Below are 57,671 nucleotides of genomic sequence, written 5' to 3'. Positions count from 1 at the left end.
GTAGAGGCCCAGCATCTCCCGCTCCTGGGCGAGCAGATAGGTCTTGTCCCACTCGATGTCGGAGAACTCGATGTCGAGACCGAAGCCCGGCGCGTCCCCGCCGCCGCTCTCGCCGCCCATACCGCCGAAGAGGTCGAACTGCCCCTCGGCCTCCTTGCGCTTCACCGCCACCACGTTGTCGATCATCGTTTCGTAGTGCGCGGTGAGGCCCTTGCGGGTGTGGCCCATCTCGTCGAAGGCGCCCGCCTTGATGAGCGATTCGGTGGTGCGCTTGTTGCAGACGACCGCCTCGACCTTGTCGAGGTAGTCGGGGAACGAGGTGTACTTCCCCTTGGACTTGCGGCCGCGGATGATCGCGTCCACCACGTTCTGCCCGACGTTGCGGACCGCCGTGAGGCCGAAGAGGATCACATCGTCACCCTGGGCGGTGAAGTTGGCCTCCGACTCGTTGACGTTCGGCGTGAGCACCTTGATGCCCATGCGGCGGCACTCGTTGAGGTAGATCGCCGACTTGTCCTTGTCGTCACGGACCGAGGTGAGCAGCGCCGCCATGTACTCGGCGGGGTAGTTGGCCTTGAGGTACGCGGTCCAGTAGGTGACCAGGCCGTACGCGGAGGAGTGCGCCTTGTTGAACGCGTATCCGGCGAACGGGACCAGCACGTCCCACACCGCCTGGATGGCCTCGTCGGAGTAGCCGCGCTCGCGGCAGCCCTTCTGGAAGGGCACGAACTCCTTGTCCAGGACCTCCTGCTTCTTCTTGCCCATCGCCCGGCGCAGCAGGTCGGCCTGTCCGAGCGAGTACCCCGCGAGCACCTGGGCGGCCTTCTGCACCTGCTCCTGGTACACGATGAGGCCGTAGGTGATGCCCAGGACCTCCTTGAGCGGCTCCTCCAGCTCGGGGTGGATCGGGGTGATCTCCTGCTGGCCGTTCTTCCGCAGGGCGTAGTTGATGTGCGAGTTCATGCCCATCGGGCCCGGCCGGTAGAGGGCCGAGACGGCGGAAATGTCCTCGAAGTGGTCGGGCTTCATCATGCGCAGCAGGGAGCGCATGGGGCCGCCGTCGAACTGGAAGACGCCGAGGGTGTCGCCGCGGCAGAGCAGTTCGAAGGTCTTGGGGTCGTCCAGCGACAGGTCGAGCAGCTTGAGGTCGATGCCCTTGTTGGCGCGGACCATCTTGACCGCGTCGTCCATGATGGTGAGGTTGCGCAGGCCGAGGAAGTCCATCTTCAGCAGGCCCAGCGACTCACACGTCGGGTAGTCCCACTGGGTCACGACCTGGCCGTCGTTCTTCGGCGAGAACACCGGGACATGGTCGGTCACCGTCTCGCTGGACATGATCACGCCCGCGGCGTGCACGCCCATCTGCCGCACCAGGCCCTCGATACCGCGCGCGGTGTCGATGACCTTCTTCACGTCCGGCTCGTTCTCGTACATCCCGCGCACCTCGCCCGCCTCGCTGTAGCGGGGGTGCTTCTCGTCGGTGATGCCGGACAGCGGGATGCCCTTGCCGAGGACGTCGGCGGGCATGGCCTTGGTGATGCGGTCGCCCATCGCGTACGGGTAGCCCAGCACCCGGGCGGAGTCCTTGATCGCGTTCTTGGCCTTGATGGTGCCGTACGTACCGATCTGGGCGACCTTGTCGGCGCCGTACTTCTCGGTGACGTACCGGATCACCTCACCGCGCCTGCGCTCGTCGAAGTCGATGTCGACATCGGGCATGGACACGCGCTCGGGGTTGAGGAACCGCTCGAAGATCAGCCCGTGCTCGACCGGGTCGAGGTCGGTGATGCCCAGCGCATACGACACGATCGAACCGGCCGCGGAGCCTCGGCCGGGGCCCACCGCGATGCCGTTGTTCTTCGCCCACATGATGAAGTCGGCGACCACGAGGAAGTAGCCCGGGAACCCCATCTGGATGATGACGTCCATCTCGTACTCGGCGAGCTTCTGCCGGTCCTCGGGGACGCCGCCGGGGAAGCGCTGGGCCATCCCCTTGCGGACCTCCTCCTGGAACCAGGTGACCTCGGTGTACCCCTCGGGCACGTCGAAGCGCGGCATCAGGTCGCGCTTCTCGAACCAGCCGGTGTTGTCGATCTGCTCGGCGACCAGGAGGGTGTTGCGGCAGCCCTCCTGCCAGGCGTCCGAGGAGTCGATGGCGTACATCTCCTCCGTGGACTTCAGGTAGTAGCCCGTGCCGTCGAAGCGGAAGCGGTCCGGGTCGGAGAGGTTCTTGCCGGTCTGGACGCACAGCAGCGCGTCGTGCGCCACGGACTCGCGGGAGTAGGTGTAGTGCGAGTCATTGGTGACCAGCGGGGGGATGCCCAGCTTCTTGCCGATCTCCAGCAGCCCGTCCCGGACCCGGCGCTCGATCTCGATGCCGTGGTCCATCAGCTCCAGGAAATAGCGGTCCTTGCCGAAGATGTCCTGGTACTCGGAGGCCGCCTTCAGGGCCTCGTCGAACTGGCCGAGCCGCAGCCGGGTCTGCAGCTCGCCGGACGGGCAGCCGGTGGAGGCGATCAGCCCTTCGGACCACTGGGCGATGGTCTCCTTGTCCATCCGGGGCCACTTGACGAAGTAGCCCTCCATGTAGGCGTCGGAGGAGAGCCGGAAGAGGTTGTGCAGACCGGTCTTGTTCGTCGCCCAGATGGTCTTGTGGGTGTAACCACCGGAACCGGAGACGTCATCGCGCTTCTGGTGCGGCTGGCCCCACTGGACCCGTCGCTTGTAGCGCCGCGACTCCGGGGCGACGTACGCCTCGATGCCGATGATCGGGGTGATCCCGGCTCCGGTCGCCTGCTGGTAGAAGTCGTACGCACCGTGGAGGTTGCCATGGTCGGTCATGGCGATGTGCGTCATGCCCATCTCGTTGCAGGCGTTGAACATGTCCTTGAGCCGCGCCGCACCGTCCAGCAGCGAGTACTGGGTGTGGACATGCAGGTGCGTGAAGGGCGGCTTGGTCACGGTGGCAGACCTCCGGCGAACGGTCGATGACAGGTGGGTGGGACAGGACCGAAGGTTACCCCTCCGGACTGACAGCGGACGGGCGCGGGCGAGTAGCCTCAGACGCTGATCCTCTCGGGATCCTCCGTCCCGTCCTATACGTCGGAACGTATGTCGCACGGGATGAAAAACACCCAGTCGTATAAGCCATCACCACGTCACCACGCCGTGATCCCCATGCCCCAGGAGGCGCTCCGCGATGTCGACCCAGCAGACCCAGGCGGAACAGCGCGGCGAACACATCCTCGCCGTCTTCGACACCGCCTTCGGCGAGCTGCTCGCCGCCGACCCGGCCGCCTTCCGGGTGAAATTCCGGAAGATGGCCGCCTCGGCGTTCGCCTTCTACCGGGGCACCGCCTGCCTGTTCTACTCCGACGTGGAGCGCGAGCGCGCCGGCGGCCCGTACCTGGACGACCGCACCAGCCGGGTGTGGATCCACGGTGACCTCCACGCCGAGAACTTCGGCAGCTACATGGACGCCAACGGGCGTCTGGTCTTCAACGTGAACGACTTCGACGAGGCGTACGTCGGCCCCTTCACCTGGGACCTCAAGCGCTTCGCGGCCTCCGTCGCGCTCATCGGCTACACCAAAGCGCTCAGCGACGAGAAGATCACCGAGCTGGTGCGCGTCTACGCCGCCGCCTACCGCGAGCGGATCCACGCGCTGGCCACCGGCGCCAAGAACGACGAGGTGCCGCCCTTCACGCTGGAGACCGCCGACGGTCCGCTGCTGGACGCGCTGCGCGTCGCCCGCTCGCTGACCCGCTTCGGGCTGCTCGACTCGATGACCGAGATCCGCGACTTCGAGCGCCGCTTCTCGCCGGGCGGCGGCTCCATCGAGCTGGACGCCGCGACCCGCTACAAGGTGCTGGCCGCCTTCGACGGCTATCTGGAAACGCTTCCCGAGTCCAGTCTCGCGCGTCCGGACTCCTACCGCGTCAAGGACGTCGTGGGCCGCCGGGGCATCGGCATCGGCAGCGCCGGGCTGCCCTCGTACAACATCCTCCTGGAGGGCAACAGCGACGCCCTGGAGAACGATGTGGTGATCTACATGAAGCAGGCGCAGACCCCGGCGGTCTCCCGGCACATCACCGACGAGCAGGTCCGCGCGTACTTCCACCACGAGGGCCACCGCACGGTCATCTCACAGCGCGCGCTCCAGGCGCACGCCGACCCGTGGCTGGGCTGGACCGAGCTGGACGGGGCCGGGCAGCTGGTCGCCGAGATCTCGCCGTACGCGGTGGACCTGGACTGGGGCGACATCGACGACCCGGCCGAGATCGCCGCGGTCGTCGCCGACCTCGGGCGGGCCACGGCCACCATGCACGCCGCCGCCGACGACCAGAGCGGTCACTCCCTGGTGCCGTTCTCCACGGAGCGCGCCATCGACGCGGTGATCGCCGCCGACGAGGACGGCTTCGGTGACCTGCTGGTGGACTTCGCCCACACCTACGGCGCCCGGGCCCGCGCCGACCACCAGATCTTCGTGGACCTCTTCCGCAACGGCCGCATCCCGGGCCTCTGAGCGGCGCGGCGCCGGGAGCGTGGGGTGCCCGCCGGGCGGGCACCCCACGGTCCCGTTCCGCTTCTTGACCCCTTGACCCCTTGCCCCCTCAACCTCTCGACCTCTCGACCTCTTGATGTCACTCCTACAGGCGAACGTGGCACAATCCGACCTTATGGACGGCATGGGCGGCACCGTCGGCACAGGCGGCACCGGGCCCCGGCTGAGGGCCCTGCGCGCGGCGCTCTTCACAGCGCTGTGCGTCACCCTGTCCTCGACGTCCCATGTGCTGCTCTCCCGCGTCCCGCTGCCGCTTCCCACGGTCGCGGCGCTCTCGGCGGCCGTCTTCACCCTCGCCTACGCGCTCGCGGGCCGGGAGCGGGGTTTCTGGGGCATCGCCGCCCTGCTGGTCCCGCTGGAACTGGCCGCCGACACGATCTTCACCACGGGCCAGGACGCCTGTTACGGCCAGTCCGGCGGCCCGGTGGCCGGGCCCCTGCGCTCGATGGGTGTCGACCTGCTCTGCGGCAGCGGTGACGTGGGCACTCCGCTGGCCGGGGTCACCCATTCGGGGGGTGGCACGCCCCTGGCCGCCGTCGTCAGCTCCGCCACCCCGTGGCTGCTGCTCGCCGCCCATGTGGCTGTCGGGCTGATCGCCTCGGCCTGGCTGCGGCGCGGTGAGGCCGCTTTCGGGCGGCTGCTGGGGGCCCTGGCCGGTTTCGCCTTCCGGCCGCTGCTGCTGGCCGTCGCGGTCGTCACCGCGGCCCTGCGGCCGCGGACCCCGGCCGCGCTGCCGATACGCCCGGTGCGTCCGGCCCCCGCGCTCCCCCTTCTGGTGCACTCCGTCGTGCGTCGTGGACCGCCCTGCTCAGTCGCCGCCTGAGCACAGCGTTTCCCTTCCACGTACGCACTACCGACCGACGTAGAACGACGGAGATCGATCACTTATGAGCAACCGCAACAGCCACCAGAACAAGCAGGCCGCGCGCGAGCGGCTGCGCGCCGAGCGTGAGCGTCAGGCCAAGAAGGACCGGGTGCGCCGCCAGTTGTTCGTCGGCGGCGCGGTCGTCGCGGTCCTCGCGATAGCCGGCGGCATAGGCTACGCCGTCACCAACATGAACACGGACGACGTCAACCAGAAGTGGCGGACGGCGGCCGAGAAGCAGTCCCTGGTGAAGCCCGCCAACACCAGCGGCCCCCAGGGCACCACGGTGATCATCGGCGACAAGAAGGCCAAGAACACCCTGCATGTCTACGAGGACATGCGCTGCCCGGTGTGCGCCACGTTCGAGAAGTACACCGGCCCGACCGTGCTCAAGGACATCAAGGACGGCACCTACAAGGCGCAGTTCACGATGGGTACCTTCCTCGACGACAACAAGCAGATGCCCGGCGCCGGCTCCAAGAACGCCCTGAGCGCGCTCGGCGCGGCGCTCAACGTCAGCCCGCAGGCCTTCCTGGACTACAAGACGGCGCTGTACTCCCCGAAGAACCACCCGGACGAGACCAACGACGCCTTCGCCGGCGACCAGAAGCTGATCGACGTCGCCCAGCAGGTCAAGGAGCTGAAGGGCAACACGGCCTTCGAGAAGGCCGTGAAGAAGGGCACATACGACCGGTGGGCCCTGGCCATGTCCAAGACGTTCAACGACACCAAGGACATCACCGGCACCCCGTCCTTCAAGCTCAACGGCAAGAAGCTGGAGGTCGAGCAGGGCAAGCCGCCGATGACGCCGGACCAGTTCACCCCGCTCGTCAAGCAGGGCCTCAAGAAGTAGCCGCCCCGCACCGCCGGGCCCGCGCGGGCGCGCCACCGGGGAACACCCCGGGGGCGCGCCCGCCGGCCCGGCGGTGACGTGACCTGGCGGCGACGCGCGGGCGAACTTCCCCCGGAAGACCTGCCCTTCGGGCCTACTTGCCAGTAATGTCGTCGGCCGTGACCGACGCCAAAAACCACATATCCCGCCGCAGCGCCGTCACGGCCGTAGCGGCCACCGCCGCCCTGCTGCCCCTGGCCGCCCAGACGGCCGCCCACGCCGACACCGGCCCCGCCTTCCTGCACGGCGTCGCCTCCGGCGACCCGCTGCCCGACGGCGTCCTGCTGTGGACGCGCGTCACCCCCACCCCGGACGCCGTGCCCGGTTCGGGGCTCGGCCCGGCCGTCGAGACCGGCTGGGAGGTCGCCACGGACCGGGAGTTCCGTACGGTCGTCGCACACGGCACCGCCAAGACCACCGCCTCGGCCGACCACACCGTCAAGGCCGATGTGCGCGGACTGCGGCCGGCCACCGACTACTTCTACCGCTTCCGGGCCGACGGCGGCGCGTACTCCCCCGTGGGACGCACCCGCACCGCCCCGGCGGCCGACGCCGCGGCCCCCGGGATCCGCTTCGGCGTGGTCTCCTGCGCCAACTGGGAAGCGGGCTGGTTCTCCCCGTACCGCCATCTCGCGGCCCGCACCGACCTGGACGCGGTCCTGCACCTGGGCGACTACATCTACGAGTACCAGAGCGGCGAATACCCCGACCGGAAGTACACGGTCCGGCAGCACGCCCCCACCCACGAGATCACCACCCTCGCCGACTACCGCACCCGGCACGGCAGGTACAAGACGGACGCCGATCTGCAGGCGCTGCACGCCGCGATGCCGATGATCGCCATCTGGGACGACCACGAGTTCGCCAACGACGCCTGGTCGGGCGGGGCCGAGAACCACACCCCCGGCACCGAGGGCGCCTGGGCGTCACGGATGGCCGCCGCCAAGCAGGCGTACTTCGAGTGGATGCCGGTGCGCCCCTCCACCGAGGGCACCACCTACCGGCGGCTGCGCTACGGCACCCTCGCCGACCTCCACCTGCTCGACCTGCGCTCGTTCCGCTCCCAGCAGGTGTCCGTGGGCAGCGGCGCGGTGGACGACCCGGAGCGCACGGTCACCGGGCGCGCCCAGCTCGACTGGCTCAAGTCCGGGCTCAGCGGCTCGGACGCCACGTGGCGGCTGGTGGGCAACTCGGTGATGATCTCGCCGGTCGCCTTCGGCGCGCTCCCCGCCGAGGTGCTCGCCCCGCTGGCCGAGCTGCTCGGGCTGCCCGAGGAGGGCCTGGCGATCAACACCGACCAGTGGGACGGCTACACCGACGACCGGCGCGAACTGCTCGCCCATCTCACCGGGAACGCCATCGGCAACACCGTCTTCCTCACCGGTGACATCCACATGGCGTGGGCCAACGACGTGCCGGTAAAGGCCGCGACCTATCCGCTGTCCGACTCGGCCGCGACCGAGTTCGTGGTCACCTCGGTGACCTCCGACAACCTGGACGATCTGCTCCACATACCGGCGCACACCGTCTCCCTGGCCGCGGCCGCCGCCCTCCGCGCCGCCAACCGGCACGTGAAGTGGCTGGACATGGACGCCCACGGCTACGGCGTGCTCGACGTCACCGCCGAACGGGCCCAGATGGACTACTACGCCGTCTCCGACAAGGCCGACCCGCGCGCCACGGCGTCCTGGAGCCGGTCCTACCTGACCCGCTCCGGCACCCAGCGGGTCGAGCGCGCCGACAAGCCGGTGGTCTGAGCCCTACCCGAGCTCGCCTAGCCCAGTTCTTCGAGGAAGCCGAGGGCCACCCGCCAAGTGGCCTCGGCGGCCTGCTCGTCGTAGTCCGGCAGCTCCGGGTCGGTGTACAGATGCCCGGCTCCCGGATAGCGGAAGACCTCCACATCGGCCCCGGTCCGCCCCATCCGCAGATACCAGGCGTTCAGCCAGTCGTGCGGCTCGAACGGGTCGGGGTCGGCGACGTGCAGCTGCACCGGCAGCTCATCGGTCGTGGTGTCGTCGGCGATGTCCGACGTCCCGTGCAGCAGAAGCAGCCCGCGCGCCTTGTCGTCGGCCAGCGCCAGGTTCTGCGCGAGCGAGCCGCCGAGCGAGAAGCCCGCGTAGACCAGACCCCGGTCCGAGACCGGCGCCGCGGCCCGCACCGCCCGCTTCAGCAGCTCGTCCCCGCCGATCTCCTCCTTGAGGGCCATGCCCTCCTCCGCGGTGGCCGCCGTCCGCCCCTCGTACAGATCGGGTACGTGCACCTCGTGCCCCGCGGCGCGCAGCCGGTCCGCGGCCGCGTGCACCGCGGGCCGCAGGCCGTACATGGAATGGAGGAGCAGGATCGGGGAACCGGTCACAGTGGTCACTTCCTTGTGGGTGGAACGCGCTTCGCCCATCGTGCCAGGTACGGCCCGGGAAGGCGGAAATCGAGAACCTCCGACGGAAGGACAAGGAAGATCTTCATGGAGGACGTGCTGCGTCCCGTCATCGTCATCGGCGGCTCCCTCGCCATCACCGTATTCATCGGCTGGGGAGCCGACTGGCTGCTGCGGCGGATCGACGCCCGGCACCCGGAGACCCCGCTGTGGGACCTGCTGCGCGGCTGCCGGCTGCCCCTTCAGGTGACGGTGTGCACGGCGCTGCTGCGCGGCTCGTACGACACGATCAAGGCGCAGGCCATCACCTCACACCAGACGGCGATCAGCCGGCTGCTCACCCTGGTGCTGATCGCGGCGACGGCCTGGCTGGCCATGCGGGTCTCCGGCGCCATCGTGGAGTCCTCGTACTCCCGCTACGCCGCCAGCGCGCACGACCCGGCGCGGGTGCGGCGGGTGCGCACCCAGGTCACGCTGATCCAGCGGGTGGTGGCCGCGGTGGTCGGGGTGGTGGCGGCGTCGGCGATGCTGCTGACGTTCCCCGCGATGCGCACCGTCGGCACGTCCATGCTGGCGTCCGCCGGAATCCTGGGCATCGTCGCCGGTGTCGCCGCCCAGTCGACGCTGGGCAACCTCTTCGCCGGACTGCAGATCGCCTTCGGCGACATGGTGCGGATCGGCGACACGGTGGTGGTCAACGGCGAATGGGGCACGGTCGAGGAGATCACCCTCACCTTCCTGTCGGTGCGGACCTGGGACGAGCGCCGGATCACCATGCCGGTGTCGTACTTCACCGCCCAGCCGTTCGAGAACTGGTCGCGCGGCGGCACCCAGAAGACCGGCACGGTCTTCTTCCACCTCGACCACCACGCCCCGATCGAGGAGATGCGGGCGAAGCTGCGCGAGATCGTGCAGAAGTCCCCGGCCTGGGACGGGCGGGACTGGAGCCTGGTCGTCACCGACACCAGCCCGAGCACCATCGTGGTGCGGGCGCTGGTGACCGCGCGGGACTCCGACGACGCGTGGACGGTGCGGTGCGACATCCGGGAGCAGATGATCACGTGGCTGCGCACGGAGCATCCGTACGCGCTGCCGCGGATCACGACCGCGCCAGCGGTGCAGGCCCAGCTGCCCGCGACGGCGACCGCCGCCCGGTCCGGCTCCCGGCGCGAGGACCACTTCGCCCGCTTCGACGACGGCTTCCGCAAGGGCTGACCGCCGCGGCGCACGGGGCTCAGCGCCTCACAGCGCCCGCCGCATCGCACGGTGCGGAATGCCGCTGCCCTCGTCGAACTCCGGCCCGAACGCCTCGTAGCCCAGCCGCTCGTAGAAGGCGAGGGCGTGCGTCTGCGCCTCCAGGTAGACCCCGGACAGCCCGCGCCGCCCCGCCTCCGCCTCGACCGCCCGGACCAGTGCCGCCCCCAGCCCGGTGCCGCGCGCCGCGGGAACCACGGCGAGGCGGCCGAGGGCGGCGGTGGTGGCGCCGTTCACCCCGGCGTGGCCGTACTTCTTGTCGGCCGCCGCGCCGTGCAGGAAGCGGACGGTGCCCACAGGGCGGCCCGCCGAGAAGGCCAGGAGGTGGACGGCGTGCGCGTCGTACGCGTCCATCTCCTCCTCCACGGGAATCTCCTGCTCGACCACGAAGACCTCGTGGCGCACGGCGTGGCAGGCCGTGAGGTCGCCGTCGGTCACGACCTCGATCGCGTACGGGCCCGCCGTGGTCACGCGCTCTCCGCGCGCACGATGTCCAGCGCCCGCTGCAGATCGTCCGGGTAGGGGCTCTCGAACTCGATCCAGCTGCCGTCGGAGGGATGCTCGAAGCCCAGCCGCATCGCGTGCAGCCACTGCCGGGTCAGCTTCAGCCGCTTGGCGAGCGTCGGGTCGGCCCCGTAGGTGAGGTCGCCGACGCACGGGTGGCGGTGGGCCGACATGTGCACCCGGATCTGGTGGGTGCGCCCGGTCTCCAGCTTGATGTCGAGCAGGCTGGCGGCGCGGAAGGCCTCGATGAGGTCGTAGTGGGTGACGCTCGCCTTGCCGTCCGCGGTCACGGCCCACTTGTAGTCGTGCTGGGGATGACGCCCGATCGGCGCGTCGATGGTGCCGCTGAGCGGATCGGGGTGGCCCTGGACCAGCGCGTGGTAGCGCTTCTCGACCGTGCGCTCCCGGAACTGCTGCTTGAGCAGGGTGTACGCGCGCTCGGACTTGGCGACGACCATCAGACCGGAGGTGCCCACGTCCAACCGGTGGACGATGCCCTGACGCTCGGCGGCGCCCGAGGTGGCGATGCGGAAACCGGCGGCCGCGAGCCCGCCGATCACGGTCGTGCCGGTCCAGCCGGGGCTGGGGTGGGCGGCGACGCCGACCGGCTTGGCGATGACCACGATGTCGTCGTCGTCATGGACGATCTCCATGCCCTCGACGGGCTCGGCGACGACCTGGACCGGCGGCGCGGCCTGCGGCATCTCGACTTCGAGCCAGGCCCCGCCGGAGACCCGGTCGGACTTTCCAGCGGTGCTGCCGTCGACCTGCACCTTCCCGGCGGCGGCCAGCTCGGCCGCCTTGGTCCGCGAGAAGCCGAACATGCGGGCGATCGCGGCGTCGACGCGCTCGCCCTCCAGTCCGTCGGGTACGGGCAGGGTGCGGATCTCGGGAATCGTACTCACCCGTCGAGTATGACGGACCGCGCGCACCGGTTCGTACGCCCGTCGCATACCGGCCCCGCGTCAGCGGCGCCGGGCGTCAGTCCTTGTGGACCGTGCCGTCCGGGTCCAGGCCGCGGAAGGACAGGATCACGATCAGGAAGCCGCCGCACACGATCGCCGAGTCGGCGAGGTTGAAGACCGCGAAGTGGGCGGGCGCGATGAAGTCCACGACCGCCCCCTGCAGATCGCCGGGGGTCCGGAAGATCCGGTCGGTGAGGTTGCCGAAGGCGCCGCCGAGCAGCATGCCGAGCGCGATGGCCCAGGGCAGGCTGTAGAGCTTGCGGGCCAGCCGCGCGATGACCACGATCACCCCGGCCGCGATCACCGTGAAGACGATGGTCATCGCCTCGCCCATGCCGAAGGCCGCACCGCGGTTACGGATCACCTCCAGCTGCAGCCAGGTGCCGATCACCTCGACCGGAGCGTGGTGCTCCAGCTTCGCGACCACGGCCAGCTTGCTGCACAGATCCAGGAGGTACGCGAACCCGGCGACCGCGGCCAGCACCCCGATCCGCCGCCTCTTCCCGGCTCCGGCCACGGCCCCGGCGGCGCTGGTCCCGGCGCCCTCCTCGGCCTTCCCCGCATCTGGCGTACCGATGGCCTGCTCCGCCTCTGTCAACGTATGTTCCCTCATCGTCGGGCCAGTCTCCCCCTGGCTCAGACGAGGGTACGACACAGGCGTGCGGACGGTCAGCGGCGCTCCTGACGCTGCTTGCACTCGACACACAGCGTCGCGCGCGGGAACGCCTGCATCCGGGCCTTGCCGATCGCGTTTCCGCAGTTCTCGCACAGGCCGTAGGTCCCGGCGTCCAGCCGCTCCAGGGCGCGCTCGGTCTGCAGCAGCATCTCGCGGGCGTTCCCGGCCAGGGCCATCTCGTGCTCGCGGGTGATGTTCTTGGTGCCGGTGTCGGCCTGGTCGTCGCCCGCACCGTCGCCGGAGTCCCGCATCAGCCCCGTGATGGCCTCCTCGGAGGCGAGGATCTCGGTGCGCAGCCGGCCGGCCTCGGCCAGCAGCCCGGTGCGCGCCTCGTCCACCTCCTCCGCCGACCAGGGGGCCTCACCGGGGCGTACGGCCAGCTCACCGGGGTCCACGGGCCCGCCGGCCCGGGCCTTGGGCACGCCGGACGGCGGGAACGACGGCGCGGTCTGCTTGGCGGTCGGCGCACCGCCCGGAGTCTTCTTCGCAACCACTTTCCTGGCTCCCGTCTTCTTCGCGGGCACCGCCTTCTTGGCGGATGCGGCCGATGCGGTCTTCTTCGCCGTGGCCTTCTTGACCGCGGCCTTCGTGGTCTTCTTGGGCGTCGCCTGATGGGCCGTGGTCTTCTTGGCCGTGGTCTTCTTGGCCGTGGTCTTCTTGGCCGTGGTCTTCTTGGCCGTGGTCCTGGCGGCCGCCTTCTTCGTGACCTTCGCGGCCTTCTCGTCCTGCGCGGAGGCCGACGCGGCCTTGCCCGCCGAGGCGCTCTTCTTCGCGGACGCGGCCTTCGTCGCCTTCGCCGTGCTCTTCTGCACGGCGGTCTTCCTCGCCACCATGGCCGCGGCCCCTTCACATATTGTGATCTTGCTCGCGAATCGTTCCGGAACGATAAATCGACTCCGGGCACGCGGCAACGGGGCACGCCGCCCGATTCGCCCGGCTTGCCCGTACGGCAATCCGGTCTCCACGGTTGTGCCCCACCCACCGCCCGGTAATCCGGCCGGGAACCGGTACCGGAGAGTGACGTGCGACGACTCCCGCCCTGCAGCACCCGGCGTATCGGCATTCGGGTCATCTCGGGTCCGGCCCCTCCCCCAGTCGGCGCAGCGGCGGAAATCGGTCGGCCGCGGTCCGTCCGGCCACGTACACTGGGCGCAGCGAAAGGCGTGGATGGGGACGAGTAGCGGCGTACGCGGCCACGAGCGACCCGGGGACGGTGTGAGCCCGGGGGCGAGCGCGACGTGAAGGATCACCCCGGAGCCGCCGGAAGAACACCCGCCCTGGGCCAGTAGAACCGGCATCGCGCCCCTAATGAGGGGGCCGGGAGCGCACTGCTCGCGGCCAAGGAGGGTGGTACCGCGGGAGCGCCGAGGCTCTCGTCCCTCCGACGGAAACGACGAGACGTATCCGCCGGAGGACGCATTCCGATGACGCAGTACCGCCAGGTGCCCGCCCAGGTCGACCTGCCCGCCCTCGAGCACGCCGTGCTCGACTTCTGGCAGGAGAACAAGATCTTCGCCCGCACCCTCGAACAGTCCGAGGGCCGGCCGGAGTGGGTCTTCTACGAGGGCCCGCCCACCGCCAACGGCATGCCGGGCGCCCATCACATCGAGGCGCGCGTCTTCAAGGACGTCTTCCCCCGTTTCCGCACCATGCGCGGCTACCACGTGGCCCGCAAGGCAGGCTGGGACTGCCACGGCCTGCCGGTGGAGCTGGCGGTCGAGAAGGAGATGGGCTTCAACGGCAAGAAGGACATCGAGGCGTTCGGCATCGCCGAGTTCAACGCCAAGTGCCGGGAGTCGGTGACCCGGCACACCGACGCCTTCGCCGAACTGACCCGGCGCATGGGCTACTGGGTCGACCTGGACGACGCCTACCGCACGATGGACCCCGAGTACGTCGAGTCGGTGTGGTGGTCGCTCAAGGAGATCTTCACCAAGGGCCTGCTGGTCCAGGACCACCGCGTCGCCCCCTGGTGTCCGCGCTGCGGCACCGGGCTGTCCGACCACGAGCTGGCGCAGGGCTACGAGACCGTCGTCGACGCCTCCGTCTACGTACGCTTCCCGCTGACCTCCGGCCCGCTGGCGGGCGAGGCGTCCCTGCTGGCATGGACGACCACCCCGTTCTCGCTGGTCGCCAACCTCACCGTCGCCGCCCACCCCGAGGTGACCTATGTGGTCGCCACGGACGGCAACGAGAAGCTGGTCGTCGCCGAGTCGCTGGTCGAGCAGGCGCTCGGCGAGGGATGGCGGACAACCGGCCAGAGCTTCACCGGTGCGGAGATGGAGCGCTGGACGTACCAGCGCCCCTTCGAGCTGGTCGAGATCCCCGACGCGCACTTCGTCGTCAACGCCGACTACGTCACCACCGAGGACGGCACCGGACTGGTCCACCAGGCGCCCTACGGTGAGGAGGACTTCAAGAGCAGCCGCGCCTACGGCGTGCCGATCGTCAACCCGATCCGCACGGACGGCACCTTCGAGGAGGGGCTGGACCTGGTCGGCGGCCAGTTCTTCAAGAAGGCCGACGAGGTGCTGGTCCGCGACATGGACGAGCGCGGCCTGCTGTTCCGGCACCTGGCGTACGAGCACAGCTACCCGCACTGCTGGCGCTGCCACACCCCGCTGATCTACTACCCCCAGCCGTCCTGGTACATCCGCACCACCGCGGTCAAGGACGCGCTGCTGCGGGAGAACGAGAAGACCAACTGGTTCCCGGACTCGGTCAAGCACGGCCGCTTCGGCGACTGGCTGAACAACAACATCGACTGGGCCCTCTCCCGCAACCGCTACTGGGGCACCCCGCTGCCCATCTGGCGCTGTGAGGAGAACCACCTGACCTGCGTCGGCTCGCTCACCGAGCTGTCCGAGCTGACCGGCACCGACCAGACGGGGCTCGACCCGCACCGCCCGTACATCGACGAGGTCACCTTCACCTGCACCGCCGAGGGCTGCTCCCTGGAGGCCGTGCGGGTGCCGGAGGTCATCGACGCCTGGTACGACTCGGGTTCGATGCCGTTCGCGCAGTGGGGCTACCCGTACCGCAACAGGGAGGTCTTCGAGAAGCGCTACCCGGCGCAGTTCATCTCCGAGGCCATCGACCAGACCCGCGGCTGGTTCTACACGCTGATGGCGGTCGGCACGCTCGTCTTCGATCGGTCGAGCTATGAGAACGTGGTCTGCCTCGGTCACATCCTGGCCGAGGACGGCCGGAAGATGTCCAAGCACCTGGGCAACATCCTTCAGCCGATCCCGCTCATGGACCAGCACGGCGCCGACGCCGTGCGCTGGTTCATGGCCGCCGGCGGATCGCCGTGGGCGGCCCGCCGGGTGGGCCACGGCACCATCCAGGAGGTCGTGCGCAAGACGCTGCTGACCTACTGGAACACGGTCGCCTTCCAGGCCCTGTACGCCCGCACCTCGGGCTGGGCGCCGTCCGCCGCCGACCCGGCCCGGGCCGAGCGCCCGATGCTGGACCGCTGGCTGCTGGGCGAACTGGGCACGCTCACCCAGCAGGTCACCCAGGCGATGGAGGCGTACGACACCCAGCGCGCCGGGCGGCTGCTGTCCGCGTTCGTGGACGACCTGTCCAACTGGTACGTGCGCCGCTCGCGCCGCCGCTTCTGGCAGGGCGACGCGGCCGCGCTGCGCACCCTGCACGAGGTCATCGAGACGGTCACCCGGCTGATGGCCCCGCTGGTGCCGTTCATCACCGAGCGCGTCTGGCAGGACCTGGTCGTCCCGGTGACCCCGGACGCCCCCGACTCCGTCCACCTGGCCTCGTGGCCCGAGGCCGACCAGGCCATGATCGACCCGGCCCTCTCGGCCCAGATGGCCCTCGTACGGCGCCTGGTGGAGCTGGGCCGGGCCACCCGGGCCGAGTCCGGCGTGAAGACCCGCCAGCCGCTGTCGCGGGCGCTGGTCGCCGCGTCCGGCTTCGAGAAGCTGGGCCCCGAGCTGCGCGCCCAGATCGAGGAGGAGCTGAACGTCTCCTCGCTCGCCGCGCTGAACGAGGTCGGCGGCTCGCTGGTCGACACCACCGCCAAGGCCAACTTCCGTGCCCTGGGCAAGCGCTTCGGCAAGGGCACCCAGCCGGTCGCCAAGGCCATCGCGGACGCCGACGCGGCCGCGCTGTCCGTCGCGCTGCGCGAGGGGACCGCGTCGGTCGTGGTGGACGGCGAGACGGTCGCCCTCTCCCCCGACGAGGTCATCATCACCGAAACCCCGCGGGAGGGCTGGTCGGTCGCCTCCGACTCCGGCGCCACGGTCGCCCTCGACCTGGAGATCACCCCGGAGCTGCGGCGCGCGGGCCTCGCCCGGGACGCCATCCGGCTGATCCAGGAGGCCCGTAAGAACAGCGGCCTGGACGTCGCCGACCGGATCGCCCTGCGGTGGGTGTCCGCCGACGAGGAACTCCGCCAGGCCCTCACGGACCACGCGGGGCTGATCGCGGACGAGGTCCTCGCCACGGACTTCGCCTCCGGCGAGGCCGACGCCGCCTACGGCACCCCCTTCGAGGACCCTGCCCTGGGCCTGACCTTCCGCCTCCGCAAGGCGTAACGCCCCGCGGGGTTTTGTTCCCCACTCCGCCCCTTCCCGACCAGGGGACTCCGCCCCCTGAACCCCCGGTCCTCAAGCGCCGGACGGGCTGATGTCAGCCCGTCCGGCGTTTGAGGACACGCCCGAAAGGCGTCCGGGGCCCGGGGCGGAGCGCGCCCGCATTCCAGCCCGTCCGGCGTTTGCGGACCGGGGTCCGGGGCGGAGCCCCGGTTGCGGAGGGGCGGGTAGGGGAAAGACCGCCGTCGGCCCCACGCACGGCAAAGGGCTGGGCCTCGGGAGCGATCCGCTCCCGGGGCCCAGCCCTTCGTGATTGCCGAACGCGCGCCTACGCGCGACGCGTCAGTTGTCGTCCTCGTCGATGAGGAAGCCCCGCATCGGGCTCGGCGCCTGCTGCATCGGCTGCGGACTCTGCGGCCGCACCGGTGCCATCGGCTGGGTCATCGCGGGAGACATCTGCTGCTGCCCACCGTACGACGGCGCGCCGCCGTTCTGGTTGTGGCCGCCGCCCATCGACTGGTTGCCGCCCATGGTGTGGCCACCCATCGAGCCGGCACCCGAGGAAGCCATGGACCCGCTCATCGAGGGGGACGGCGGCAGCGAGGCGGTCGCCGGAGTCCGCGACGGGGCCAGCGAGTCGTCGGACTGGTTCTCCAGCTGGCGCAGCTGGCTCTCCAGGTACGACTTCAGCCGCGTGCGGTACTCGCGTTCGAAGCCGCGCAGGTCTTCGACCTTGCGCTCGAGCGTGGCGCGAGCGGACTCCAGGGAGCCCATCGCGACACGGTGCTTCTCCTGCGCGTCCCGCTCCAGCGCGTCGGCCTTGGCGCGGGCGTCGCGCTCCAGGCCCTCGGCGCGGCTGCGGGCCTCACCGACGATCTTGTTGGCCTCGGAACGGGCCTCCGCGATCGCCTGGTCGGCGGTCTGCTGCGCGAGCGAGAGCACGCGCGCGGCGCTGTCGCCGCCCGGGCCCTGACCCGGCTGCGGCAGCTGCGGGCCGCCGGGACCACCGGGGCCGCCCATCGGGCCACCCATGGGCCCGCCGGGACCCATGGGGCCGTTCTGGCCCATCGGACCGGGACCACCGGGGCCGCCAGGACCGCCGGGGCCACCGGGACCACCCTGACCCATCGGGCCGGGGCCGCCCTGGCCCATCGGACCGGCCGGCAGCTGCGGGGCACCGCCCGGAAGCTGCGGCGGGCCGCCCATCTGCTGCTGCTGTTGCTGCTGCTGCGGCGGGCCGGGCTGACCCTGCTGCTGCGGCGGTCCGGATATGGCGGCGGGAACAGGGGCGCCGGGTCGCTCCTGCTGTTCCGGAGGTTTGCGCATGCCTTGTTGCTGCTGACTCTGTGCGGCGGCCCGGGTGGCTGCGGCCAGCTTGGCGCGCAGGTCCTCGTTCTCCCGCAGCAGCCGGGTCAGTTCGGCTTCGACCTCGTCGAGGAAGGCATCGACCTCGTCCTCGTCATAGCCTTCTCGGAGGCGGACGGTCGTGAACTGCTTGTTCCGCACGTCCTCGGGGGTCAACGGCATCTCTACTTCACCTCAACGTAGTCGTCGGCAACCGGCAAGACCGTATCGTTCACACCCTGCTCGCAAAATTGCTCACGACGGTGATCAGGATCCAGACGATGATCATCAGCACGAAGAAGGACAGGTCGAGCGCCACACCCCCGAGACGCAACGGCGGGATGACCCGCCGCAGCAGCTTGAGTGGCGGATCGGTCACAGTGTAGGTGGCCTCGAGGATGACCACCATCGCCCTACCGGGTTGCCACGAGCGTGCGAACTGGAAGACGTAGTCCATCACCAGCCGGAAGATCAGCACGATCAGGAAGCAGTACAACGCGATGTAGATCACCTGCAGTGCGATGCCCATCTCGCGCGTCCCTCTCCCCTGTTTCGTACGCGGCCTTGCGGCCTCGGATGACTCGGTGTTGCCGTGTTGCGTCTCAGCTCTGGTTGAAGAACCCGCCCTCTGCGATACGGGCCTTGTCCTCCGCCGTGACATCGACGTTAGCAGGAGACAACAGGAACACCTTCTGCGTCACTCGCTCAATGCTCCCATGGAGACCGAACACGAGTCCGGCGGCAAAGTCGACAAGTCGCTTCGCGTCCGTGTCGTCCATCTCCGTCAGATTCATGATCACCGGGGTGCCCTCACGGAAGTGTTCCCCGATAGTACGGGCCTCGTTGTAGGTCCGAGGGTGCAGTGTGGTGATGCGGTACGGCTCCCGCTCGGACACAACCTTGGGCATGATCACCGGTGCGTTCTTCTCCAAGTTCTGACGTTCAGGTGTGATAGACGCCACGGGGGCAATTCGCGCGGGTTGTCTGTTTTCCGTTACAAGCGGAGCCGGTTCACGCTGTGCGGGGGGGTGGACCACTCGCACAGATTCGCCCCTCTCCGGCCGCGGCTCGGTCTCCACCGCCGGATGACGCCGGCGCTCCCGCTCGGGCTCCGGCTCGGGTTCGAATTCGTCGTCGGGGTCGAACCCCCGGCCGTCGTACCCATCGTCCTCCACGAGGCCGAGGTAGACCGCCATCTTGCGCATCGCGCCGGCCATTCTCTGCGTCCTCCGCTCTGTGGTGGATCGGCTCCGCCACCGGATGCCTTGGATCCACGTGGCCTGCCCGTCTTTTGACGGGAATGACCATATTTTCTGCTGTGGTCCGACTTCTTCGCGACGTTACCGGAGCATGGGGCGGACTCCGAGTACCGCAGTGCCGACGCGCACATGTGTCGCCCCCGCCGCAACCGCTTCTTCCAGATCTGAGCTCATTCCCGCCGAGACCATGTTCGCAGCCGGATGAGCCACGCGCAGGCCGGATGAGATTTCCATCAGCCGGTCGAAGGCCGCCCGCGGCCGGTCCGCGTAGGGGCCGGTCAGCGGCGCCACGGTCATCAGACCGTCCAGCCGCAACCCGTCGGCCGCGACCACTGCGTCGGCCAGAGCGCCCACACCGTCCGGACCGACGCCACCCCGCTGACCCCGCTCATCGGAGTCCGCGTCGAGCGCCACTTGAATCAGGACACCCAGCTCGCGCGCGGCCCCCACGGCCGCCCCCGAGAGCACGTCGACCAATCGCTTGCGATCAACCGATTGCACCACATCGGCATAACTACATACAGAACGCACCTTATTGGTCTGCAATTGCCCGACAAAGTGCCAGATCAATGGCAGATCAGCGCATTCCGCAGCTTTCGGGGCAGCCTCCTGATCGCGGTTCTCCGCGACGTGCCGGACGCCGAGTTCCGCGAGCAAACGGACATCGCTCGCCGGATACGTCTTGGTGACCACGATCAGGGTCACGTCTTCGCGCTTGCGACCGGCCGAGGCGCAGGCGGCAGAGATACGTTCCTCCACCTGTGCCAGGTTCGCGGCCAGTTCCGTCTTGCGATCCGTCACAGCTCAGCCGTCCAACCAGACATAGCTCGCGAGCCGCCCCGTCGTGCGGTCCCGCCGGTACGAGAAGTGGTCCGCCGACTCCAGCGTGCAGATGTGAGATTGTCCATCCATCTCCACACCGGACCGGGCGAGTTGGGCCCGCACCCCAGCCGCCACGTCCACCGCCGGGGTGCCCCAGCTGGTCTCGGCCCAGGACTCGGGCACCGTCTCGGCGACCTCGGCGCGCATGGCCGCGGGGACCTCGTAGCACCGGCCGCAAACGGAGGGACCGGTTCGGGCCACGATCCGGGCCGGGTCCGCGCCCTGGGCCGTCATCGCCTCGACCACCGCCGGGACCACTCCGGCGACCAGCCCGGGCCGCCCCGCGTGGGCGGCACCGGCGACACCGGCGACCGGATCGGCCAGCAGCACCGGGGTGCAGTCGGCGGTGAGGACGGCGAGGGCGAGCCCTCGACGCGACGTCACCACCGCGTCCACGGCGGGGATCTCACCGGTCGCCCAGGGACCCTCGACCACGGCCACGTCCCGGCCGTGCACCTGGTTCATCCAGACGACGGACGACGGCTCCAGGCCGAGCGCCTTGGCCGCCAGCTCGCGGTTGGCCGTCACGGCCTGGGGGTCGTCGCCCACCGCGCCGCCGAGGTTGAGCTCGTCATACGGAGCGGCGCTCACCCCGCCCCACCGGTCGGTGAAGGCGAAGTGCGCGCCGCTCGCGTCGTGCTGTTGCGCTATCACTGCGGGATCGCTTCAGGGTCGCCGTGGAGCCATGGCAGCGGGCTCACTTCAGGAAGTCCGGCACGTCCAGCTCCTCGGCCTGGCTGTCCTGGTAGGGACGGGCCGGCGGGACCTGCGGAGTGGACACCGGGGGCGGCGGCGGGACCTCGGCGACCGGAGCGGGCTCCGCCGGGGCGGGCTCCTCCTCACGCGGAGTGACGCTGCCGAGGCCGCCGAAGGACGGACGGCCGGGCTCCGGGGCGGACTGACGGGGGGCCTGGCCGCTCGCGCTCTCCTCGCGACCGCCGTTGTACGAGCCCAGCACCTTGTCGCGGTTCTGGTTCTTCGCGGGCGGCTGACCGCCGTCGAAGCCCGCCGCGATCACGGTGACCCGGACCTCGTCGCCGAGCGCGTCGTCGATCACCGCGCCGAAGATGATGTTGGCCTCGGGGTGGGCGGCCTCGCTCACCAGCTGGGCGGCCTCGTTGATCTCGAACAGACCGAGGTCGGAGCCGCCGGAGATGGAGAGCAGCACCCCGCGGGCGCCGTCGATGGACGCCTCCAGCAGTGGCGAGGAGATCGCCATCTCGGCGGCGGCCACCGCGCGGTCGTCGCCGCGCGCCGAGCCGATGCCCATGAGCGCCGAGCCCGCCTCGGACATCACGGACTTGACGTCCGCGAAGTCGAGGTTGATCAGGCCGGGGGTGGTGATGAGGTCGGTGATGCCCTGAACACCCGACAGCAGTACCTGGTCCGCCGACTTGAACGCGTCGAGCACGCTCACCTGACGGTCGGAAATCGACAGGAGCCGGTCGTTCGGAATGACGATGAGGGTGTCGACCTCGTCGCGCAGTCCCGCGATGCCGTCCTCGGCCTGATTGGCGCGCCGGCGGCCCTCGAAGGTGAACGGACGGGTGACCACACCGATCGTCAGCGCGCCCAGGGAGCGCGCGATGTTGGCGACCACGGGGGCGCCACCGGTTCCGGTGCCACCGCCCTCGCCCGCCGTCACGAAGACCATGTCGGCCCCCTTGAGGACCTCCTCGATCTCCTCGCGGTGGTCCTCGGCGGCCTTCCGGCCGACGTCGGGGTTGGCGCCGGCGCCCAGTCCACGAGTGAGCTCGCGGCCGACGTCGAGCTTGACGTCCGCGTCACTCATCAGCAGGGCCTGCGCATCGGTGTTGATCGCGATGAACTCGACGCCCTTGAGCCCGACCTCGATCATCCGGTTGATGGCATTCACGCCACCGCCGCCGATGCCGACGACCTTGATGACTGCGAGGTAGTTCTGCGGTGCTGCCACGTCGAAGGCCTCTCGCCTCGAGTTACGTGTCGTCACCCCGCTGTTGCCGCGGTGCGCCGACTGATGCCGAATGGGACGGTTCCGATTGCCGACCCCAACCCTAACGCTGAAGTTTAGGGTTACCAGTGCCTCTGTTTCCCGGAGTCTTCGGAACAGGACACTAAGTCGACAAGTGGCGCGCGTTCAATGAACACGCCGAACCTCCCGCTTTTCTTTTCACCCTATGTGATCACCCAGTGGTCCAGCCAACCAGGGTGCTGGCCTGCCGCTATGCCCGTCAACTACGGGACACCGCGGGCGCGCTCGGCGCGCTGACGTCGAAGTGACCGGCGTCGGGCCGCGCTTTCATGAGCGCCGTGAGCGCCTTGGCCTTCGCGGCTCCGCGCTCATCGCTCCCCCACGCGACCGTACGGCTCCGGGACAGCTCCAGGGTGATCGAGTCGTACGAGCGGACCCGGACCGAGCGCATGTCCGTACGGACCTTCGCCGGGAGCCCGGTGACCACCCGGACGGCCTCGCGGCGCAGTCGCGCAGGGCCGAAATGGCGCGAACTCGGCGACCGGTCCGGCTCCAATTCGAGCAGTGGAACGCCCTTGGGCCGCTTGGTCACGCGGGAGAACCGCACGCCATGGGCGTCCACTTCGCGGAACTTCCCGCCCTCTTCGACAATCACTTCGGCCTTGCGTTCCGTCACATCAAGACTGATGGTGTGCGGCCATGACCGGGATACGTCCACTTTCGCTATCCGCGGCAGCCGGTCCCGCAGTCGCCGACCGATCGCGTCCATGTCCACCGTGGCCAGGGGGGTGTCCAGCGGGACGGCCGCGGCCTTCCGGACCTCGTCCGGGGTGAGCACGTCCGCGCCGGTGACCGTCACCCGCTCGGCCCGCAGCCAGCTCGACCCGTACAGCAGCCAGCCGGTCCCGCCGCCCAGCAGGGCGGCCGCCACCGCGGCGATCACCAGGGTGCGGCGGCTGGGCAGGCGGAACCTGCGCCGCGCCGCGAACAGGCGCGGGGGCGGGCCGGACGGCGACCTCCTTCGGGTGCCGCTCTCGGCGGTCGTCGGTCCGGCCACGCTCCCTGCCTTCTCACGCCTGGCGGCGTGCCGCGATTGCCTCGTACACCATGCCGACCAGCAGCTCGTCGGCGTCCCGGCGGCCGAATTCGGCGGCGCGCCGCGACATCTCGTACAGCCGGTGCGGGTCGCCGAGCACCGGCAGTACGTTGCTCTGCACCCATTCGGGCGTCAGTTCGGCGTCGTCGACCAGCAGTCCGCCGCCCGCCTTGACCAACGGCTGGGCGTTGAGCCGCTGCTCGCCGTTGCCGATGGGCAGCGGGACGTAGGCGGCCGGCAGCCCGACGGCGGACAGCTCTGCGACGGTCATCGCGCCCGCGCGGCAGAGCATCATGTCGGCCGCGGCGTACGCGAGGTCCATCCGGTCCACGTACGGTACCGGGATATAGGGCGGCATTCCGGGCATGTTGTCCACATGCGGCAGTTCGTTTTTCGGGCCGACCGCGTGCAGCACCTGAATCCCGGCCCGCTGCAGGAACGGGGCGACCCGCTGGACCACCTCGTTCAGCCGGCGTGCGCCCTGCGAGCCGCCGGAGACCAGCAGCGTCGGCAGGTTCTGGTCGAGGCCGAAGGCCGCGCGCGCCTCGGGGCGGACCGCCGCCCGGTCCAGGGTGGCGATGGAGCGGCGCAGCGGGATGCCCACGTAGCGGGCGCCCCGGAGCTTGCTGTCCGGGGTGGAGACCCCGACCGACGTGGCGTAGCGGGAGCCGATCTTGTTGGCGAGCCCGGGCCGGGCGTTGGCCTCATGGACGATGATCGGCACACCCAGCCGCTTGGCGGCCAGATAGCCGGGCAGGGCCACATAGCCGCCGAAACCGACCACGCAGTCGGCCTTGGTGCGCTCCAGGATCTGCTCGGCGGCCTTGATCGTGCCGCGCAGCCGCCCGGGGACGGTGATCAGCTCGGGGGTGGGTTTGCGTGGCAGCGGAACGGCGGGGATCAGCCCGAGTTCGTAGCCGCGCTCGGGCACGAGCCGGGTCTCGAGCCCGCGCTCCGTGCCGAGCGCCGTGATCCCCACGGTCGGATCCTGCCTTCGCAGGGCGTCCGCGAGGGCGAGCGCGGGCTCGATGTGGCCGGCGGTCCCCCCACCGGCGAGTACGACATGCACCGAAATTCACCGCTCTCCGGACGGCCGTTCCTTGACGCGCCGTCTCATCGTCTTCCGTCTCACCCGAGCCAGCTTCTTCCGCAAAGCAGGCTGTCGCATGGCCAGCGCCGCCCGCGCGGCGGGCTCGGCCCGGGCGAAGGCGATCAGCAGACCTACGGCGAACATGGTCGGCAGCAGGGCGGACCCTCCGTAGGAGAACAGCGGGAGCGGGACCCCGGCGATCGGCAGCAGACCGAGCACCGCACCGATGTTGATCACGGCCTGGGCCGTGATCCAAGTGGTCACGCCTCCCGCGGCGTACCTCACGAAGGGGTCCTCCGTGCGTCCGGCCACGCGGATACCCGCATAGCCTAGAGCCGCGAAGAGGACGAGCACCGACAGCGTCCCCGCCAGGCCGAGTTCCTCCCCGGTAATGGCGAAGATGAAGTCGGTGTGCGGTTCGGGGAGTTCGCCCCATTTCTCCATGGACGCACCCAGTCCGGAGCCGAACCATCCGCCGTTGGCCAGAGCATAGATCCCATGCACCGCCTGCCAGCACTGATCGTTGGCTCCGGGCTCGGTGGCGCCGATGCAGGCGAGCCGGGACATCCGGTTGGGGCTGGTCTTGATCAGTAAAATGGCGATCGCGCCGGCGAAGGCGAGCACGCCCGCGAAGAGCCGGGTGGGGGCGCCCGCCAGCCAAAGCAGGCCGAAAAGAATCGCCGAGAGAATGATCGCGGTGCCCATGTCGCCGCCCAGCATGATCATCCCGAGCAGCAGGGCCGCCGCCGGGACGAGCGGCACCAGAAGGTGCTTCCACTGCGCGAGCAGCCGCTTGTCCTGCTTGCGGGCGAGCAGATCGGCGCCCCACAGGACGAGCGCGAGCTTGCCGAACTCGCTCGGCTGGAGCATGAACGGGCCGCCGAAGGAGATCCAGTTCTGGTTGCCGTTGACCGAAATCCCTATCCCCGGCACCTGGACCAGGCACATCAGGAAGACCGAGGCGGCCAGCAGCGGATAGGCGAAGGCGCGGTGCAGCTTGATCGGCATGCGCACGGCCAGCAGCATCAGCGCGCCGCCGAGCGCCGCGGCGAAGAGCTGTTTGCGGAAGAAGTACGAGGGGGCGAGGCCGGACTGAAGGGCCTTGATCTGGGAGGCGGAGTAGACCATCACCAGGCCCAGCACGGTGATCAGGGCGGCGCCGCCGAGGATCAGGTAGTACGCGGTGAGCGGCCGGTCCCAGGCCTTCTTGGCGCGCTGCTGTGCGCCCCGCAGCGCGTCCAGCAGGCTGCCCTTGGAGGGACGGCGGGGTGCGCGGATCGCCGGGCGGCGGGGCACCCTGGGTGCGCTCTGACGGCCCTTGCCCGCCTTGTCCCTGCCCTGGGGGGTCGTGGCCGCGGCCTTGCCCCGGCCGCTCTGCGGGCGGGCGGGCGCCGCGGACCGCTCCCCGCCCCGCGACACCGCGGGCCGTGGCCGCGCGGCGGCGCCCGCCAGCGGCCCGGGGCGGCCGGAGGCCGCGGCCTGCCGGGACCGCGGCGCCGCGGGCTGGTCAGGCGTCATGTCGAATCCCCTCCAGGTTCTCCGCGCGAGCGGTGGTCCTCGCGGGGGACCTGCGGGCTACTGCTCGTCCGTGACCGGGCCGGAGGCCAGGTCGCGAACCGCCGCGGCGAAGGCGTCGCCCCGCTTGTTGTAGTTGGTGAACATGTCCATCGAGGCGCAGGCCGGGGCCAGAAGGACGGTATCGCCCGGCCGGGCGAGCCGGGCCGCTTCCCGGACAGCCGCCGCCATCGCCCCAGTGTCGGTCCGGTCGAGGTCCACGACCGGGACATCCGCTGCGTGTCGCGCGAGCGCTTCCCGGATCAGGGCGCGGTCGGCGCCGATCAGCACCACGCCGCGCAGCCGCTGGGCGGCCGTGGAGACGAGGTCGTCGAAGGTGGCGCCCTTGGCGAGGCCGCCGGCGACCCACACGATGTGCTCGTACGCGCCCAACGACGCCTCGGCGGCGTGGGTGTTGGTGGCCTTGGAGTCGTCCACGTAACGCACGCCCTCGACGTCCGCGACGTGCTCCACCCGGTGCGGGTCGGGGCGGAAGGCGCGCAGCCCGTCCCGTACGGCCGCGGGCGGCACGCCGAAGGCGCGGGCCAGGGCCGCGGCGGCGAGCGCGTTGGCGATGTTGTGCGGCGCGGGCGGGTTGACGTCGGCGACCTCGGCCAGCTCCTGGGCGCTCTTCTGGCGGTCGGCGATGAAGGCCCGGTCGACGAGGATGTTCTCGACGACGCCGAGCTGGGAGGGGCCGGGGGTACCGAGGGTGAAGCCGATCGCCCGGCAGCCCTCCTCGACGTCGGCCGCCCGGACCAGGTCCTCGGTGGCGGGGTCGGCGGCGTTGTAGACGCAGGCCACCTGGTTGCCCTCGTAGATCCGGCCCTTGTCGGCCGCGTACGCCGCCATGGAGCCGTGCCAGTCGAGGTGGTCGGGGGCGAGGTTGAGCACCGCGCCGGAGTGGGCGCGCAGCGAGGGCGCCCAGTGCAGCTGGTAGCTGGACAGCTCGACGGCGAGCACGTCGTACGGCTCGTCGCCCAGCACGATGTCCAGGAGCGAGACGCCGATGTTGCCGACGGCGGCGGTGCGCAGTCCGGCCGCCTCCAGGATGGACGCCAGCATGCGCACGGTGGTGGTCTTGCCGTTGGTGCCGGTGACCGCGAGCCAGGGCGCGGAGTCCGGGCCGCGCAGCCGCCAGGCCAGCTCCACATCGCCCCACACCGGGACGCCCGCCTTCTCGGCGGCCAGGAAGAGCGGGCTGGTGGGCTTCCAGCCGGGCGTGGTGACGACCAGTTCGGTGCCCTCGGGGAGTGTGTCCCCGTCACCGAGCCGGACCGTGATGCCGAGCGGCTCCAGTTCGGCCGCCTGGGCGCGCTGGGGCTCGCCGTCGCTTCCGTTGACGACGGTCACCGTGGCCCCGAGGCCCCGCAGCGCACGCGCTGCGGGGACCCCGGAGACGCCGAGTCCGGCGACGGTGACATGCCGTCCGGCGAGGTCGGTGACGTCGATGGTCACGAAGCCCGCCAGCCCGCGTAGAAGAGGCCGAGTCCGACGATCACGCACATGCCCTGGATGATCCAGAACCGGACCACCACCAGGACTTCGCTCCAGCCCTTGAGTTCGAAGTGGTGCTGGAGTGGCGCCATCCGGAAGACCCGGCGCCCGGTGAGCCGGAACGAGCCGACCTGGATGACCACGGACAGGGTGATCAGGACGAACAGCCCGCCGAGGATGGCCATCAGCAGCTCCGTACGGGAGCAGATGGCGAGGCCCGCGAGGGCGCCGCCGAGCGCGAGCGAGCCGGTGTCCCCCATGAAGATCTTGGCGGGCGAGGTGTTCCACCACAGGAAGCCGAAGCAGGCGCCCATCAGCGCGGAGGCGACGACCGCGAGGTCGAGCGGGTCGCGCACCTCGAAGCAGGACGAGGGATTGGTGAGGGTGTCCGCGTTGGCGCAGGACTCCTGGTACTGCCAGACGCCGATGAAGGTGTAGGCGCCGAAGACCATCACGGAGGCGCCGGTGGCCAGGCCGTCCAGGCCGTCGGTGAGGTTCACACCGTTCGACATCGCGAGGATCATGAACAGCGCCCAGATCGCGAAGATCACCGGGCCGAAGGACCAGCCGAAGTCCTGGACGAAGGAGAGCCGGTCGGAGGCCGGGGTCTGCTGGCGGGCGTCGGCGAAGTTCAGCGCGAGGATCGCGAAGGCGACACCGACGATCAGCTGACCGGCCATCTTGGCCTTGGCCCGCAGCCCCAGGCTGCGCTGCTTGACGATCTTGATGTAGTCGTCGAGGAAGCCGACGAGGCCCATGCCCGCGAACAGGAAGAGCACCAGCACACCGGAGAAGGTGGGCTGGCTGCCCGTGATCACCTTCGTCACCGCGTAGGCGATCAGCGTGGCCAGGATGAAGGAGATACCGCCCATGGTGGGCGTGCCCTTCTTGCTGCCGTGCGTCCGCGGGCCGTCGTCCCGGATGTACTGGCCGTAGCCCTTGCGGGCGAGCAGCTTGATCAGCAGCGGGGTGCCGATCAGGGTCAGAAAGAGCCCGATGGCTCCGGAGAAGAGGATCTGCCTCATGGCAGGTACGTGGTCTTCTCCCGCGGCGAGGCCACCGGCGAGGAGGATCTGCCCCATGGTCATCGCCCGGCGACCTCACCCTCGAGCAACGCCTGCGCGAGTGCCTCCAGGCCGACCGACCTGGACGCCTTCACCAACACGACATCCCCCGGTCGCAGCTCGCTCCGCAGCAGATCGACCGCTGCCCGCACGTCGGACACGTGCACCGACTCCTCACCCCACGAACCCTCGTTCTTGGCGCCCATGTCCAGCCACGCGGCCTCCCGGCCGCCGACCGCCACGAGCTTGCTGACGTTGAGCCGGACGGCCAGCCGTCCGACCGCGTCGTGCTCGGCCAGTGACTCATCGCCCAGCTCGGCCATCGGGCCCAGCACCGCCCACGTACGACGCCCCGGTGTTGCGGCGCCCATCGCGGCCAGCGCGCGCAGCGCGGCTCGCATGGACTCGGGGTTCGCGTTGTAGGCGTCATTGACGACCGTCACGCCGTCCGAGCGCTCGGTGACCTCCATCCGCCAGCGGGAGAGCTGCCCCGCCTCGGAGAGCGCCACGGCGATCTCGTCGACGGACATGCCCGTCTCATGGGCGACGGCGGCCGCGGCGAGCGCGTTCGACACGTGGTGCTCACCGTACAGGCGCATGGTCACGTCACCGCACCCGGTAGGGGTGTGAAGCGTGAAGGCGGGGCGGCCACCGTCGGCAAGCCGGACATTCGAGGCACGTACGTGGGCGTCCTCGGCCTCGCCGAACAGGACGGTACGGGCCTTCGTACGGGACGCCATGGCGCGCACCAGGGGGTCGTCGGCGTTGAGCACCGCCACCCCGCCGTCCTCGGCGGAGGGCAGCGCCTCGACCAGTTCGCCCTTGGCCTCGGCGATCTGCGCGCGGCCGCCGAACTCGCCGATGTGGGCGGTGCCGACGTTGAGGACGAGCCCGATGCGGGGCGGGGTGAGGTCCGTCAGATAACGGATGTGGCCCTTGCCTCGGGCGCCCATCTCCAGCACCAGGTGCTGGGTCGTCGCATCGGCGCGCAGCGCGGTCAGCGGCAGCCCGATCTCGTTGTTGAACGAGCCGTGCGTCCATACGGTCGGGCCGTGCCGCTCGAGCAGCTGGGCGATGAGGTCCTTGGTGCTGGTCTTCCCGGCGGAACCGGTGAGCGCCACCACGGTGGTGCCCAGCCGCTCGACGGCGGCGCGGGCGAGCGCGCCCATGGCGGCGACGACGTCGGGGACGACGATCGACGGAACCGGGGCGTCCGGTGTGGAGACCGGGCGGGTGGCCAGGACCGCCACCGCGCCCGCCTCGACCGCGCCGCGCGCGTAGTCGTGGCCGTCCACGCGCTCGCCGGGGAGCGCGGCGAACAGGCTCCCGGGCCGCACCTCGCGGGAGTCGATCACGACGGGTCCGGTGACCTTCAGGTCAGGGTCCGGTATGTCGTGCGGCTGCCCACCGACGAGGCCGGTGATCTCGGTGAGGGACAGTGGGATCACTGATCACCTCCGGCCGTGCGGGAGAGCTGCCTGGAGGGGGCTGGTGCGCGCATGGCGGTCTGTCATCCCTGGTTGTCTTGATGGGTGTGCCCGTGCGGTTCGCTCGCCTCGGGGCGTCGCGGACCGCGCCCCTTGGCTCGCTCGCTGAGCTCGATGGCTTCCCGCAGGACCTCACGGTCGTCGAAGGCGCGAACCACCCCGGCGATCGTCTGGCCCTGCTCATGGCCCTTGCCCGCGACGATCACGGTGTCGCCGGGTTCCGCGCGGGCGACGGCGGCCGCGATGGCGTTCGCCCGGTCCTCCTCGACCAGGACGTCGCCGCGCTCGTGGGCGGGCACCTCGGCGGCGCCCGCGAGCATCGCGGCGAGGATGGCGAGCGGGTCCTCGGAACGAGGGTTGTCCGAGGTCAGTACGGCCGTGTCGGCGTACCGGGCCACCGCGGAGCCCATCGGCCCGCGCTTGAGCCGGTCGCGGTCGCCGCCGCAGCCGAGGACGGCGTGCAGCTTGCCGTCGGTGACCCTGCGCAGGGCGCGCAGCACCGACTCGACGGCGTCGGTCTTGTGTGCGTAGTCGACCAACGCGAGGTACGGCTGGCCCACGTCGATGCGCTCCAGCCGCCCGGGCACGCCGGGGACGGCGGCGATGCCGTCCGCGGCCGTCTGCGGGTCGATCCCGGCGACGGCGAGCGCGACGAGGGCGGCGAGCGCGTTGGCGACGTTGAACGGGCCCGCGATCGGAGCGGCGGCCCGCACCGTCTCGCCGTTGGGGCCGACCGCGGTGAAGGTCGAGCCGAACGGGCCGACCTCGACATCCGCGGCGCGCCAGTGGGCGTCGGGGTGGCCCTCGGCGGAGAAGGTGGTGACGGGGACCTCGGACTCCTCGATGAGCCGGCGGCCGTACTCGTCGTCGTAGTTGATCACTCCGGCCCGGCTGCGGGCCTTGGTGAACAGCTGGGCCTTGGCCTGGAAGTAGTCCTCCATCCCCGAGTGGAACTCCATGTGCTCCGGGGAGAGGTTGTTGAAGACGGCGACGTCGAAGACGCAGCCGTCGACGCGGCCGAGGACCAAGGCGTGGCTGGAGACCTCCATGACGACCGAGTGGACGTCGCGTTCGCGCATCACCGCGAACAGCGCCTGCAGGTCGGTGGCCTCGGGGGTGGTGCGCTCGGACTTGATGCGCTCGTCGCCGATGCGCATCTCGACGGTGCCGATGAGCCCCGTGGGGCCGCCCCCGGCCTGCGCGGCGGCGGCCCGGAGCCCGCCGTCGACGAGGTAGGCGGTGGTGGTCTTGCCGGAGGTGCCGGTGATGCCGATCTGCAGCAGGCTGTGGCCCGGCTCGTCGTAGATCGTGGCGGCCAGCGCGCCCATCCGGGCGCGCGGGTTGTCCACGACCAGGACCGGCAGTCCGGTGGCGGCGGCGCGCTCGGCGCCGTCCGGGTCGGTCAGCACGGCGGCCGCGCCGAGGTCGGCGGCCTGGGCGGCGAAGTCCGCGCCGTGCAGCCGGGCGCCGGACAGCGCGGCGTACACATCGCCCGGGCGCACGGCGCGCGAGTCATGGGTGATCCCGGTGACCGCGGCCTCGGCCGGGACTCCGGAGGCATCGACGCCCAGCTGGTCTGCCAGCTCCGCGAGCGGTACGGGGCGGACCTGGAGAGGGCGGGGCGCTCCCGGGTATTCCACAGAAACGTCCTTCTGAGGGGTTTGGGACTGATCAGCTTGGGGCACGGCGGTGAGCGTACCCGGCCCACCCGCTCCGTCGCGAAATCCGGCGGCGGAGCAGCGGCGCACCGGGCCCTGGTTCCCTGGCTCCGGCGTGATCGTCGTCACGGCTGAATCCGCTCAGTGGCCCGGGCTGTAGCTCACGGGGAGCCGCTTGGGCTGCTTCCCGGTCGGCGGGACCTGCAGCGACTTGAGCGCGAACTCCATGACTTTTTTGTAGACCGGACCGCAGACCTGCCCGCCGAAATAGCTGCCCCGGGTCGGATTCTGCACCGCGCAGTAGACCGTGAGGCGCGGTTTGTCAGCTGGTGCGAAACCGGCGAAGGAAGCGGTGTATCCGTGATAACGGCCGGTTTTCGGGTCCACGCGGTTGGAGGTGCCCGTCTTACCCGCGACGCGATAGCCGGGGATCTTCGCCTTGCTGCCGGTGCCCTCCTGGTCGTCCACGACCGATTCGAGCATCTCGGCGAGCGTCTTCGCGGTCTTCGCGCTCACCACCCGGTTCTTCTCGGGCGCCGGGGCGGCCGTGAAGTGGCCGCCGGGGCCCCTGGTGCCGCGCACCAGGCTGGGGGCGATGCGCTGGCCGCCGTTGGCGACGGTGGAGTAGACGGAGGCCGCCTGGACGGCGTTGAGCGACAGTCCCTGGCCGAAGGGGATGGTGTACCCCTGCGAGGCACTCCAGTCCTGCGGTTTGGCCAGGATGCCCGGGGTCTCGCCGGGGAGGCCGAGCCCGGTGGGCTGTCCGATGCCGAACCGCCGCAGATAGCGGTAGAGGATCCGGTTCTTCTGCTTCTCGGTCTTGCCCAGCTGCTCGGTGGCGAGGATGGTGCCGATGTTGCTGGACTTGGCGAGCACCCCGTTGAGCGTGAGGTACCAGGTGGGGTGGTCGATGTCGTCGGCGAAGGCGCGGCCCGCGCGCGGCAGCCGGTTGGGGACCTCCACCTGGGTGTCCCAGCGGGCGGCGCCCTCCTGCAGTACGGCGGCCATCGACATCAGCTTGCTGACGCTGCCCGGTTCGTACGCGTCGGAGACGGCGGCGTTGCCGAGGGCGTCGCCGTCCGCGGCGGAGATGTCGTTGGGGTCGAAGCCGGGGGCGTTGGCCATGGCCAGCAGCTGTCCGGTGCGGGTGTCCTGCACGACGACGTAGCCGCGGTCCGCCCGCGACTTCTTCACCTGGTCGGAGATGGCGCTCTGGGCGGCCCACTGGATGTCGCGGTCGATCGTCAGCTCGACGTCGTTGCCGGGCACCGCGGGCTTCTCGCTGAGGTCGCCGGTGGGCACCTGGTGGCCGCCGGACTGGGCGTAGACGCGCTTGCCGTCCTTGCCCGCGAGCTTGTTGTTCAGGTATTGCTCGACCCCCGCCGCGCCGCGCCCGTCGGCGCCCACGAAGCCCAGGATCCCGGCGGCGAGGTCGCCGCCGGGGTAGACCCGCTTGCTGTGCGACTCCCGGTTGACCCCGGCCAGGACGTTGGTGCCCTTGCCCTTGCTCGCGCTGTCGTCCAGGGCGTTCTTCAGGTCCTTGATCTGGTTCCAGACCTGCGGAGTCTGCTGCCGGGCCAGCACGGCGTACTGCGACTTCGGATTGTCGGTGAGCTTCTTCTCCAGGTCCGCCTCGTTCTTGCCGAGGATCGGCGCGAGGAGGGCGGCCGCCTGCCGGGGCGCGTCCTTGATCTTGGCGTTGCGCGGGGTGAGCAGATCGGGGGCGGCCGTGATGTCGTACGCGTCCACGGTCGTGGCCAGGTTGACGCCGTCGCGGTCGGTGATGGACCCGCGCTCCGCGGAGAGCTTCACCGGGATGTAGCGGTTGACGTTGGCCTTGGCGGCGTACGCGGAGGCGTCCACGGCCTGCACCTGGAGCAGCCGTACGACGAAGACCAGCATGACGAGGGTGAGGCCGAGGCTGATCAGCCGCAGCCGGGGGCGCGGGCTGCCCAGCCGCAGCTGCGCCTGGGCGCCGCCGGGGCGCCCGCCGCGCTGCGCGCCGGGGCGCGGCCCGCGCCCCGAGGGGCGGCGCTGCGCCCCCTGGCGCGGGCGGCGGTCACGGTCGCCGCGCGGTGCCGCCGGGCCGGGCACCCGCCGGCGGGGGTCCTGGGGTCGCGTCACCGTGTCACCTGCCAGAGGCCGGGGTGGTCGGGCCGCCGCTGCCGGCCGCCGGGGTCAGGGGGCTCGCCGACGGCCGTACGGCCGGGGCCGGTGCGGGCGCCGGGGTGGAGGCCGCCGGGGTGGGGTCCAGCACGAGCGGGGGCAGCGGGCCGGGGGCGTGCGCCACCGAGGGCTGCCCGGTGGCGGGGGCGGGCACGCCGGCCACGGTGCCGTCCGGGTTGAGGAAGGCCGGGCTGCCGCCGGGCACCATGCCCAGCTCCCGGGCGCGCTGCTCCAGCGCACCGGGGGCGGAGAGCTGGTCGACCTCCTGCTGGAGCGACTGGCGCTCGTCGCTCAGCTCATCGGTCTGCTTCTCCAGGTTGCTCAGCTCGAACGAGCCCTGGTTGAGGGAGGAGTTCAGCAGCAGCAGCACGATCAGGCCGGAGCCGAGCAGGACGACGACGAGCAGCACGAAGGGCGCGCGCCGGGCCGTGACCGCCCCTGGCGCCGCCGCCCCTTTCGCCAGCCTTTTGGCCCCGGCCGGCCATTTCGGCCCAGCCCCGCTCACAGGGCGTCCTCGCGGATGCGCTCCGCTCCGCGGAAACGGGCCGGGGCGGCGCGGCGGTTCTCGGCGATCTCCTCCTCGGTGGGCAGCTCGGCGCCGCGGGTGAGCAGCTTGAGCCGGGGCTGATAGCGCTCCGGGACGACCGGCAGACCGGGCGGCGCGGTGTTGGCGGCACCGGCCGCCAACACGCGCTTGACCAGCCGGTCCTCCAGCGAGTGGTACGACAGCACGGCGATCCGCCCGCCCACCGCGAGCGCCGCCACGGCCGCCGGAACGGCCCGCTCCAGGACGGCCAGCTCGCCGTTGACCTCGATGCGCAGCGCCTGGAAGGTGCGCTTGGCGGGGTTGCCGCCGGTGCGCTTGGCGGCCTGCGGCAGGGCCTCGCGGATCAGCTCGACGAGCCGGGCGCTGTTGCTGAACGGCTCCTTGTCGCGCTCCCGGACCACCGCGTCCACGATCTTCTTGGCGAACTTCTCCTCGCCGTACGTCCGCAGGATGCGCACCAGGTCGCCCGGCGGATAGGTGTTCAGCACCTCGGCGGCACTGATGCCCGCCGTCTGGTCCATCCGCATGTCCAGCGGGGCGTCCTGCGCGTAGGCGAAGCCGCGCTCGGCCTCGTCCAGTTGCATGGAGGAGACGCCGAGGTCGAACAGGACGCCCTGGACGCGCGGCACGCCCAGCCGGTCCAGGACCTCGGGCAGCTCGTCGTAGACGGCGTGCACCAGGGTCGCCCGGTCGCCGTAGGGGGCCAGGCGCTCACCGGCCAGCCGGAGCGCGTCGGTGTCGCGGTCGAGGGCGATGAGCCGGGCCGCGGGGAAGCTGCGCAGCAGCGCCTCGCTGTGCCCCCCGAGGCCGAGCGTGCAGTCGACCACCACCGCGCCGGGTTCGGCGAGGGCGGGGGCCAGCATGTCCAGGCAGCGCTGAAGCATGACGGGAACGTGGAGAGCGTTGCTGCTCATTGCGCTGCTCGTGCGCCCTTCTGAGGGTCGGGCGTGGCGGGTACGCACCGCCGGGTCCCCACCCGCTCGAAGGGGAAGCGGCCGACTGGCGCCGGGGAAGTGACGTCAGGCGGCCGGAGCGGGAGGAGGCCGAGGGGTACGTACGCACCGCGCTCACGCGAAAATTCCGGGATCCAAGGGGAGCGTCACGCCTCCCACTTCGCGCCACTTTAGTCCACTCGTCCCCTCGGTCAACCAACCGGCCAGCGCGCCCCGCCGACGGAGTGGACCGGAGCGGAACGGTTCCCTCCGAGGGCGGCGGGAAGGGGCGCGCGGAGGTGTGTAGTGGCTCACAATCACCCCTTCGGAGCACCCGATGCCCTCGTTTGCGTAACCTAAAGAAAAGACAAAATCTCCTGGTGGGATTAGGGTCATAGCCATGTCGATATCTGCGTCGCAGCCGTTGCCCCAGCCCTCCGACAGCGCCGCCGGCACCGCCGGTTCGGTCACCGACCGGCTCGTCGAGGCCAACCGTCAGTACGCCGCCAACTTCACCGACCCCGGTATGGACGCGCGCCCCGTGCAGCACGTCGCCATCGTCGCCTGCATGGACGCACGTCTCGATCTGCACGAGGCGCTCGGCCTGGAGCTGGGCGACTGCCACACCATCCGCAACGCGGGCGGCGTGGTCACCGACGACATCATCCGCTCCCTGACCATCAGCCAGCGCGCGCTGGGCACCCGCAGCGTCGTGCTGATCCACCACACCGGCTGTGGTCTGCTGAACCTCACCGAGGACTTCCGGCACGACCTGGAGGAGGAAGTGGGCCAGCGGCCGTCGTGGGCGGTCGAGGCGTTCAAGGACCTGGACGCCGACGTACGCCAGTCGATGGAGCGGGTGCGCACCTCGCCGTTCCTGCTCCACCGCGACGACGTGCGGGGCTTCGTCTTCGATGTGACGACCGGTCTGCTGCGTGAGGTCGAGCCGCGCAGCTGAGTGGATTTTCAGCCCTAACTCGTACAAGCGTGACAAATAACCCCGGGTTATCCACAGCCGAGTGACGCGAGACGGCGAAGACCGCAAGAATGCGTAGATGACATCGTCCCCCGCAACCCCGCGGGGGACGGTGGCAGCGTTTGCGGTGGGCCGGTCCGTCCTTGGTGGACAACGGCCCTGAGAACGGGCCGAGGAGGGCCGGGTGACGACCTATGACGAACGAGCGAGCCTCAGCGATCTGACCACCACAGCGGAGCGGGTCCGCCGGTCGGTGGAGGGTGTGATCGAGGGCAAGCCCGAGGTCGTACGGCTTTCGCTGACCGTACTGCTCGCCGAGGGACATCTGCTGATCGAGGATGTCCCTGGCGTGGGCAAGACCATGCTCGCCAAGGCACTCGCGCGGTCCATCGACTGCTCGGTGCGCCGTATCCAGTTCACCCCCGACCTGCTGCCGTCGGACATCACCGGGGTGAGCATCTACGACCAGCAGCGCAAGGAGTTCGAGTTCAAGCCGGGCGCGATCTTCGCCCAGATCGTCATCGGCGACGAGATCAACCGCGCCTCGCCCAAGACCCAGTCCGCGCTCCTTGAATCGATGGAAGAGCGCCAGGTCACCATCGACGGCAAGAGCTACGAACTGCCCGGTCCCTTCATGGTGGTGGCCACCCAGAACCCCATCGAGATGGAGGGCACCTATCCGCTGCCCGAGGCGCAGCGCGACCGCTTCATGGCGCGCGTCTCCATCGGGTACCCCAGCCCGCAGGCGGAGCTGGAGATGCTGGACGTGCACGGCGGGGTCTCCCCGCTGGACGACATGCAGCCGGTCGCGCACGCCCACGAGATCGTCAAGCTGGTCGAGGCGGTGCGCTCGGTGCACGTGGCCGAGGCCATCCGGCGGTATGCGGTGGACCTGGTGTCCGCCACCCGCAACCACCCCGACCTGCGGCTCGGCGCCTCGCCCCGGGCCACCCTGCACCTGCTGCGGGCGGCCAAGGCGGCGGCCGCGCTGGCCGGGCGGGACTTCGCCCTCCCCGACGATGTGCAGTCGCTCGCCGTCCCCGTGCTGGCCCACCGGCTGCTGCCCACCGCCCAGGCCCAGCTGAACCGGCGTACCTCGGAGCAGGTCGTCGGGGACATCCTGCAGCGCACCCCGGTGCCCACCTCGTCGCAGCGGACCGGCGGACACGTGCCTCCGGTGCCCCCCATGCCCCCGGTCGACTACGGGCAGCAGCCGGGCGCACGGAGGCTGTGATGACCACAGGGGGGACGGGCGCGGTCCCCGGGAGCGCCGCGAGCGAGGAGGACCGGGGCACGATCCGGGCGGCGCTCGCCGGGCTGACCACCCGCGGCCGCTCCTTCCTGGCCGCCGGGGTCGCCGCCGCGGTGTGCAGCTATGTGCTGGGCCAGTCCGATCTGCTGCGGGTCGGGCTGCTGCTGGCGGCGCTGCCCCTGGTGTGCGTGGCCGTCGTCCACCGCACCCGGTACCGGGTGGCGGGCAGCCGCCGGCTCGCGCCCGCGCGGGTCCCGGCGGGCTCCGAGGCCCGGGTGCATCTGCGCATGGACAACGTCTCTCGGCTGCCCACCGGGCTGCTGATGCTCCAGGACCGGGTGCCGTATGTGCTGGGGCCGCGCCCCCGCTTCGTCCTGGACCGGGTGGAGCCGGGCGGCCGCCGCGAGGTGTCCTACCGGGTCCGTTCCGATCTGCGCGGCCGCTATCCCCTGGGCCCGCTGCAGCTGCGGCTCAACGACCCGTTCGGGATGTGCGAGCTGACCCGCGCCTTCAGCGCGTACGACACGCTCACCGTGGTGCCCCGGGTCGAGCCGCTGCCCGCGATACCGCTGACCGGCGAGGCCGCGGGGTACGGGGACGGGCGGCACCGCTCGCTGGCCCTGGCCGGTGAGGACGATGTGATCCCGCGCGGCTATCGCCACGGCGACGACCTGCGCCGGGTGCACTGGCGGTCCACCGCACGCTACGGGGAGCTGATGGTGCGCCGGGAGGAGCAGCCGCGGCGCGCCCACTGCACGGTGCTGCTGGACACCCGGGGCTGCGCCTACGAGGGCGCGGGGCCCGACTCGCCCTTCGAGTGGGCGGTGTGCGGCGCGGCGTCGGCCGCGGTGCATCTGCTGGAGCGCGGCTACGCGGTCCGGCTGCTGACCGACACCGGAAGCTCGGTGCCCGGCCCGGACGGCGGAGGCGGATTCACCGGTTCCACGCATGACTCGGCGGAGACGGCCGGGCTGATGCTGGACACCCTCGCGGTGGTGGACCACTCCGACGAGGACGGGCTCTCCCTCGCGTACGACGTACTGGGCGGCGGGGGCGAGGGCCTGCTGGTGGCCTTCCTGGGCGATCTGGACGAGGAGCAGGCGGCGCTCGTCGGGCGGATGCGGCACCGTTCCATGGCGGCGGTGGCGTTCGTCATGGACGGCCCGGCCTGGTCGCGTGGGATGGAGCCCGCCGACCCGCGGCAGCTGGAGGACGGGCTGCGGCGGCTGCGCGAAGCGGGGTGGACGGCGCTGCCGGTCGCCCCGGGCGCCTCGATGGCGGAGCTGTGGCGGCAGGCCGACGGGCAGGGCGCCATCCGGGCCGACGCCGGGCGTCCGGGCGTCGGCGGCATGACAGGGAGCTGGGGATGAGTGGGAGCGTTCGGCTGGCCGTCTGCGCGGCGCTGGCCACGGCCGCGGCCGCGTGCGCGCTGCTGCCGCTGGTGAATCCGGCCGGCTGGCTGCTGCAGGCCGTCCTCCTGCTGGCGGTCCAGAGCACGGCGGGCGTGGCCGCCCGCCGGGTGCCGCTGGCCCGACCGCTGACGGTGGCGGTGCAGGGCGTGGTGATGACGCTGCTGCTCACGGTCGTCTTCACGTCCGGACAGGCGTTCGCCGGGGTGCTGCCGAGCCCGCAGGCCCTCCATGAGTTCGGGCTGCTGCTGCGCGAGGGCACCAGCGACGTCGGGCAGTACGCGACCCCGGCGCCGGTCACCGACGGCATCCGGCTGCTGCTGGTCGGCGGGGTGCTGCTGATAGGGCTGGTGGTCGACGCGCTCGCGGTGACGTACCGCAGCGCGGCCCCGGCCGGACTACCGCTGCTGGCGCTGTACTCGGTCGCGGCGGGCCTGTCGGACGACGGAAGCGACTGGCTGTGGTTCCTGGTGGCCGCGGCGGGCTATCTGCTGCTGCTCCTGGCCGAGGGCCGGGACCGGCTCTCCCAGTGGGGCCGCGTCTTCAGCGGCGGCGCCCCGAGTGCGTCCGGTATGCCGCCCTCGGGCCTGGCCGGGGCCGGGGGCGGGCCCGCGTCCGCCCCGGTCCGGGCGGGCCACCGCATCGGCGTGCTGGCCCTGGGCATCGCGGTCGCGGTGCCCGCGGTGCTGCCGTCGCTGGACGGCGGGCTGCTGGACCGGCAGGGCAGCGGCGGCGGGCCGGGCGGCGGGGGCGGCACCATCTCGGCGGTGAATCCGCTGGTGTCGCTGCAGGACAGCCTGAACCAGCCGGAGAACCGGGAGGTGCTGCGGTATCGCACCTCCTCGCAGACCACCCAGGACATGTATCTGCGGATCGTGGCGCTCGACAAGTTCGACGGCGCCTCGTGGAAGTCCTCGGAGCGGCATGTCACCGATGTGCCGAGCCGGCTGCCGTCGCCGACGGGCCTCGGCCCCGCGGTCCGGACCACCTCCGTGGACACGTCCATCTCGGCCGCCGAGTGGTATGCGCAGAACTGGCTGCCGCTCCCCTACCCGGCCGACAAGGTGCAGATCGACGGGCGCTGGCGGTACGAACCCGAGGGCCGCACGCTGGTCGGCGACCGCGGCCAGACCACCCGGGGCGCCCGCTACCGGGTCACCAGCCTGCTGGTCGAGCCGACCGCCGACCAGCTGGCCGGCGCCCCGCCACCGCCGCCGCGGCTGCAGCGCGAGTACACCGAGGTGCCGGATTCGCTGCCGCCCGTGGTCGCCCGGACCGCGCGCGAGGTGACCGCGGGCGCGTCCAACGCGTACCAGAAGGCGGTCAAGCTCCAGGACTGGTTCGCGGTGAACGGGGGCTTCCGGTACGACACCGAGGTGCAGTCCGGCAGCGGTTCGACCGCCATCGCGAAGTTCCTGAAGCAGAAGGCGGGCTTCTGCGTCCACTTCTCCTTCTCCATGGCGGCGATGGCCCGGACGCTGGGCATCCCGGCGCGGGTGGCCGTCGGGTTCACCCCCGGCACCTCGCAGGCGGACGGTTCGGTGTCGGTCGGGCTCAAGGACGCCCACGCCTGGCCCGAGCTGTACTTCGAGGGGGTCGGCTGGACCCGCTTCGAGCCCACTCCGAGCCGTGGCACCCAGCCCGACTACACGATGGAGCAGACCCCGTCGGGCGAGGTCCCGGACGAGCCGACGGCCGAGCCGAACACCAGCTCCGAGCCGACGGCCGCGCCGTCCGCCTCGGACAGCTGCGCGCCGGAGCTGCGGAAGCAGGGCGGCTGCGAGGCCGCCGCGGCCCAGCAGCCCGGCGACGGCGCCTCGGGCGGCGGCTTGTCGGTGACCACGGTCACCGGCTGGACGTCGCTGGCGGTGCTGCTGCTCGTGGTGCCACTACTGCCCATGCTGTGGCGGCGGCGGATCCGGGCCCGCAGACTGGACGGCTCCGGCGGGCGCACCGAACAGGACGCCACCGACCGGATCCTGGCCGCCTGGCACGAACTGGTCGATTCGGCCTGGGACTTCGGCGTCATGCCGGACGACTCGCAGACCTCCCGCAAGGCCGTGGCCCGGATCGTGCGGCTCACCGAGCTGGACGACGAGGCGAGCCAGGCGGCGCAGCGGGTGGCCGCTGCCGTGGAGCAGGTGCTGTACGCGCCACGGCCCCGGCCGGTCCCCGGGGTCGCCGACGATGTGCGGCGGGTCCTGGCCGGTCTCCAGGCCGGGGCCGGGCGCCGGGAGCGGCTGCGGGCGCTGCTGGCGCCACGCTCGGCGGTCCAGCTGGTGTGGGCGGCCTCGCGGCGCTGGTCCGCGCTGACCGAGCGGTGGGGAGCGCCCCGGTGGGCCCGATGGGCGGCCCAGCTCCGAGGGCCCCGCGGCGAGCGGGGCTGAGCCGGTCCCACAAGCGGCCTCCCAAGCGGCCTCACGGCCCCGGGAGGCCGCCGAGGGACCGGGCCGCGCCGCGGGCAGCGGGACGGACCGGTGCCCCGGTGCGAGGACGGTTGGTGCGGGGCACGGCTCCGGTGCGGGATACGGCCCGGGACATGGGTGAGGGGCGGTCGCCGGTGGCGACCGCCCCTCACCCATGAGTTCTCAGCCGGTGGGCCCGATGCGGCCAGGGCCCCCGGGGTCAGGTCAGTGACCCTGCTCGTCGCGGCGGCGCTGCCACCGCTCCTCGATGCGGTCCATCATGGAGCGGCGCTGGCGGCCCTGACGGCGGGGTGGCCCGGCCCCGCCTCCTGCCCGCTGCGCCTCGCCCGGCTTGGGCGCCTTGCGCCAGCCCGTCACGGCGAGCACCGCACATCCCAGCATGATGAGGAAGCCCACCACGCTGATCCAGATCTGCGGAACGATCACTCCGACCATCAGGAGCGCGATGCCGACCAGAAATCCCGCGACCGCCTGGTAGACCCGTCGCCGGGTGTACGTGCGCAGGCCGCTTCCCTCAAGCGTTGTCGCGAACTTGGGATCTTCGGCGTACAACGCTCGCTCCATTTGCTCGAGCATGCGCTGCTCGTGCTCCGAGAGCGGCACGGAGTCCTCCTACTCGTCGGTCGCGGGGGGCGACCGGGGTGCGACCCTTTCAGGATAGGCAGGGAATCGCCCCCGTGAAACCCGCCCCTCAACGCCAATTCGCCCACCGTTAGGTGTGTGACGAAACTTGACGCTGAGACGTCCATTCCCCTCCCGCCGATTCGCCATGCCGGACGGTGTACCCCGATCATACGGGGCCGGACGGCCGCGCGGGGGCCCTGTGGCCTACTCCACCTGCGCCGTCCGTCACGCGACGGGAGCGGAACGGGGACGGAACGAGGGGCGGAACAGGGGGCGGAAGGAGGCGGGGTCGAGCGAGGCCGTCAGTCGCGCTCGGCGAGGACGTGCAGTTGGGTGGCGACCGAGTGGAAGGCGGGCAGCTCGGCGGCGGCCTCCTCCAGCCGCAGCAGCGCGTCGAGTGCGCCGGGCTCGGTGTCGACGAGCACTCCGGGCACCAGATCGGCGAAGACCCGTACGCCGTGCACCGCGGCGATCTCCAGCCCGGCCGCGGCGACCAGCTCGGACAGCTGGTCGGCGGTGAAGCGGCGCGGCACGGGGTCGCCGTCGCCCCAGCGCCCCTCCGGGCTGGTAAGCGCTTGCCGGGCCTCGGTGAAGTGTCCGGCCAGGGCGCGGGCCAGCACGGCGCCGCCCAGCCCCGCGGCGAGCACGCTGAGGGTTCCGGCCGGGCGCAGCGCGTCCGCCGCGTTCCGCAGGCCCTCGGCGGGGTCGTCCATGTACTCCAGCACGCCGTGGCACAGGACCACGTCGTGGCCTCCGCGCTCGACCACGTCGAACAGGCCGTGGGCATCGCCCTGGACGCCGCGCACCCGGTCGGCGACCCCGGCCTCGGCGGCCCGCCGCTCCAGCGCGAACAGCGCGTTGGGGCTGGGGTCGACGACCGTGACGCGGTGGCCCAGCCGGGCGACCGGCACGGCGAAGTTCCCGCTGCCGCCTCCGGTGTCGAGCACGTCGAGCGCCCCGTGCTCGGCCCCCTCGGCCGCCCCCGGCTCCCGGCCCGCGGCCTTGGCCCGCCGTTCCAGGGCGTCTTTCAGGACCTCCCACACCACGGCGGTACGGAGGGACGCACGGGGGCGCTGCGGGTCTGACACGGCGGGTGGCTCCTCGGCGCGGTGCCGTCACCGCACGGGGCGGCGACGACGGGTTACTGACGTCGATCCCAGCCTATTGCCTCCGGAGCCCGGGCCGGTCCGGTGGTGGTTTCAGCGGCCCGGCCTGCCGTCCGCCGACGGCGTCTGCCGGGGCAGCGCGGGCTGGAGCACCAGCATCCGCTCGACCAGCCGCAGGAACATGGCGGCGGCGCGCAGCAGATCGTCCGCGTCACGGCAGGTGGCCGCGCCCCGTATCCCGGCTTCGGCGCGGGCCCGGCGCTCGGCGCCGGAGGCGAACAGCGCGCTCCACTCGGTCAGTTCGGGGGCGACCTCCGGGAGCACGTCCCAGGTGCTGCGGATGCGGGCGCGGCGGCGGGCCGTGGTCTCGGGGCGGCCCCGTGCGGCGAGCACGGCGGCCGCGGTGCGCAGGGCGGCCAGATGCGCGGTGGCGAATCGCTCGTTCGCGGTTTCCAGCACGGCGGCCTCCTCCAGCCCCTGATGGGCCTGGGTCAGGAGGTCGAGTGCGGCGGGCGGGGCCGCGGAGCGGCGCAGAACGGGGTGGACGTCGCTCGCGGGGCCAGTCGACGAAGGGGCAGGGGTAGGGGCAGGGGCGGCGGCACGGTGCCGGCGCTCTGCGGCGGTACTGGCCATGACGAACCTCCTGTCGTCGCGTGGCGGCCGGGCCGATTGACACAGCGACCGCCGTATGGACCCATCGTGGGGCACACCACTGACAATCGGCCCTGACCTGTGCCTTTCGGCTCTCGCTCCACCCCCGTGCGGATACCCGTTCACTGATCCCGCATACTGAATTGAACTGACTGGTCAGTTCAAAAACTTGATGATTCACACAGGGAGTGGTTCACGTGACGGGCACCCCGGACCGGGGCGCCGGAGCGGCGGTGACGGCCGGCGGACTCGGCGTCAAGGGCTCACACGGCTGGGCGTATCGCGATGTCGCCCTCACCGCGGACCCCGGAGCACTCATCGCGGTCGAGGGCCCCTCGGGCTCCGGCCGCACCTGTCTGCTGCTCACACTCACCGGCCGGATGCGCCCCACCACCGGGGAGGCCGCCGTCGGCGGCTTCCGGGTTCCCCGGCAGATGCGCCATATACGTCGCATCAGCGCGCTCGCCCATGTGCCGGGCGTCACCGAACTCGACCCGGCGCTGACGGTCGCCGAGCATCTGCGCGAGCGGGCCCTGCTCCAGCGCCGGTTCGGGGACTCGCCGCGCGGGCTGCTGCGGCCGCGACGGGAGCGCGCGACCGCCTCCCGGGCCGCGATCGAGGCGGCCCTCACGGCGGCGGGGCTCGGCCTGGAGGCGCTGCCCAAGGGGGCGCGTACGGCCGTACGGGACCTGGAGCGGCTGGAGGCGCTGCGGCTGTCGGTGGCGCTCGCGCTGATCTCCCGGCCGCGCCTGCTGGCCGTGGACGACACCGACCTGAAGCTCTCGGACGCCGAGCGCGAGCGCGCCTGGGCGCTGCTGCGGGAGATCACGGAGAGCGGCATCACGGTCCTCGCGGTGTGCAGCCAGGCCCCGGAGGGCGCCGTGGTGATCTCGACCGCCGCAGACGCCCGGCACAACACCCAGGACGACACCCAGCACGACGACCGCGACGACGACCACGGGGACGACGAGGAGGGGGCGGCGGATGCGCTCGCCGAAACTGGCCACGCTTGAGCTGAAGCGGTTCGGCAGGGGGAAGCTGCCCCGGGCGGCGCTCGCCGCCCTGCTCCTGCTGCCCCTGCTGTACGGCGCGCTCTACCTGTGGTCCTTCTGGGACCCGTACGGCAAGCTCGACAAGATCCCGGTCGCGCTCGTCAACTCCGACAGCGGCGCCACCGTGAAGGGCAAGCACCTCACCGCGGGCGACGACCTCACCGACCGGCTGCTCGGCAGCGGCAAGAGCTTCGACTGGCACCGCACCAGCGCCGCCGAGGCGCGCAAGGGCGTCGAGAACGGCACGTACTACCTGTCGCTCACCGTGCCCGAGGACTTCAGCAAGCGGATCGCCTCCAGCTCTGGCGCGAGCCCGCAGACCGGCGCCCTCGAAGTGCGCACCAACGACGCCAACAACTACATCGTCGGCCAGATCTCCCGCAGCGTCTTCTCCGAGGTGCGCGCCGCGGCCTCCACCAAGGCGTCCCGGGGCTTCTACGACAACATCTTCGTCTCCTTCGCGGACATCCACGGCCGGACCGAGAAGGCCGCCAAGGGTGCCGACCAGCTCGGCCAGGGCATCGGCAAGGCCAGGACGGCCGCCGGTGACCTCGCCAAGGGCCTGGGGACGGCGAAGAAGGGCAGCCACGGCCTGGCGTCCGGGCTGGGCAAGCTCAACAAGGGCGCCGGAACGCTGGACACGGGCGCGGGCGGGGTCGCCGACGGCACCCAGACCCTGGCCGACACGGTGAACGGCGTTTCGGAGAAGGCCGGTCCGTTCCTCAAGAAGCACGGCAAGGAGATCGGCGACGTCGCCCGGCTGGTCGCGGACGCCTCCCAGCGGGCGTCCGGCCACCTGGACGACCTCCCCGACGAGGCCTCCACCGCCGCCACCGACGCCCGTCAGGCGTCCGACGACCTCGCCGCCGACTACCGGACGCGCTGCGAGGGGCCGGTGACCACCACCCCCGACTGCCCGGCGCTGAAGAAGGCGGTGGGCGCGGCCGACCGCGCCGCCGACGTGGCCGAGGACGTCAACAAGCTCGTCAAGGACAACACCGGACAACTCGACACCCTCGCAACCGATCTGAACGATCTGCACGACAAGGCGCGGCTGCTCGCCGACAAGGCCCCGTACCTGGGCACCGACCTCGACTCCGCCGTCGAGAAGGTGAACGCCCTCAACTCCGGCGCGCACAAGGTCGCCAAGGGCGCGGGCAAGCTCCACAGCGGACTGACCACCGCCCACGGCGCGGCGTCCACCCTCGACAGCGGTATCGGGAAACTGCGCACCGGTTCGACCTCCCTGAAGGGCGGTCTGGTCAAGCTGGCCGACGGCTCCGGCACGCTCGCCGGCGGGCTGCACGACGGCGCCGGGAAGATCCCCGCGTACGACAAGCACGACCGGGACGCCCGCACGGGGGTGATGGCGGACCCCGTCCAGCTCGCCGGCCAGGCGCTGCACAAGGCGCCCAACTACGGCACCGGTTTCGCCCCGTACTTCATCCCGCTGTCCCTGTGGGTCGGCGCGATGGTGGCCTACATGCTGATCCCGCCGCTCAACGCCCGGGCGGTCGCCGCCGGGGCCTCCTCCTGGCGGGTCGCGCTCGCCGGATGGCTGCCGGTCGCCGCGATCGGCGCGCTGCAGACGGCGGCCCTGATGGCCGTGCTGCACTGGGCGGTGGGGCTGCAGATGGTGCGGGCCGCGGCCACGGTCGGCTTTCTGATGCTGGTGGCGGCCTGTTTCGCGGCGATCGTGCAGTGGCTGAACGCCCGCTTCGGACCGGCCGGGCGGATCCTCGTACTGGCGCTGCTGATGCTCCAGCTGACCTCGGCGGGCGGTACCTATCCGGTGCAGACCAGCCCCCGGTTCTTCAACGCCATCCACCCGTTCCTGCCGATGAGCTACGTCGTGGACGGGCTGCGGCGGCTCATCACGGGCGGCGGGCTCGGGCCGGTGTGGGTCGCGTGCGGGGTGCTGCTCGGCTTCGCCGCGGCCGCGCTCGCGCTCACCGCGTGGTCGGCGCGGCGCAGGCAGGTATGGTCGGTCGACCGGCTGCACCCGGAGCTGTCCCTGTGAGGGCCGGATCCGTACGGGGCGGATCCGTGCGGGCCGGACCCGTGAGCGACCCGGCCTGTGAGCGCCCTGTGAGCGGGACCACTCCGGCAGCGGGCAGAATCGGCGCCATGGACAGCAGCACGCGCCGCCAGGGCACCCGGCAGAAACTCTTCGAGGCAGCGGTCACCCTCATCGCCGAACAGGGCTTCTCCTCCACCACCGTGGACGAGATCGCCGAGCGGGCGGGGGTGGCCAAGGGCACGGTGTACTACAACTTCGCGTCGAAGACCGTGCTCTTCGAGGAGCTGCTGCGGCACGGCGTCGAGCTGCTGACCGCCTCGCTGCAGAACGCCGCCGACGAGAACGCCGAGCGCGGCGGCAGCCATGTGGACGCGCTGGACGCCATGGTCCGGGCCGGGCTGCACTTCATCTCCCGGTATCCGGCCCTGACCCAGCTGTACGTGGCCGAGCTGTGGCGCACCAACCGGGTCTGGCAGTCGACGCTGATGATGGTCAGGCAGCAGGCCATAGCGGTGATCGAGACCGAGCTGCGGGCCGGGGTGGCGGCGCGGGAGCTGAGCGACGACATCGACATCCCGCTGACCGCCTCGGCGCTGTTCGGGATGGTGCTGGTGGCGGCGCTCGACTGGCAGTCCTACCAGCCGGAGCGGTCGCTGGACGACGTCCACGCCGCCCTGTCGCGGCTGTTGCAGGGCCGGGTGGGCGGAGCCCTGGCCAAGGGGGCGCCGGCTCCGGGCTGACGCTGCCGTACGGCAGCGGCCGCCGGAGGGTCCCCCGCACGAAACAGAAGGCGCTGTTCCGGAGCGGTTCGACCCCCATCGACCCGCCTCGGAACAGCGCCTCCCCCCGTACTTCCCCCGTTTCCCCCGTACTTTCCCCCGTGTTTCCCCCGTGAGAGCCCCCGGGGGCGAATTCCCCGGCGGCTCCCCCGTCCGGAAGAGCCACCGTGCCGTACCGCCGCCCCGTGTCGGCGGTCAGGTCCGCGTCCCTTCCGTGTGCTCCACTCTCTCGTTCACGGGGGTCGCCGCCCATCCGCGCGCCTACTCATCTCGGCGACTAGGTACGGGTACTCAGTCCGCGCGCACCCGCCCAGCGTTCGCCTGGGGACGAGCGCGGGGCTGTCGGCGGGGCCGGATAAAGTCACTGGCATGGCACGGATTGCGGTGATCGGCGCCGGGATGGGCGCCATGGCGGCTGCCGCCCGGCTGGCCGTCGCGGGCCACCGGGTGGTGGTGTACGAGCGCGGCCGGACCCACGGCGGCGCGGTGGGGCTGTTCGAGCGGGACGGCTTCCGGTTCGACACGGGCCCGGGGCTGCTGCGGCTGCCCGCCGTCTACCGGGACCTGTTCGTGAAGACCGGCAAGGAGACCCTGGAGCAGACCGTCCGGCTCACCCAGGTCGACCCGGCGGCGCGGCATCTCTTCGCCGACGGCACGGACGTCCTGCTGCCCAACGCCTCGCGCGCCGGGGTGCTCCGGGCGCTGGACGGCGCCTTCGGCGCGGGCGCGGGCGAGCGCTGGAGCGATCTGGTCAACCGGGCGCGCGAGGCGTGGGACGCCACCCGCCGACCCCTGCTGGAGGAGCCGCTGCGCACCGACTGGCAGGCGCTGGGCGGCGATCCGTATCCGGCGGCCGCCCCCGTGCGGCGTGGCTGGTTCGGCGGGCTCTTCGCGCGCGGCGGCGGCCGTCCGCGGGTGCCCACCCTGGCCGAGGTGGCGCGGCGTGAGCTGGTGGATCCGCGGGCCGTCGCCCTGCTGGAGAGCCACGCCCTCGCGTACGGCCTGGACCCGCGCGCCGCCCCCGCGAGCGCCACCGTGCTGCCCTATCTGGAGCAGACCTTCGGCACCTGGTACGTCGGCGGCGGGATGCGGGCGCTCGCCGACGCGCTGTACGAGCGCTGCGGCAAGCGGAAGGTGGAATTCTGCTTCGAGGCCGAGGTCACCGGCATCGTCGAGAAGGACGGCCGGGCGGCGGGCGTCGAGCTGGCCGACGGCACGGTCGCCGAGGCGGACGCGGTGGTCGCGGGCATCGACCCGGCGCTGCTGCCCGCCCTGCTGGGCGGCCAGGAGCCCTGGCGGGAGGGCGAGGACGTGACGCCCGGGCGGGGGCGGCCCGGCAGCGGTCCGCCCGGCCGGCTCAGCGTCTTCCTGGCGCTGCGCGGCGGCCGCCCCGAGGACGCGGTGCACCGGACCGTGGTGCACACCCCGGACCGCGAGGCGGAGCTGACCGCCGTCTTCGGCGAAACCGAGGGCAAGGGCAGCGGTGACCGCGACGGCCTGCGCGAGCCCTCTGCTCACCCCACCGTCACCGTCCTGCGGCCGGACGATCCCGCGACCCGCCCCGACGACGGCCACGAGGCCGTCACCCTCGGCGCGGTCGTCGCCCCGCACGGACCGGACGACTGGACCGGCGCGGAGGCCGCCGGGCAGACCGCGGACCGGCTGATCACGGCCGCCGAGGCGGCCATACCGGGGCTGCGGGACCGGATCCTGTGGCGCGAGGTCCGCACCCCCCGCGACATCGCCGCCGACACCGGTGTCGCGGGCGGCTCCGTGCCGGGCCCGGCGCTGGCCGGTGCCGGGGGCCGGTATCTGCACCCCGCCAACCTCACCCGGCTCCCGGGCCTCTATCTGGCGGGCGGCTGGTCCCATCCGGGCGGTGGGCTGGCCCACGCCGGAATGTCGGGGGCGCTGGTGGCGGGCCTGATCGTCGAGGGCCAGGACTGGCGCGGCTCACAGTAGTGCGCCGCGCTCCCCGGTCCGCGCCCCGTCAGAAGCGGTACTGCTCGTCGTATCCCTGCTGGAAACCCTGCTGCTGGTAGGGGTACGGCGGCTGGTCCTGCTGGCCGGGCGGGGCGTCGCCCTCGCGCTGCTGCGGGACCCAGGAGCCACCCGGCTCCATCGCGTCGGCGCCCGGGGGGTACTGCTGCGGGGAGCCGTACGAGGCGTCCGCCGCGTAGTGGTCGCCGCCGTACGCACCGGCGGCGTACGGGTCCTGCTGGTAGCCCGCGTACGGGTCGGGGTACTGGGCCTGCCCGTAGGGCTGCTGCTGACCGTAGGACTGCTGGTCGTACGAAGCGGCGTACGGGTCCTGCTGGTAGCCCGCGTACGCCTGGTCCTGGTAGCCGTACTGCCCGGCGTCCGCGTACACGTCCTGGCCCTGGCCGTAGCCCACGTCACCGTAGCCCTGGCCCTGCCCCTGAGCGCCCTGGCCGTCCTGCGCGCCGTACCCGGCGTACGTCTCGTACGCGCTGTAGCCGGCGTTCGGGTCCGCGTAGGCGCCGGAGGCGGGGGTGAACGGGGACGGCTCCTCGTAAACGCCGTACTCGCTGGTGTCGTCCGGCAGCGGCTCCGGCCGATAGGTGGGCGGCTCGGGCCGGGAGACCTGGACGTCCTCCAGGCCCGAGACCTGGAGCACCGGCTCGGGCTCCGGATCGTCCGGCCCCGGACCGGGCCCGCGCTCGCGTCCGCGGCCGAGCCCCGGCACCCCGGGGATGCCGTCCAGCGCCCAGCCCTTCTCGAAGCCTTGGCGGAAGGAGAGCGTGACGTAGGTCTGGCCGACCGCGAAGGCGATCGCGCCGATGGCGATCACCACCACCGAGGGGATCAGTACCCCGACGACGACGCCCAGAAAGCCGACGAAGGCCAGCAGCCGCCAGCGCAGCCGCGCCTTGTACTGCAGCAGTACCTCTCCCAACAGCCACAGCGCCACGACGCCGAAAGCGATGTAGAGGACCGTCCAGCCCATGCCCGCCCCTCTCAGTGCGGCTGCCCCTCGGCGGCCGTCATCAGGACCGCTGGTGCAGTCCCAGATTCTTGTAGATTTCCAGCGTCGCCGTGGAGTGGTTCAGGGTAATGAAGTGCAGCCCGGGGATCTCCTCGGCCATCAACCGCGCGCACAGCTCTGTCGCGTAGTCGATCCCGATCGAGCGTACAGCCGCCGCGTCGTCCTTGACCGCCAGGATGCGCTCGGCCAGCTCCGGCGGGAAGGCGGCGTTGCTGAGCTGCGCGAACCGCTCGATCTGCCTGACGTTCGTGACCGGCATGATCTCAGGGATGATCGGTGTCGTACAGCCCGAGGCCGCGACCCGGTCGCGCAGCCGCAGATAGTCCTCCGGGTAGAAGAACATCTGGGTGATCGCGAAGTCGGCGCCCGCGCGGCACTTGTCGACGAAGTGACGGATGTCGGTGTCCCAGTCCGTCGAGCGCGGGTGCATCTCGGGGAAGGCGGCGACGCCGACGCAGAAGTCTCCCGACTCCTTGATCAGGCGGACCAGCTCGGCGGCGTAGGTGATGCCGTCGGGGTGCTTGACCCAGTCGGCCATCGGGTCGCCGGGCGGGTCGCCGCGCAGGGCGAGCATGTTGCGGATCCCGGCCCCGGCGTACTGGCCGATGATGTTGCGCAGCTCGGCGAGGGAGTGGTTGACCGCGGTCAGATGGGCGACCGGGGTGAGGGTGGTTTCGGTCGCGATGCGCTCGGTGGCGCGGACGGTGCCCTCGCGGGAGGAGCCTCCGGCGCCGTAGGTCACGGAGACGAAGGTCGGTGAGACGGCCTCCAGCCGGCGGATGGCGTTCCACAGCGTGTGCTGCCCCTTGTCCGTTTTCGGGGCGGAGAATTCGAAGGAATACGACTGCTCGCCGGATGCGAGCAGGTCACGCACGGTAAGGGCTCGATCAGTCCTGGTGGAAGCGGTGCCTAGGGCCATACGGGAAGGTTAGCCAGCCGGGTGGCCGTCGCCCACCCGGCGACGTGGTTATGGGGGCTTTGCCGGGATCCAGTCCGCAATGCGGACAGACTCATCGAGCCGGGCTCACCTCCGACACCTACGGGACATCTGCCGCTCGGACGCGCTTCACCAGCGCTTCCGTGGCCGCCGCCGGGTCCGCGGCCTCGGTGATGGCCCGCACCACGACGACCCGGCGCGCTCCCGCCTCCAGCACCTCGTCCAGGTTCGACGCGTCGATGCCGCCGATCGCGAACCAGGGCCGGTCCGGGCGCCGGGCGGCCGCGTGACGGACCAGGGGGAGGCCGGGGGCGTGGCGGCCCGGCTTGGTGGGGGTGGGCCAGCAGGGGCCGGTGCAGAAGTAGTCCACGCCGGGCTCGGCGAGGGCCGCGTCCACCTCGGCCTCCGCATGCGTGGAACGCCCGATCAGCGGGCCGTCCCCGAGGATGGCGCGGGCCGCCGGGACCGGCAGATCGCCCTGGCCCAGGTGGAGCACGTCGGCACCGGAGGCGTGGGCGACGTCCGCCCGGTCGTTGACGGCGAGCAGCTTGCCGTGGCGGCGGCAGGCGTCGGCGAAGACGGCGAGGTGGTCCAGCTCCTCGGCGGCCTCCATGCCCTTGTCCCGCAGCTGGACGATGTCCACCCCGGCCGCCAGCACGGCGTCCAGGAACTCCGGCAGGTCGCCCTGGCGCTTGCGCGCGTCGGTGCACAGGTAGAGGCGGGCGTCGGCCAGCTGCTCACGTGCGGACATGGGTGGCTTTTCCCCCTGGTCGTGCGGCGTACGGGCCGGGGCGCCGTCGGGGACGGCGGCCGTGCGGCCCGTACGCCTGATGGTTCGGAGACGGTGCGGGAACCTGATGGTGCAGGAACCCGGTGGTTCAGGGAGCGGCGGGCGGCGTCAGACGGCGAGCGCCTGCGCGCGCCGCTTCACTTCCGTGCCGCGATTCTCGCGCAGCGCCTGGGCCGGGGTGCCCGGCAGGCTCGGGTCGGGAGTGAAGAGCCACTCCAGCATCTCCTCGTCGCTGAAGCCGTCGTCCTTGAGGAGGGTCAGGGTGCCCACGAGGCCCTTGACGATCTTCCCGTCACCGACGAAGTCCTCGGGCACCTGCAGCACCCGGTTCTCGCCACGGCGCACCGCGATCAGCTGGCCCTCCTTGACCAACTGCCTCACGCGGGTCACCTCGACGCCCAGCCGGTCGGCGACGTCGGGGAGAGTGAGCCAGGCGGGGACGAGAGCATCGATCTTTGCGTCAATCTCGGTCACAGAACAAGCCTGCCATCTGGGACTGACAGTGGGTAGCCGGGCGTCCGCCGCGCGGGCCGCGGGGTGCGGGGGCCGCCGGGCCCCGCACCCCCGCCCGGGGGCACCGGCGGGTCACAGAACGGCCGACTTCAGCGGCACCGACGGATCCGCGGCCCGGGTCCGGTCCAGCCGGGCGCCGCGTTCGATCAGCTTGCGGCCCTGGGCCAGATCGCGCGGACGGCCGACGGCCAGCAGGGCGACCAGGGCCCCGTCCCGCAGCCAGCACACCGACCAGGCGGCGCCGTCCGGGTCGCCCCGCCAGACCAGTTCGTCGGCGTCCGAGTGGTGTCCGGCGTACTGCACGAACCGCCCGAACTGCTCGGACCAGAAGTACGGCACCGGGTCGTAGACCTGGCCGGGGAAGTGCGCGGTGCGGCTGCCCACCACGTTGGCGGCGACCGTCCGCGGCCCCTGGAGCGCGTTGTCCCAGTGGTGCACCAGCAGCCGGGTCCCGTAACGGGCGGAGGGGAAGGACGCGCAGTCGCCGACGGCGTACACGTCCGGCGCCGAGGTGCGCAGCCCCTCGTCGGCGGCGACGGACCGGTCCTCGGCGAGTTCCACGCCCGAACCGGCCAGCCAGCCGGTCGCGGGCCGGGCGCCGATGCCGACGACCACCGCACCGGCCCGCAGCCGGGTGCCATCGCCGAGCTGCAGCCCGTTCCGGTCGAGCGCGGTCACCCGCGCGCCGGTGACCAGGGTGGCGCCGTAGTCCGCGTACCAGCCGGTCATATGGGCGGCGACCTCCGCCGGGAGGGCGCCGACGAGCGGCCGGTCCGCGGCCTCGACGACCGTCACCGTGCAGCCCGCCTCGCGGGCCGCGGTCGCGAACTCCGCGCCGATCCAGCCCGCCCCGACCACCACGATCTCGCCCTGTCCGGCGAGCACCGGGCGCAGCCGCTCGGCGTCGTCCAGGGTGCGCAGGAGGTGGACGCCCGGCACGTCCTCGCTGCCGGGCAGGGCGATCGGCTCGGCGCCGGTGGCGATCACCAGGACGTCGTACGGGATCGGGCCCGATCCGGTCCCCACCGTCCGCCCGCCGGTGTCCAGCCCGGTCACCGGGACGCCGAGGCGCAGCTCGATGCCGAGCGCGGCGAAGTCCACGTCGAACGCGGACCCCTCGGCCTTGCCGAGCAGCACGGCCTTGGACAGCGGCGGCCGGTCGTACGGCTGATGGGGCTCGGCGCCCAGCAGCAGGATCTCCCCGGCCCAGCCCTGCTCCCGCAGCGCGACGGCGGTCTGCACCCCCGCCATGCCCGCGCCGACGATCACCACCCGCTGTCCGCCGCCACCCGCCGAGGACGCCATCGTCTTCGTCGTCTCATCGCTCACACGATCACTGTATTGCGGCAGGTGGGGCGGACCGCAGAGCGCACGACGAGATCTCGGGCACAGCCCGGCCGGCCGGACGGCCGTCGTACGGGCGGGCCGCGGGGCCCGGCGCCCCTGCCGCGCCCGGGGCGCTCCCTTCCGGGCGATTCGGGGCGCGTACTAGGGTGGCGGGACAGAGCACTCGCGGGAGCCCGGGCGCACCGGGCTGAGAGGGAGGCTGGCGCGGCCTCCGACCGTACGAACCTGATCCGGGTCATGCCGGCGAAGGGAGGGGGCAACCGCCCATGCACACGCCACCACACACAGCACGTGAGGCACCCACCGGTGACGCGCCGTACGACGTCCTCGTCATCGGCGGCGGCATCATCGGCCTGGTCACGGCCTGGCGGGCGGCCCAGCGGGGCTTGCGCACCGCCGTCGCCGACCCGGCGCCCGGCGGCGGGGCCGCCCAGGTCGCGGCCGGGATGCTGGCGGCCGTCACCGAGCTGCACTACGGCGAGCAGACCCTGCTCGGGCTGAATCTGGCCTCGGCGCGCCGCTATCCGTCCTTCGTGGCGGAGCTGGAGGAGGCGAGCGGCCACGACCTGGGCTTTCGCACCTGCGGCACGCTCTCGGTCGCGCTCGACGCGGACGACCGCGCGCATCTGCGGGAGCTGCACGCCTTCCAGCAGCGGCTCGGGCTGGACGCCCAGTGGCTGACCGGCCGCGAATGCCGGCGCCTTGAGCCGATGCTCGCGCCGGGCGTGCGCGGGGGCCTGCGCGTCGACGGCGACCACCAGGTCGACCCGCGGCGGCTGGCGGCGGCGCTGCTGACGGCGTGCGAGCGTGCCGGGGTGGCCCTCCACCGCGTCCGCGCGGAGCGGCTGCTGCTGGACGGCGACCGGGCCGCCGGGGCCGAGCTGGCCGACGGTACCCGGCTGGCCGCCGAGCAGACCGTGCTGGCCGCCGGCAGCCTCAGCGGGCGGCTCCCGGGCGTCCCCGAGGAGGTCCTGCCGCCCGTACGTCCCGTCAAGGGCCAGGTCCTGCGGCTGTCGGTGCCCGGCCCGTACGCGCCCTTCCTGTCCCGGACCGTGCGGGCCGTGGTGCGCGGCGGGCATGTCTACCTCGTCCCGCGCGAGAACGGCGAGCTGGTCGTCGGCGCGACCACCGAGGAGCTGGGCTGGGACACCACGGTCACCGCGGGCGGGGTGTACGAGCTGCTGCGCGACGCGCACGAGCTGGTGCCCGGCATCACCGAGCTGCCGCTCGTCGAGACCCGCGCCGGGCTGCGCCCCGGCTCCCCCGACAACGCCCCGCTGCTCGGACCGACCGCGCTGCCGGGCCTCCAGCTGGCCACCGGCCACTACCGCAACGGCGTCCTGCTCACCCCGATCACCGGCGATGTCATGGCCGAGGTGCTGACCAGCGGCGAACTGCCGCCCGAGGCACGGCCGTTCTCCCCGCGCCGCTTCGCGGCCACCGCGCCCCACACCGCAGCAGTACAGGAGCACATCGCATGACCGTCACCGTGAACGGCGAGCCCCGCGAGCTGCCCGACGGCACCACCCTCGACGGGGTCGTCGCGACCCTCACCCAGGCGCCCTCGGGCGTCGCCGCGGCCGTCAACGAGACGGTCGTCCCGCGCGGCCAGTGGCCCGCGACCCCGCTCGGCGACGGCGATCGCGTCGAGGTCCTCACCGCGGTCCAAGGAGGCTGAACCAGATGTCTCACCCCACACCACAGGCCACGACGCTCGACGAGGTCCTCACCGACGCCGATCCGCTCACCATCGCCGATACGACCTTCGGCTCCCGCCTGATCATGGGCACCGGCGGCGCGCCCAGCCTGGACGTCCTGGAGCGCTCGCTGCTCGCCTCCGGCACCGAGCTGACCACGGTCGCCATGCGCCGCCTGGACCCCACGGTGCAGGGCTCGGTGCTGTCCGTACTGAACCGGCACGGCATCCGCCCGCTGCCCAACACCGCGGGCTGCTTCACCGCCGGGGAGGCCGTGCTGACCGCCCGGCTCGCCCGCGAGGCCCTGGGCACCGACTGGGTGAAGCTGGAGGTCGTCGCCGACGAGCGCACCCTGCTCCCCGACCCCATCGAGCTGCTGGAGGCCGCCGAGACCCTGGTGGACGACGGCTTCACCGTCCTGCCGTACACCAACGACGATCCGGTGCTGGCCCGGAAGCTGGAGGATGTCGGCTGCGCCGCGATCATGCCGCTGGGCTCGCCGATCGGCTCCGGCCTCGGCATCCGCAACCCGCACAACTTCCAGCTCATCACCGAGCGCGCCGGGGTGCCGGTGATCCTCGACGCGGGCGCGGGCACGGCGTCCGACGCCGCGCTGGCCATGGAGCTGGGCTGCGCGGCCGTCATGCTGGCCTCGGCCGTGACGCGGGCCCAGGAGCCGGTGCTGATGGCGGGGGCCATGCGGCACGCGGTGACCGCGGGGCGGCTCGCGCACCGGGCGGGCCGCATCCCGCGCCGCCACTTCGCCGAGGCGTCGTCCCCGGCCGAGGGCCTGGCCGCCCTCGACCCGGAGCGGCCCGCGTTCGCGTAACGGACGACGACGGGGCGTCCTACCGTGGGAAGCGGAGGTGGTCGCCGTGACCGTGGCCGTGGCCGACCGGATCGAACGCGAGACATACGTCGCCGCCCCCGCCGACCGGGTCTGGCGGGTGCTGACCACGCCGGAGCACATCCGCACCTGGTACGCCCCCGGCGGCTGCGAGATCGAACCGCACCCCGGCGGCACCGTCCGCTTCCGCTGGGACGAGCACGGGGAGTTCCACGGCCGGGTCGAGCGGGCGGTCCCCGACGCCCTCTTCCGCTTCCGGCTGGCCCACGCGCCCGACCGCGCCCCGCTCGGGCCCGGCCAGACCACCGTGGTCGAGTTCACGCTCTCCCCGGAGGGCGCGGGCACCCGCCTCCGCCTCGCCGAGACCGGTATCCGCGCGCTCGACCTCCCGGACGAGGCCAAGGCCAAGCACGCCGAGTACGCCGCCCTGGCCTGGACCTCCGCCCTGGAGGAGCTGGCCGCCCTGGCCGCCGCCTCGCACAACTGACGGCGAGGTCACCGTTGTGTCGCAGTACGTAGCGGACATGGGGCGACCGGTCCGACGCGGCGGTGACGGCTCGTAGACTGCACTCTCGTGGATACGACGCTCCAGGACCCCCTTGTCGGGCAGGTGCTCGACGGCCGCTACCGCGTCGAGGCGCGCATCGCCGTGGGCGGGATGGCGACGGTCTACCGGGCCGTCGACACGCGGCTCGACCGCGTCCTCGCCCTGAAGGTGATGCACCAGAGCCTCGCCTCGGACGCCGCCTTCGTGGACCGCTTCATCCGCGAGGCCAAGTCCGTCGCCAGACTCGCGCACGCCAACGTGGTCGGCGTCTACGACCAGGGCACCGACGGCGCGCACGTCTACCTGGCCATGGAGTACGTCGCCGGGTGCACCCTGCGTGACGTGCTGCGCGAGCGCGGCGCCCTCCAGCCCCGCGCCGCCCTGGACATCCTGGAACCGGTCCTGGCCGCCCTCGGCGCCGCCCACCGCGCGGGCTTCGTCCACCGCGACATGAAGCCGGAGAACGTCCTGATCGGTGACGACGGCCGGGTCAAGGTCGCCGACTTCGGCCTGG

General features: G+C 71.9%; 49 protein-coding genes and 1 riboswitch (2 of these 50 only partly in view). Of the genes, 19 read left to right on the top strand and 30 right to left on the bottom strand.

Features of this window, described 5'->3' with window-relative positions; all coding sequences use genetic code 11:
* On the bottom strand, window positions 1–2,961 hold the 5' portion of the coding sequence (gene dnaE, locus ACFZCY_RS07890) for a DNA polymerase III subunit alpha (protein ID WP_391170130.1). 585 nt of this gene lie to the left of the window's left edge; 2,961 of the gene's 3,546 nt are visible here — the first part of the coding sequence; the start codon lies at window positions 2,959–2,961; the stop codon falls past the left edge of the window.
* A gap of 238 nt (window positions 2,962–3,199) precedes the next feature.
* Between dnaE and ACFZCY_RS07885 the strand changes: the two genes are divergently transcribed.
* The 4 genes from ACFZCY_RS07885 (at window position 3,200) to ACFZCY_RS07870 (ending at window position 8,078) form a co-directional block, all read left to right on the top strand.
* On the top strand, window positions 3,200–4,525 hold the full coding sequence (locus ACFZCY_RS07885; protein WP_391170129.1) for a DUF2252 family protein: 1,326 nt from the start codon (window positions 3,200–3,202) through the stop codon (window positions 4,523–4,525).
* A gap of 163 nt (window positions 4,526–4,688) precedes the next feature.
* Complete coding sequence (locus tag ACFZCY_RS07880) at window positions 4,689–5,387, top strand: hypothetical protein (RefSeq protein ID WP_391170429.1); 699 nt, start codon at window positions 4,689–4,691, stop codon at window positions 5,385–5,387.
* Between the two features lie 64 nt (window positions 5,388–5,451).
* Complete coding sequence (locus tag ACFZCY_RS07875; protein ID WP_391170128.1) at window positions 5,452–6,282, top strand: thioredoxin domain-containing protein; 831 nt, start codon at window positions 5,452–5,454, stop codon at window positions 6,280–6,282.
* 146 nt (window positions 6,283–6,428) lie between these two features.
* Window positions 6,429–8,078 (top strand): alkaline phosphatase D family protein, encoded by a 1,650-nt coding sequence (locus ACFZCY_RS07870; RefSeq protein WP_391170127.1) that lies wholly within the window; start codon window positions 6,429–6,431, stop codon window positions 8,076–8,078.
* Window positions 8,079–8,095: 17 nt separating this feature from the next.
* Here ACFZCY_RS07870 and ACFZCY_RS07865 read toward each other — a convergent pair whose 3' ends face one another.
* On the bottom strand, window positions 8,096–8,677 hold the full coding sequence (locus ACFZCY_RS07865; RefSeq protein ID WP_391170126.1) for a dienelactone hydrolase family protein: 582 nt from the start codon (window positions 8,675–8,677) through the stop codon (window positions 8,096–8,098).
* A gap of 105 nt (window positions 8,678–8,782) precedes the next feature.
* Between ACFZCY_RS07865 and ACFZCY_RS07860 the strand changes: the two genes are divergently transcribed.
* The gene (locus tag ACFZCY_RS07860; protein ID WP_391170125.1) at window positions 8,783–9,910 is read left to right on the top strand and encodes a mechanosensitive ion channel domain-containing protein; all 1,128 of its coding nucleotides are present in this window, start codon (window positions 8,783–8,785) and stop codon (window positions 9,908–9,910) included.
* 27 nt (window positions 9,911–9,937) lie between these two features.
* Here the strand turns inward: ACFZCY_RS07860 and ACFZCY_RS07855 are convergent, their stop codons facing one another.
* From ACFZCY_RS07855 to ACFZCY_RS07840, 4 genes are all read right to left on the bottom strand, one after another.
* Window positions 9,938–10,420, bottom strand: coding sequence for a GNAT family N-acetyltransferase (locus ACFZCY_RS07855; protein ID WP_391170124.1), 483 nt, complete (start codon window positions 10,418–10,420; stop codon window positions 9,938–9,940).
* On the bottom strand, window positions 10,417–11,358 hold the full coding sequence (locus ACFZCY_RS07850) for an RluA family pseudouridine synthase (protein WP_391170123.1): 942 nt from the start codon (window positions 11,356–11,358) through the stop codon (window positions 10,417–10,419). The genes ACFZCY_RS07855 and ACFZCY_RS07850 overlap by 4 nt, the downstream gene beginning before the upstream one ends.
* 76 nt (window positions 11,359–11,434) lie before the next feature.
* Window positions 11,435–12,016, bottom strand: coding sequence for a signal peptidase II (locus tag ACFZCY_RS07845; protein ID WP_391170122.1), 582 nt, complete (start codon window positions 12,014–12,016; stop codon window positions 11,435–11,437).
* A 71-nt stretch (window positions 12,017–12,087) separates the two neighbouring features.
* A complete protein-coding gene (locus ACFZCY_RS07840; protein ID WP_391170121.1) occupies window positions 12,088–12,927 on the bottom strand; it encodes a TraR/DksA C4-type zinc finger protein in 840 nt (279 codons plus the stop codon).
* Between the two features lie 591 nt (window positions 12,928–13,518).
* Between ACFZCY_RS07840 and ileS the strand changes: the two genes are divergently transcribed.
* The gene (ileS, locus tag ACFZCY_RS07835) at window positions 13,519–16,650 is read left to right on the top strand and encodes an isoleucine--tRNA ligase (protein ID WP_391170120.1); all 3,132 of its coding nucleotides are present in this window, start codon (window positions 13,519–13,521) and stop codon (window positions 16,648–16,650) included.
* A gap of 339 nt (window positions 16,651–16,989) precedes the next feature.
* Here ileS and ACFZCY_RS07830 read toward each other — a convergent pair whose 3' ends face one another.
* The 16 genes from ACFZCY_RS07830 to rsmH form a co-directional block, all read right to left on the bottom strand.
* Window positions 16,990–18,174 (bottom strand): DivIVA domain-containing protein, encoded by a 1,185-nt coding sequence (locus tag ACFZCY_RS07830; RefSeq protein ID WP_361489672.1) that lies wholly within the window; start codon window positions 18,172–18,174, stop codon window positions 16,990–16,992.
* A 49-nt stretch (window positions 18,175–18,223) separates the two neighbouring features.
* The gene (locus ACFZCY_RS07825) at window positions 18,224–18,520 is read right to left on the bottom strand and encodes a YggT family protein (RefSeq protein WP_055556344.1); all 297 of its coding nucleotides are present in this window, start codon (window positions 18,518–18,520) and stop codon (window positions 18,224–18,226) included.
* Between the two features lie 73 nt (window positions 18,521–18,593).
* Entirely contained in the window at window positions 18,594–19,208 is a 615-nt protein-coding gene (locus tag ACFZCY_RS07820) for a cell division protein SepF (protein ID WP_391170119.1), read from the bottom strand.
* 123 nt (window positions 19,209–19,331) lie between these two features.
* Complete coding sequence (locus tag ACFZCY_RS07815; protein WP_391170118.1) at window positions 19,332–20,051, bottom strand: YggS family pyridoxal phosphate-dependent enzyme; 720 nt, start codon at window positions 20,049–20,051, stop codon at window positions 19,332–19,334.
* A gap of 3 nt (window positions 20,052–20,054) precedes the next feature.
* Window positions 20,055–20,786 (bottom strand): peptidoglycan editing factor PgeF, encoded by a 732-nt coding sequence (gene pgeF / locus ACFZCY_RS07810; RefSeq protein WP_391170117.1) that lies wholly within the window; start codon window positions 20,784–20,786, stop codon window positions 20,055–20,057.
* 43 nt (window positions 20,787–20,829) lie between these two features.
* The gene (ftsZ, locus tag ACFZCY_RS07805; protein WP_391170116.1) at window positions 20,830–22,068 is read right to left on the bottom strand and encodes a cell division protein FtsZ; all 1,239 of its coding nucleotides are present in this window, start codon (window positions 22,066–22,068) and stop codon (window positions 20,830–20,832) included.
* Between the two features lie 277 nt (window positions 22,069–22,345).
* The gene (locus tag ACFZCY_RS07800; RefSeq protein ID WP_391170115.1) at window positions 22,346–23,143 is read right to left on the bottom strand and encodes an FtsQ-type POTRA domain-containing protein; all 798 of its coding nucleotides are present in this window, start codon (window positions 23,141–23,143) and stop codon (window positions 22,346–22,348) included.
* A 13-nt stretch (window positions 23,144–23,156) separates the two neighbouring features.
* On the bottom strand, window positions 23,157–24,251 hold the full coding sequence (gene murG, locus ACFZCY_RS07795; RefSeq protein WP_055556334.1) for an undecaprenyldiphospho-muramoylpentapeptide beta-N-acetylglucosaminyltransferase: 1,095 nt from the start codon (window positions 24,249–24,251) through the stop codon (window positions 23,157–23,159).
* Between the two features lie 6 nt (window positions 24,252–24,257).
* The gene (gene ftsW / locus ACFZCY_RS07790) at window positions 24,258–25,790 is read right to left on the bottom strand and encodes a putative lipid II flippase FtsW (RefSeq protein ID WP_391170114.1); all 1,533 of its coding nucleotides are present in this window, start codon (window positions 25,788–25,790) and stop codon (window positions 24,258–24,260) included.
* Between the two features lie 57 nt (window positions 25,791–25,847).
* Window positions 25,848–27,284 (bottom strand): UDP-N-acetylmuramoyl-L-alanine--D-glutamate ligase, encoded by a 1,437-nt coding sequence (gene murD / locus ACFZCY_RS07785; RefSeq protein WP_391170113.1) that lies wholly within the window; start codon window positions 27,282–27,284, stop codon window positions 25,848–25,850.
* The gene (gene mraY / locus ACFZCY_RS07780; protein ID WP_055556414.1) at window positions 27,281–28,348 is read right to left on the bottom strand and encodes a phospho-N-acetylmuramoyl-pentapeptide-transferase; all 1,068 of its coding nucleotides are present in this window, start codon (window positions 28,346–28,348) and stop codon (window positions 27,281–27,283) included. The genes murD and mraY overlap by 4 nt, the downstream gene beginning before the upstream one ends.
* Window positions 28,349–28,407: 59 nt before the next feature.
* Window positions 28,408–29,835, bottom strand: a complete 1,428-nt coding sequence (gene murF, locus ACFZCY_RS07775; RefSeq protein WP_391170112.1) for a UDP-N-acetylmuramoyl-tripeptide--D-alanyl-D-alanine ligase — start codon at window positions 29,833–29,835, stop codon at window positions 28,408–28,410.
* A gap of 62 nt (window positions 29,836–29,897) precedes the next feature.
* Window positions 29,898–31,661 (bottom strand): UDP-N-acetylmuramoyl-L-alanyl-D-glutamate--2,6-diaminopimelate ligase, encoded by a 1,764-nt coding sequence (locus ACFZCY_RS07770; protein WP_391170111.1) that lies wholly within the window; start codon window positions 31,659–31,661, stop codon window positions 29,898–29,900.
* 12 nt (window positions 31,662–31,673) lie between these two features.
* Complete coding sequence (locus ACFZCY_RS07765; RefSeq protein ID WP_391170110.1) at window positions 31,674–33,656, bottom strand: penicillin-binding transpeptidase domain-containing protein; 1,983 nt, start codon at window positions 33,654–33,656, stop codon at window positions 31,674–31,676.
* A gap of 4 nt (window positions 33,657–33,660) precedes the next feature.
* A complete protein-coding gene (locus tag ACFZCY_RS07760; protein ID WP_391170109.1) occupies window positions 33,661–34,203 on the bottom strand; it encodes a septum formation initiator family protein in 543 nt (180 codons plus the stop codon).
* The gene (gene rsmH / locus ACFZCY_RS07755) at window positions 34,200–35,159 is read right to left on the bottom strand and encodes a 16S rRNA (cytosine(1402)-N(4))-methyltransferase RsmH (RefSeq protein ID WP_391170108.1); all 960 of its coding nucleotides are present in this window, start codon (window positions 35,157–35,159) and stop codon (window positions 34,200–34,202) included. The genes ACFZCY_RS07760 and rsmH overlap by 4 nt, the downstream gene beginning before the upstream one ends.
* A 418-nt stretch (window positions 35,160–35,577) precedes the next feature.
* Here rsmH and ACFZCY_RS07750 point away from each other — a divergent pair, with 418 nt between their 5' ends.
* The 4 genes from ACFZCY_RS07750 to ACFZCY_RS07735 all read left to right on the top strand — a co-directional run bounded on the left by ACFZCY_RS07750 (window position 35,578) and on the right by ACFZCY_RS07735 (window position 41,201).
* Window positions 35,578–36,135 (top strand): carbonic anhydrase, encoded by a 558-nt coding sequence (locus ACFZCY_RS07750; RefSeq protein WP_391170107.1) that lies wholly within the window; start codon window positions 35,578–35,580, stop codon window positions 36,133–36,135.
* A gap of 202 nt (window positions 36,136–36,337) precedes the next feature.
* Entirely contained in the window at window positions 36,338–37,387 is a 1,050-nt protein-coding gene (locus ACFZCY_RS07745; protein ID WP_361487547.1) for a MoxR family ATPase, read from the top strand.
* The gene (locus tag ACFZCY_RS07740; RefSeq protein WP_391170106.1) at window positions 37,387–38,775 is read left to right on the top strand and encodes a DUF58 domain-containing protein; all 1,389 of its coding nucleotides are present in this window, start codon (window positions 37,387–37,389) and stop codon (window positions 38,773–38,775) included. The genes ACFZCY_RS07745 and ACFZCY_RS07740 overlap by 1 nt, the downstream gene beginning before the upstream one ends.
* Window positions 38,772–41,201 carry a transglutaminaseTgpA domain-containing protein gene (locus tag ACFZCY_RS07735; protein WP_391170105.1) on the top strand — a complete coding sequence of 810 codons (2,430 nt, stop codon included), beginning with the start codon at window positions 38,772–38,774 and terminating at the stop codon, window positions 41,199–41,201. The genes ACFZCY_RS07740 and ACFZCY_RS07735 overlap by 4 nt, the downstream gene beginning before the upstream one ends.
* Window positions 41,202–41,444: 243 nt before the next feature.
* Here the strand turns inward: ACFZCY_RS07735 and ACFZCY_RS07730 are convergent, their stop codons facing one another.
* The 3 genes from ACFZCY_RS07730 to ACFZCY_RS07720 form a co-directional block, all read right to left on the bottom strand.
* Complete coding sequence (locus ACFZCY_RS07730; protein WP_055556314.1) at window positions 41,445–41,843, bottom strand: DUF3040 domain-containing protein; 399 nt, start codon at window positions 41,841–41,843, stop codon at window positions 41,445–41,447.
* Window positions 41,844–42,166: 323 nt separating this feature from the next.
* Entirely contained in the window at window positions 42,167–42,952 is a 786-nt protein-coding gene (locus ACFZCY_RS07725) for a methyltransferase (protein WP_391170104.1), read from the bottom strand.
* A 111-nt stretch (window positions 42,953–43,063) separates the two neighbouring features.
* Window positions 43,064–43,603, bottom strand: coding sequence for an SAV_6107 family HEPN domain-containing protein (locus ACFZCY_RS07720; protein WP_391170103.1), 540 nt, complete (start codon window positions 43,601–43,603; stop codon window positions 43,064–43,066).
* Between the two features lie 206 nt (window positions 43,604–43,809).
* Here ACFZCY_RS07720 and ACFZCY_RS07715 point away from each other — a divergent pair, with 206 nt between their 5' ends.
* From ACFZCY_RS07715 to ACFZCY_RS07700, 4 genes are all read left to right on the top strand, one after another.
* Window positions 43,810–44,634: an ATP-binding cassette domain-containing protein gene (locus ACFZCY_RS07715; protein ID WP_391170102.1), complete on the top strand. Its 825-nt coding sequence runs from the start codon at window positions 43,810–43,812 to the stop codon at window positions 44,632–44,634.
* Window positions 44,606–46,693 carry a YhgE/Pip family protein gene (locus ACFZCY_RS07710; protein WP_391170101.1) on the top strand — a complete coding sequence of 696 codons (2,088 nt, stop codon included), beginning with the start codon at window positions 44,606–44,608 and terminating at the stop codon, window positions 46,691–46,693. The genes ACFZCY_RS07715 and ACFZCY_RS07710 overlap by 29 nt, the downstream gene beginning before the upstream one ends.
* Before the next feature lie 107 nt (window positions 46,694–46,800).
* The gene (locus tag ACFZCY_RS07705) at window positions 46,801–47,433 is read left to right on the top strand and encodes a TetR/AcrR family transcriptional regulator (RefSeq protein WP_361487565.1); all 633 of its coding nucleotides are present in this window, start codon (window positions 46,801–46,803) and stop codon (window positions 47,431–47,433) included.
* A gap of 408 nt (window positions 47,434–47,841) precedes the next feature.
* Window positions 47,842–49,434: an FAD-dependent oxidoreductase gene (locus tag ACFZCY_RS07700; RefSeq protein ID WP_391170100.1), complete on the top strand. Its 1,593-nt coding sequence runs from the start codon at window positions 47,842–47,844 to the stop codon at window positions 49,432–49,434.
* A gap of 28 nt (window positions 49,435–49,462) precedes the next feature.
* On the opposite strand, the gene ACFZCY_RS07695 is transcribed toward ACFZCY_RS07700, so the two are convergent.
* The 5 genes from ACFZCY_RS07695 to ACFZCY_RS07675 form a co-directional block, all read right to left on the bottom strand.
* The gene (locus tag ACFZCY_RS07695) at window positions 49,463–50,440 is read right to left on the bottom strand and encodes a hypothetical protein (RefSeq protein ID WP_391170099.1); all 978 of its coding nucleotides are present in this window, start codon (window positions 50,438–50,440) and stop codon (window positions 49,463–49,465) included.
* Between the two features lie 40 nt (window positions 50,441–50,480).
* Complete coding sequence (gene metF, locus ACFZCY_RS07690; RefSeq protein ID WP_361487572.1) at window positions 50,481–51,398, bottom strand: methylenetetrahydrofolate reductase [NAD(P)H]; 918 nt, start codon at window positions 51,396–51,398, stop codon at window positions 50,481–50,483.
* A gap of 118 nt (window positions 51,399–51,516) precedes the next feature.
* Window positions 51,517–52,167, bottom strand: coding sequence for a thiamine phosphate synthase (gene thiE / locus ACFZCY_RS07685; protein WP_391170098.1), 651 nt, complete (start codon window positions 52,165–52,167; stop codon window positions 51,517–51,519).
* Window positions 52,168–52,314: 147 nt separating this feature from the next.
* Window positions 52,315–52,680, bottom strand: a complete 366-nt coding sequence (locus ACFZCY_RS07680) for an Rv2175c family DNA-binding protein (RefSeq protein WP_391170097.1) — start codon at window positions 52,678–52,680, stop codon at window positions 52,315–52,317.
* 111 nt (window positions 52,681–52,791) lie between these two features.
* Window positions 52,792–54,024 (bottom strand): FAD-dependent oxidoreductase, encoded by a 1,233-nt coding sequence (locus ACFZCY_RS07675; protein ID WP_391170427.1) that lies wholly within the window; start codon window positions 54,022–54,024, stop codon window positions 52,792–52,794.
* A 197-nt stretch (window positions 54,025–54,221) separates the two neighbouring features.
* A riboswitch (TPP riboswitch) is annotated at window positions 54,222–54,335 on the top strand.
* Here ACFZCY_RS07675 and thiO point away from each other — a divergent pair.
* The 5 genes from thiO to pknB form a co-directional block, all read left to right on the top strand.
* Complete coding sequence (thiO, locus tag ACFZCY_RS07670) at window positions 54,333–55,547, top strand: glycine oxidase ThiO (protein WP_391170096.1); 1,215 nt, start codon at window positions 54,333–54,335, stop codon at window positions 55,545–55,547. It overlaps the preceding riboswitch by 3 nt.
* Window positions 55,544–55,744, top strand: coding sequence for a sulfur carrier protein ThiS (gene thiS, locus ACFZCY_RS07665; RefSeq protein WP_123106968.1), 201 nt, complete (start codon window positions 55,544–55,546; stop codon window positions 55,742–55,744). The genes thiO and thiS overlap by 4 nt, the downstream gene beginning before the upstream one ends.
* A gap of 5 nt (window positions 55,745–55,749) precedes the next feature.
* On the top strand, window positions 55,750–56,592 hold the full coding sequence (locus ACFZCY_RS07660) for a thiazole synthase (protein ID WP_391170095.1): 843 nt from the start codon (window positions 55,750–55,752) through the stop codon (window positions 56,590–56,592).
* Between the two features lie 46 nt (window positions 56,593–56,638).
* Window positions 56,639–57,097: an SRPBCC domain-containing protein gene (locus tag ACFZCY_RS07655; protein WP_391170094.1), complete on the top strand. Its 459-nt coding sequence runs from the start codon at window positions 56,639–56,641 to the stop codon at window positions 57,095–57,097.
* A gap of 87 nt (window positions 57,098–57,184) precedes the next feature.
* Window positions 57,185–57,671, top strand: the 5' end (the start) of a protein-coding gene (pknB, locus tag ACFZCY_RS07650) for a Stk1 family PASTA domain-containing Ser/Thr kinase (RefSeq protein WP_391170093.1). 1,439 nt of this gene lie beyond the right edge of the window; the window shows 487 of its 1,926 coding nt (coding positions 1–487); the start codon lies at window positions 57,185–57,187; its stop codon lies beyond the right edge, outside the window.

Origin of the sequence: Streptomyces sp. NPDC007983, from assembly GCF_042958345.1 — a bacterium.
Lineage (GTDB): Bacteria > Actinomycetota > Actinomycetes > Streptomycetales > Streptomycetaceae > Streptomyces.
The sequence above is the reverse complement of the archived record's forward strand: the minus strand, read 5'-3'. Positions and strand labels throughout refer to the sequence as shown.

Bases quoted from the DNA above. Each gene is read 5' to 3' on its own strand.
- ACFZCY_RS07885 (WP_391170129.1), top strand. From the start codon at position 3,200: ATGTCGACCCAGCAGACCCAGGCGGAACAGCGCGGCGAACACATCCTC.
- ACFZCY_RS07880 (WP_391170429.1), top strand. From the start codon at position 4,689: ATGGGCGGCACCGTCGGCACAGGCGGCACCGGGCCCCGGCTGAGGGCC.
- ACFZCY_RS07875 (WP_391170128.1), top strand. From the start codon at position 5,452: ATGAGCAACCGCAACAGCCACCAGAACAAGCAGGCCGCGCGCGAGCGG.
- ACFZCY_RS07870 (WP_391170127.1), top strand. From the start codon at position 6,429: ATGTCGTCGGCCGTGACCGACGCCAAAAACCACATATCCCGCCGCAGC.
- ACFZCY_RS07860 (WP_391170125.1), top strand. From the start codon at position 8,783: ATGGAGGACGTGCTGCGTCCCGTCATCGTCATCGGCGGCTCCCTCGCC.
- ACFZCY_RS07840 (WP_391170121.1), bottom strand. From the start codon at position 12,927: ATGGTGGCGAGGAAGACCGCCGTGCAGAAGAGCACGGCGAAGGCGACG.
- ileS (WP_391170120.1), top strand. From the start codon at position 13,519: ATGACGCAGTACCGCCAGGTGCCCGCCCAGGTCGACCTGCCCGCCCTC.
- ACFZCY_RS07830 (WP_361489672.1), bottom strand. From the start codon at position 18,174: ATGCCGTTGACCCCCGAGGACGTGCGGAACAAGCAGTTCACGACCGTC.
- ACFZCY_RS07825 (WP_055556344.1), bottom strand. From the start codon at position 18,520: ATGGGCATCGCACTGCAGGTGATCTACATCGCGTTGTACTGCTTCCTG.
- ACFZCY_RS07820 (WP_391170119.1), bottom strand. From the start codon at position 19,208: ATGGCCGGCGCGATGCGCAAGATGGCGGTCTACCTCGGCCTCGTGGAG.
- ftsW (WP_391170114.1), bottom strand. From the start codon at position 25,790: ATGACGCCTGACCAGCCCGCGGCGCCGCGGTCCCGGCAGGCCGCGGCC.
- mraY (WP_055556414.1), bottom strand. From the start codon at position 28,348: ATGAGGCAGATCCTCTTCTCCGGAGCCATCGGGCTCTTTCTGACCCTG.
- rsmH (WP_391170108.1), bottom strand. From the start codon at position 35,159: ATGAGCAGCAACGCTCTCCACGTTCCCGTCATGCTTCAGCGCTGCCTG.
- ACFZCY_RS07750 (WP_391170107.1), top strand. From the start codon at position 35,578: ATGTCGATATCTGCGTCGCAGCCGTTGCCCCAGCCCTCCGACAGCGCC.
- ACFZCY_RS07740 (WP_391170106.1), top strand. From the start codon at position 37,387: ATGACCACAGGGGGGACGGGCGCGGTCCCCGGGAGCGCCGCGAGCGAG.
- ACFZCY_RS07735 (WP_391170105.1), top strand. From the start codon at position 38,772: ATGAGTGGGAGCGTTCGGCTGGCCGTCTGCGCGGCGCTGGCCACGGCC.
- ACFZCY_RS07720 (WP_391170103.1), bottom strand. From the start codon at position 43,603: ATGGCCAGTACCGCCGCAGAGCGCCGGCACCGTGCCGCCGCCCCTGCC.
- ACFZCY_RS07710 (WP_391170101.1), top strand. From the start codon at position 44,606: ATGCGCTCGCCGAAACTGGCCACGCTTGAGCTGAAGCGGTTCGGCAGG.
- ACFZCY_RS07705 (WP_361487565.1), top strand. From the start codon at position 46,801: ATGGACAGCAGCACGCGCCGCCAGGGCACCCGGCAGAAACTCTTCGAG.
- ACFZCY_RS07700 (WP_391170100.1), top strand. From the start codon at position 47,842: ATGGCACGGATTGCGGTGATCGGCGCCGGGATGGGCGCCATGGCGGCT.
- ACFZCY_RS07695 (WP_391170099.1), bottom strand. From the start codon at position 50,440: ATGGGCTGGACGGTCCTCTACATCGCTTTCGGCGTCGTGGCGCTGTGG.
- metF (WP_361487572.1), bottom strand. From the start codon at position 51,398: ATGGCCCTAGGCACCGCTTCCACCAGGACTGATCGAGCCCTTACCGTG.
- thiE (WP_391170098.1), bottom strand. From the start codon at position 52,167: ATGTCCGCACGTGAGCAGCTGGCCGACGCCCGCCTCTACCTGTGCACC.
- ACFZCY_RS07675 (WP_391170427.1), bottom strand. From the start codon at position 54,024: ATGGCGTCCTCGGCGGGTGGCGGCGGACAGCGGGTGGTGATCGTCGGC.
- thiO (WP_391170096.1), top strand. From the start codon at position 54,333: ATGCACACGCCACCACACACAGCACGTGAGGCACCCACCGGTGACGCG.
- thiS (WP_123106968.1), top strand. From the start codon at position 55,544: ATGACCGTCACCGTGAACGGCGAGCCCCGCGAGCTGCCCGACGGCACC.
- ACFZCY_RS07660 (WP_391170095.1), top strand. From the start codon at position 55,750: ATGTCTCACCCCACACCACAGGCCACGACGCTCGACGAGGTCCTCACC.